This is a genomic window from Legionella anisa (genome assembly GCF_001467525.1).
Classification (GTDB): domain Bacteria; phylum Pseudomonadota; class Gammaproteobacteria; order Legionellales; family Legionellaceae; genus Legionella; species Legionella anisa.
In genome coordinates, this window is sequence record NZ_LNXS01000001.1 from 230,685 (window position 1) to 288,355 (window position 57,671).

The following is a 57,671-nucleotide window of genomic DNA, read 5'->3' on the forward strand; positions in this document are numbered from 1 at the left end:
CCATTAAAAGCATGACGATTGAGATAAATAAATAGTGCAGCCTTCAAGTGGCTATCTGTAGTTGAATTAAATTCTGTACGCAATGATAGGAAGGTTGATTTTTTATTAAATTCAGCAGTAAAAAATTGCTTACAAAAATGGATAAAATCATGCTTTTCAAACTTCAAATGTTCAAACAAGTTAATTAGATCAGCATTAATATCAGCGAGTATAAACTTGTTATAGTTCGTATTTAAAAAAACTGCTCCTGAACCTACAAACGGTTCAATCAAACGAGCCCCTTTAGGTAGGCTCGCACGAATTTTATTTATTATCTGGAACTTACCGCCGGCCCATTTTAAAAATGGTCTAATGCGGATTATTGATTCCTTTTCACTATTTTTTATCATTATTTATCCTTTTTATCTAATTTTAGTCTAGTTTAGAAAATTAGGACTCATTTATGCTCTATAATTAAACAGTGGCGCTCCGCCTTATGTTATTTCACTTTGAGAAAATTGCTATTGGAACAGGGCAATAAAGCTCAAAACCTAGGATTTACTAGGGAAGTAACTGAAGGAGTACTTGATGCTACATAGCAAAAAAACCGTTTTTGTAAGGCAACATTGGAGAAAGCTATACAGCGATCCCATTTATGTTCGGTCTTACTGGCGGTCACCTCCTAGTAGGTAAACTCTACTAAAGGCATTTGCGCCACCCATTTCGATTCGCTAAAAGTAAAATAATGAGGCAAAAAATCAAACAAATAAGTTTGTTTTTGCTTACAGACAAAAATGCAGTACCCCATAATTGCCCCTGAATATATAATACAAACTCAAATATTGAGTTTTATCATATATATATGAACTCAATTCTTCTGATTAATATTCAAAAGGTTCGCGGTTCGATTCCGCGCAGCGGCACCAGGTATACCAATGGTTATAGGTTGTTTTCAAAATCACCATCCGGATTATGGGACACATATGGGACAGTTGTAGATAACTATTTACCTTTAGTAACTAGCTTAATAGCTTTCCATTGTATTGCTTCATTTGTATTGAAAATAAATAGTTCTCTTTCTCTGCTTGGGTCATTTGTATACGATAATTGTTTTATTCTTTTTTCAAAATCTTTATCTAATTCTTTATAGTACCCAACATAAACCCTTTCAATCACAGATTCTTGAATGCTTTCAATGATGTGTTTGTCCGTTTCATCGTTTATTGAAAAGCCGATTAAAAATAGATCACCCTTTAAAGTAGATAAAGCATTTAGACAACATCGAAGGTATGAGTGTCTATAAATTTTTTTAGCCTTATCTTTATAATTACCCTCTAAAACAATTAATGGTTGCTGGTCATCCTTCAACCATTTATCTATCTGTTCTAAAATGCGCCCGTCTTTGCTATCGTTATTAATCTTAATAAAATTTTCTATAGCATTAATAATGAATAAGCTTCCATGTAAGTAAAAAACATCTTGCGGACCCCTTGAAAGATTATTATTCCATTTTGGAAAATCATTGGTATTCATATCACGCGTAAATCCATCGTCATGTGGTAATGATGAAAAGTCAAAATCATGTAAATTGAACAGGTCTAAATGTTGATTAGTCCTATTCATAATTATCCAATACAGTAAAAGATCATAGTTTGTAGTAAATATTTTGTTAAAGTTTGATAATATTTTTAAACATGCTATGAAAGTACCAGGAGAAATGTCGCTTTGGAATTTGGGATGAACAGAGTTTATTGTATTGTAGAAAGCGGCAATTAGATTATCCTTATCCTTATTGAGAGTTCTGTTGAGTAATTCCGCTTTAGGATAATGTTTTATGGTTTCTATAGTTATATTTAAATGGTCCAACACTTTCTCAAAATCGCAGGTATTGATGTCATCAAATAGATTTTTGATGCTCTTACTTATGGATATCTCCCCTTCATCTGCTAACTTTTGTGCTTGTTTGTATAGATATTTATAATCAAAATTTTCACATAAACTAATACTGAAGCCATTACCCAACAATATGGATCTATTTTTGTTGGTTGAATTCTCTAATGCTTCTTCAAACGAAATTGGATTTAGTTTGGCCATCCTTTGCCCTCTATAAATAAGACCCGATGTGTTTAATTATAGTTCAAACGGGTATTTTTTGAGTCTGAGGCACTGAATTACCGAAGTGGTTATGTCCCTTGATTGTCCCAATATCCTTTGGGGGTTCTCTAAGATTATGTGTTTAAAACAGAAAAATAATATGAACACCTGATTTAGTATCAATGGCAGATATTTTCAGTGTGAGCATACGCTATGCTATGGTTGGTGTATCTAACGATCCATTTCTATTTCACTCCTTGTTTTTGTGGGCAGTGTTTTTTCAGGAGTGAAGGAGCCAGATTTTTCTAATGCTTGTTGACTTTTGTTGTAAGCTGCGACTAATTGATTTAAGTCTCTTTTATTGTCAATGGTTGCAGCATTGTCTCTAATGGAAATGATTTGGCTGCCGCTTAACTTCATGGACTTTATTTGTACAAAATCGGCAATTGTTTTTGGTAGTTCAATTGGCTTATCAACGATTGAGGAAATGGCTCCTATATCCTTTCTCATTAGTTGCTTTTGGATTTCTGCAATCCCTTTGCTTAAATGAATATCGTTCCAGTCTGTTTTTGCTTTTCCCTGCAACCCATCGGGAAATACTGCTCTGGCACTTAAGTTATCTTGTTTAAAGGCATTAATTGTTTTTTCGATGGCTTGTTGTGATTTAGCGAACTCTCCATCATTATCTCCTGCAATAACAACTTCTTTTGAATGGAATTTTTTGATGATTGGGCTTAAGTTCTTCATGTTTGAAACGCCAAAGGAGCATAAAACTGTGGCTTTGCTGTCCGCGAGAGCGATGGAAGCACCTGTTTCAAAACCTTCGGCGATATAAAGGCGGGATCCTTGCATTCCTTTTTGAATAACGCCACAACTGCCGTCTATGATTCCTTTGGATAGCTTTGGGTTGTCCATGAATTTATTTTTACTGGCTGTTTGCTTGTCCAGATAAATTCGTTGAACGCCTGTTAGTTCATTTTTTTCATTTCTTGCAGCAATGATTAATGCTGGGATTTTATTAACTTTATCTTCCAATAATCCTTGTTCATTGCAGTTTTTCCATTGAGATCCAGTGGGCCAGAAACGTATATCCATTTTATCAATGGATTCTATGCCCCGATGTTGTTTTAAATATTTTTCGGCCAATGTTCCCTTTGCAAGAATAGAACCATCCCAGATACTTTTTGCAGAAATTACTTTGTTCTTCTTTTCAAGGTCATTTAATTTTTGTAATTCATTTTTACTGGAAATGGGGGCTTTTATGAATATGGAAAGGTTTTCTAATTGATTTATGCCTACCATGGACGCAGCTTGAGAGAGTGCTTCTTTAAAGGACAGCTTATCTCTAGCAATAATCGCTTGAATCGGCGCGCCTCCTATTCCGTCACTGAAATCATGCCATAAGCCTTTGTCCTTGCCTTTCAAGCTTACAATTAAGCCACCAGAATAACGTAACTCTCTGGAGTTTTGTGTTTTTGGCTCACCCCAGATTGTTTTATAGGTAGTTTCTGGGTCGGCCATCAGAGCTTCATTAATAATTCTGGCATCCAAAAATTGTGCAGATTGTTGGATTTTTTGTAAGACCGGATTGGTTGATTGCAATGATTTTTGGGTGATCGTTTCTGGCTTAAAATCGTAGTTATTTTCTAATTCCTTATTAATTGTATTTACAGATGACACATTCAATGGATATTCTTGCAAAGCTAATTGATAACCGCTGCCCTTTTCAATTTGCTTCATATGACTGGAAAGAGATAACCAGTTCTTTTTCCAGGCTGATATTTCTTTTGCAGAATTAGAGTTTGTGACGCTAGGGAACTGCATTGATAGTGTGTGTACGACTTCATTTAGCTCCTTAATTTCACGCAATTTTATTTGGTGGTTGCTAGCCTGGGCTAACAGCTTTTCTTTGTTGCCTTTTTCATAGGATAAAATTGAATCAAGGTACTTTGAGCCTTTTAATTGATGAGCCAATGCATCACGTTTTGATGACTGACTGATTGCTGCTGATATCAGCTTGTTATTTTGTACATTGCCATCAGCTTTATTAAGGTGCGCCTGCTGCCAAAGCCTGTAAGTTTGCATACTGGCTTTTTTGTAAGTCAGGAAACATTGATAGTCTTTTTTCTCAGGTGAAGAAATATTAGATAATCGTTCCTTTCTGTCGGTAACTCGTAGATATTTACTAAGGGTTTTAGATTCAATATTTGCTTCTTTAATAAAGGGATAATGGCCAGTGATATCATTTTTAATCTCATTAATTACTGCAAGACGTGTTTTGAAATTAGACTTACTTGCCGTAAATTGCTTGATGTTTTCCCGATACTGCTGTTTTTCTGTTTGTACTGCTAACTTTGCCAAATCCAGCTTGAAATAAGAGGCTATTTCAGGCATGGCTTTGTTTTGCATCAATTCGTGAGCTAACTCATTGCGGCGGGTGAGTAACTCAATAGATTTTGGATTACTACTCTTCCCTTCACTGTTTCCCGCTTCTTTTAAACTTGCTGACCAATTTTCTCTAAGCTCAAGCTGTAATGCTTTATAGGCTTTGATGTTATCGAACGCCAATCTTCCCTCAGCACTTAATCCATTTCGAAACAATTTATCGCTATGCAAACGCGCATCTTTATGTATGGATTGCCATAATGATTCAGGCTTTTGATTCAATTCTTTTGCATGGGTTAAAACAAAAGAATGTGATAACTTGGATTCTCTTTTAATTTGGACTGCAAGCCTTTCTTTCTCTTCGCCTTGTGCGTTTAAATAAAGCGAAATATTGGTACGTATTAAGTCCCTTGTTGCCTGCTTGCCAAGTGATTCCAGGCGCATCTGTGCTTTTTTAAATTCCTTGCCATATTCATGCTGTGGCAATCCAATTCGGTTTAGTTCTCCGATGGAAAAATGCTGCAAATAAGGTTTATAACGCTCCAGATCCCTACTAATTACAAAAGCTACTGCATTGCGTTTAGCGGACTGTTGTTGCAGAGCTTGTTTATTCTGATTTGAAATTCCATTATCCAACGATTGGGCATTGATATGCTGACTTCGTTTAAGGATTTGTTGGTTTAAAAACACGTACTGCCTGACAGTAGAAAAATCCTGCCTTTCTGATTTGGGTAGTGAATGTAATAACTTCGAGGTTTGGAAACGCAGGGCTTCACGCCGATAGGTACTAACACCAAAACCCAAGCGTTCTTTGGCAAGGCGATACAATTTGGGATCATTCACAATGGCAAATGCTAATTTTGCCGCTTTTCGATCTTCCCCTTGTTGTTTGCATTGAACATAGGTTTCTACTGTCTGTTCCAAGCCCTTCCAGTCCTGTTCTTTCGATAATTTTTTTTCAATGGCATTTTGTAAGACTATGCTGTTTTTGTGCTCTTTAAAACGTGCTTCATGAGCTTTCAGAGTATCTGAATCAACCATATCCATTGAGGAGTACTTGTCACTGTTATTGGTGGTAATGGCTTTAACCAGATGATCTTTATCGTCCGTGACTACTATCATTTCCCAAATACCACGGGTTGTTTCCACGTAATAGTTTTGGATGGTTGATGCAAATCGGTTTTGGCTTTCAATAAGGCCAAGACCTCTTTTTTTATCTTTTCCCTGGGTAGCATAGGTCGTGAGTACATAGCCATGATCAAGATGTCGTAGTTCTTTTGCTCCGTGAGGTAAGTGTAGGGTTTGATTGTCTTCCGTTATGATTGTTATTCCCTCATTGTTGATTTGTCTGATGGTTGCCAATTCAGAGTTGCGAATACCATTGTGTTCAGAATTACGTTTCCATTGAATTTGATCACCGGCCATTAGACTCAATTGTTCTCGCCGATATACTTCAACAGGCCGTTCCAAATCTTTGTTTTCAGTTCTAAATTCAGGTAGTGAGGACAATTTAAATTTTATGGCTTGACCATTTTCATGCTTAAGAATCAGTGTATTATTATGCTTGTTTTTGTTAGTGACCTGCCCAACAGTTAAATAATCTCCTGCTTTGATGTTATACCGCTGAATAGTATGATTAAAACGAATGATATCGTTTTGACTATAATAAGCTGCATTTCTGAGCTTAATTCCAGTTAAATTGCGTTCTTTTAATATGGGTTGCAGATGCTCTTGTCCGGTTAGTGTCCCTTCTTGAATTAAAGCGTTTCGTAAAATCTGAGTTATATCCTGGCGATTTCTGTGCGTTGGGGCAAAGCATAGTGTGTTTTGGCGTTCTTCTGGTGTTAATGACAACCATTTACTTGAAATATAATCAACCCGTTTTAAATAAGTATCAAGCGTTTCCACATGAGTTAACTTATCAACGGCATCATAGATTTCACCTCTACCAGCATGAATTGCTGATTCCCTTAATTCTGAGTCTTTCTGGCGAAGATTATCCGTCATGGCAACGGTTTTAATCCCATAATCTTGAATGACAGAGAATAATTTCCCGCTGGATGGGGAAGGAAGCTGGGCTTTATCGCCAATGATCTTTAACTGGGTATTAAACTGTTCTGCCAGTTTGATGATTTTATGTCCTTGTGGATTAGATAACATAGAGGCTTCGTCCACCACAAATATGGTTTTACTTAAGTCCTGTTTCTGATTTTGCAATCTCCCTAACTCTCTTGCAAAGGTAGAAGCATTTAACCCTCCTTTATGGCGCAGTTCATTGGCGGCTGCCGAGCCTGCGGTAATACCACGAATTTCATAGCCCTGAAGAGATGCTAATTCACGAGTCAAACGTAGCATCGTGGTTTTACCAGTTCCTGCATACCCTTGAATGGCAATAAATCGGTCTGTTGAGGTTAGGAAGGTTGTCATAGCTTTTTTCTGTGAAGGGGATAAAGCAAATGCCATCTCCTGTTCTTTTGCTTTTATAAACTCACTGACTTTTTGTTTCGAACAAATAGCAGAAACAGCACCTTTACCATTTTCAATACGCTGGATGGCCTCGCTCTCAAGTGTTAGTTGCCAGGGCGTTGTCAATAAAGGCTTTTGTGTGAAGGGGTGTCTTGCCGTATACAGGTTTTGATTTGCAATGTTTTCATCAATGGCTTTATTAATTAAGGTTTCATCGATTATCTTATTGCTGGCGATTACATATTTTAGCGCTTCTTTTTTAAGTTCCCTTTCCTCAAACACCGCATGCTGTTGACTGATTGATTCAATGGCCACATACACAGACTCTCTGGCATGAGTCATTTCGATGTTATCCTTACCATAAAAGCGCTCAACAATGTTTTCCTTTAAAGTTTGAAAGAGATTTTTCTGAGGCTTATACGATGAAGCCACTAGTTGATGTGGATCAAAGCCCATTTCCTGGCATTCTTTGATGATGTCTTCTTTCCATTTCTCATAATCAATGATTTCTTTATCCAATTTTGTTTTTTGAGCCGCAATCGAGGATGCTTTAGCACCACTCCAGCCTTTTTCGTCAAGTAATGCTTCGATGGATTCCCTTCTTTTTGAAAAATGAGTTAATACCTGCTCAGGTGCACCCTGGATTTCCCACAAACCATCACCATCAGATGCCAGCTGATAGCCAAGTTCTTTGGTTAAATTCGCTAATTTGTTACGAAATTTAAGCCCGCCATAGATATGGTGCTTCATGATTTGTTCAACCACGCCTTTTTGACCATCCATGTCACTGGCAAGCGAGCGCCACTTCCCATCTGGGCAGTGGGTCATATTTTGAACTACAAGGTGCGTATGTGAATTAGGATCATTGGCACGAGAGCTTGGTTGACGAAATGCTGCAATGACTAAATTTCTGGTATCAATATATTCAATTTTGCCGTCAACAAGTTGCCTGGCTTGTGCAAACTCCTTTTCCATTTCTTCAACGAACCATTCTACGGCCTTATCAAACACCTCTCCAAGCCTTGGATCAGCACCACTTTCAAGTAAAATTGAAAAAGACTTTGGGGCAGTAAGGGTCATATCAAAACCGGGGCGATGATGAATACCATCCTTATCGATTCGACCGAGTTGAGTACCATCAGGTAATATGCCTTTCAGAAGGGCAATCATCTGTTCTTTTTCTACTGCTTGCCCGTGGATCCCAAGAATTTTCGCTCCATCTCCTAACCAACGAACACTTTTAGAATCGTTTTCATAATAATTGACGACATCTAGATAGTAGGCTGCGGCTCCATCGGCACTGTCTAATGGCTGAAGACTTAACATGCTTACCCCCCAATTTGTTCTTATAAAAACTCAACAAGCTCTTTTTCTTCCTCAAGCTTTTTTTCTCTTGCAATTGGTTTTGTGATATCTTTTTTTGTTGAAGTTGCAGCCTCTAAAGCATCATCATGGGATGCGGCAAGGATGGGATCGCTGTAGGTGTCCACCAATTGCTCTACTTTTTGACGAAGTGGATCAGGATCAATGTCTCGTGCAATAAATTCTTCATGAATGAGAGGATAATCAACGTAATTAAGCTTTATTTTTGCCGCAGGAAATTCCCCTTTGACGCGCAAATATCCTTGTAGATCATTGATTACCTGAATTTGGGTTGGTAAAACCAATTGTTTTTCTTTAGTTTGACGAGAAACTGAAATCCCATCACGCATGGTGTTTGCCCCATAACTGATGGACTCATTCACCTCTTCAATTTCGTATGTACCAATATTGCGGGAGGCGTGCTCCGCATCAGTATGTTCGGGTAAGCGTAGGAACAATCGAGTCGAACACAGATTTGAAAGGGACGCGGCACCATCGTTACCATAAATGGTACGCAACTGGGATGCACCGTGATGACCTAATAAGAAGCAACCACCAAATTTGCGACTTTCTGATTTAACTGCGGCTAAAAAAGGTAAGGCATGCAAGGTAGCCAGCTCATCCAAAATAAACCAAACACGGCGGTTATCATCAGGCGCTAAACTTAAGAGTTCTTTGGTAGCAGTATTAATCCAGGCCGAAATTAGTGGTCTGATGGTTGGGTGTTTGCGCCCATCAGAACTGACAAACAAACAGGAATTATTCTGCTCATTCAAAATCCAGTCGCGAATCGAAAAGATGTCCCCATCATCTTTCAAATACAGTAAGGATTTTAAATAAGTAGCCATTACGGTTTTCACATTTAAAGCAGTCTTTTGTACTTTATCGGATACCAGAGATTCTGATTCAGTATGACGCAGTAAATGATGAATTCGACCTAAGTCTGCTGTGAGCAAATATTGCAATAACATCAGATTGGAGCGTTTAGGATCATTTTTTAGCTCATTGGCAGTCGAGACGAAAATCATACGCGCGGCTTTAATCCAAAAGGGATCCATGGTGTTATTGATGGGCATCGGCATGATGGCCTCAGCAAGTGCTTCAAGATCTGCTTTGTCTTCGCATTCTGCCCAGACATTCCAGGAATGGCCTCTCGTATCTAAGGGATTTAAAATTACATCTTGATGTTCACGATAAAAACGGGATAAATAAGTTCCTCCTTTATCATAAATAATCGCGCGCTCACCCCTAGCTTGTATTGTCGTCAATAGATCACGAATAGCAACAGTTTTACCAGATCCGGTGGTTCCGACTATTTGTATATGCTGGGTTTCAGAACCAAAGGGCAGAGATACACCACCAATCCGATAAGGAGAAATCCTGCTTGTCTTTTTGATGCACTTTTGTAACGTGTTTTCATCAACTAACTCACTGCCGCGAATGATCTTAGCTTTACTTTGATTTTCCCCTCTTTTTTGCAACCACTTAACCATGACAATTAACATCATGACAGAGGCAAATAGTGCCTCTATCATGCTCTTAAGTAGAGCTTGTTTTAATTGATTAACAATGCCGATGACCATGGGAGCTTTTACAATTTGCGCTGAATACACTGGATAAGATTCACCCGTTGGCATGCGAACCACTTGCTTGGCTTTGCTCTGTATTAAAGTCATTGCCTGGGCTTTAACCCATTGCTGGCCAATATAACGTTGATACGCACTGGTATTAAAATAAAAAGCGATGACTGAGAAAATAAAAAAAACTATCAGCATAGCAAGGCTTACTTTCTTACCTACCTGTGTGAACATGCGGACATTGTGCAAAAAGATTTGACCGCCGCGAATAAATAATTTTGTAGGATTTACCGCCATCATTGACTCCGAATCGATATAAAAAAAGTGAAAATCAGGCTACAATGAATAAAAAGGAGAAAATCCAATGGAGAAGAACTATAAAGGGCAAGTGATGATAAGCTCACTTGATGAATTGTCCCCTGAACAAAGAAAAAAACTGCGTTTGGCATCAATGGGAATCGGTTCTCTTGTTCTTTTAATTGTGGTGTTACTATTTCTTTGTTTTGGTGATTTCCCAAGTAACAAAGACTCCTTATTTTTTTACTGCACCGATTGGCTCTTATTCCTTGTGTCACCTTTAGCGGCTTTTGGGCTTGGTGCCTCTTTTGGCTTTGATTTGATGCTCTCAGATCTAGGCTTTGCATTTTCTTTTGGATCCTACGGTGGTTCATCACTAAACCAGCCGTTTTCCTCACATGAGTCGCCCAATTACCATCGTTCAAACCACTACGGCTCTTCTGTGAGCATAAACCCAAGCTCAGGTCGGCCGATGTCAGGAAGCAGTGGTATGGATACCTCTGGAAACCCTTATGGAACCCGATCCTGGTAAGCATCATTTTACGTCCTTGTTTGCCTGGGCAACGATGACATCCTGCATGACTTGCGACCCGTCTTGCACTATGCCCTCAACATTCTTGGACATCTCTGACTTGGCGCGTGCAAAATCCTTATCAACTGCACTAACCGAATCTTTATTGACGCTTCCTGCATTGATGTTCTTTGCTCGGTCATTGAACGTATTGGTATAATCCCCAAGGGCATGATCAACCCCCGCACTACCTGCAATACGACTTTTAAATCCTTCATTTTTTTGGTGCACTTGACTTTCGTTAATAGGATGATTTTTTTGAAATTGGCTGATTGATTGCGCGGTTTTTTCACCAACAAATTGTCTTGCATAAGACTGAGCTAATTCAGGATCGTGACGAATTAGCCATTCTGCCTGTTGCAACCCAATAGTGCCCTGACTATTAGGTGCACGATGATGTGATAACCAATCAATAAATCCTGTTTGAGCATCAAGATTAATAGATGCTGTTTGTTCGCTGGAAGTAGTTGCTTGTCGGTGATAACTCTCTGATTCGGAAAAACTCGCCACAGCTTCATCTCGATACTGCATAGATTTATCAAAGCCTGCTGAAAAGTTATTAGCCAAGCGTCCACTAAAATCATCAGAAGTGCGGAAATGATCGTCCTTGGTGGCTTGTCTTGCCTCATTCACCACATCTGTAAAATGGTGTTCCTCACTAAAGCGCCGCGCTTCATTCATCAAGCGTGCGTCTTGATGGGATTCTGATTTGTCCCGTTCATGACGCACATTTCCCCCAATCTCAATATTACCCTTTGCCCCAGGTACTGCAGAACCGGTTCCAAAACCAAACGATCCTCCTAAATTAATACTGGCAGCACTTAAAACTTTAGTCGCGTCATCCCGAGAAATATTATGATCGTGAGCAAAGGTATCAATGAGATTGGATATTTTTGATGCCGCCGCATTAAAGCCTGCTGAAGTGGATATTTGGTGTCCCTGCCCACTTTGTTCCCCATGTGATTGCGTTTCACCAAGCTCTGCCAGGCTTCTGAGTGATGCCGCATAGTGCTCTGATGAAGCAATTGATTTATTGAACCCAGCACTTTTAGCACTGTCGGATAATTCAGAAAATGCAGATCGCGTGCTTTCTCCTAATTGAATATTAAGCGGGGTATGCGAGGTCGCAGTTGCCATCGTCAGTGTTTCACTGCCATCACGCGATATTCGCGCAATTGAACCACTATCAAGGCTTGTTTCAATACCACCCAATGATATTCTGGCGTTTTGATCGTTATGAAAAGAACTGCTATTAAACCCATTATGATTAGCAAAACTGGTATTTCCGTAGCTGTAATTTCCCATTTGTGCTTCTTCTGCCGCAGAGGAGGCGGCATTTTGAACAATACCTGTTGGTTGTTGCGTGAGTGATACAAAACTACCCACGTGTCGACTGATTAACATATAACTCAATGTGGTTGTCGCCAAGACTAAGTAGCCTCCCAAGGCAGCCATATTTTCATAGACTTGATTCATGCCTGTTTGGTAGGCCAAAGTAGTCGCCCCTGTTGACACAAAGGACAATGAAAACTGCGCCAAAATAGTCATGATGTAGTTAATAACAGTAAACATCGGTGCCCATAGGGCAAGCCAGACATACAGTGTTGCGTAAAATTGAAAAAAAGAAATGCCGGAGGGAAAGGGGAAAAAAAACAAGACAAAAATAAAACACCCTATAACAATGCAAAATAAAAGACTTTGCAACATGGGCAACCAATAGGCGGACATTAGTCCAATGTTGCTGAGTGCCGCGGGTATTTTATCCTGTGCTCGACTGGCTGAAAAACTGTCTATGGCCGCTTTTGAATTCACACGTGCGCCCATAGAAAACACGCCATCGCGAATGGCGTTGGCCATCATATTTTGCCGAATAAGTGCTGCGGCATCACCTGACATGGCGGTTAAATGATTATAAGCTTGAGGTAAGTATTTTTCGAAATTAGCTAGGGCATCTGAATGATTGCCAAAAGCAAAACCTGCATACTTAGATTTGGCATCTTCAATCACGCCACTCCAGGCACTGTCTAATAAACTAGCGGCTTCCATACACGATTTAAATGAACCATCGTAAATAAACCCACGAGCAACAGAGGCATTGGATTTAACCAATTCCCAAATATCTCTTGCTTGATTAATGTCTTTTAAGCCATATCGTCCATACATCACATCATAGAACACGCATTGCTGCATGAACTTTTGCATGTTTGCATTAAACAACGGATCGGTTATTTTTATATTACTTGCTGATAAAAAGAGCTTCGCACCCATGATCATGCCTGTTTGGCTGTAATCCATATCGTTAGGTGAATGAAAGAAGAATTCAAAAAGCCGGGTTATTTTATCACTTAGCTGACTGCTTAATCCTCCTACAACACCCAAAACTAAGGGCACGTTATCAACCGTTAAATCTGGTCGCAGAGGATCAGTTCTATCGTGGATTTGCAAATTGCAGGTAGGTGTTAGAATAAATGAAATAACAAAAGCATATTTTAAAATAAAGAAGAACATACTGCGCACATCACGTTTTACAATAAATTGGCCAACAGTCCAAACCCCACCAATAATCAGTGCTGTTCTAAAAATCCCAAGTATTCCATCATAGTGAAACATAGCTGCGGTGGCGTTATAAAACGCCTTAAGTAACTCACCACCGGTAATCGTATAAATTTGCATCGTAACAGCCATTTCACTCACCTCATTTGATTAGCCCAACTCAAAGACTGAGTGAGCTCTGATGAAAATTCGCCTACAAGCATTTGCTCGATGGTTTGAGTTTCTTGAATCATCTGCATCGCCATGCTCATTCGCTGATGCGCGCTACCTTCCATTTGAACCAAGTCGCGACGAGCCTGGGTGAGATCAGTTTGAAACTCTTTCATTATTGCTTCTGGATATTGCAGAGCTCCTGCTGCTTGTTTAACGAGTTGCAGGTTTTCATTCAAATATTGAAATAAAATATCGATGGCAATGGCTTCTGAGTAACGTGTAGTGTCAATCACTGCACTGTCCTTCATAAAGGCCATTTGAACGCTGACCATTTTCATCACCGGATATTGTGTGGACTCAATTAATCCTTTAGCGGCCTCACTTTGCTCCACATTGTCTTTAATCTTGCTTGCCATATCCAAAATCAGATCACGAACTTTTGATTCAAGACCATGACTGATATCAATGTTTTTACTGGTTAAGGTGGGTTGTAAGCATTTGACCTTTTCATCACATTGATAGATTTTTACCTCGCCACCGCGTAAAAGAGCGCTGATTAAATTGTTATTACTTACTAAGGAAGACAGGCGTTGGACATGCACCCCTTCTGCATCGCGAGTCAGAATTAAGGTGCCTGATAAGGTCATCATGAGTTGAGCTAATTCGATATCATCTGCAAATAAGCCGTTTTTCTTTAACGCATTCCACGCCACATTGGTATTATCAACTACCTGCTCATTGCTGCTGTTTTCATTAATCACTCTGTCGTAATCATAATTACTGGAGCCTTTACCACAGCCTTGTCGTGCCTCGGCCCAGTCTGAAAAGAGATTTTTGGATTGACCGATGGATTGGCAGGCATGTTGTTGTGCAATACGGGTGCGTGGGGCTAAACCCAGTACGGCACTTTCCGCGGTTGCGCACGAGCTGATATTGGTTTGGTTCACCCAGGTAGCCACGTTTTGTAATTTGGTTGCCACATTACCTAAAAGAGGAGTTGCTTGCTCTAGGGCCAATTGGAAGGCAAGACCTTGTGAGTTGTTCAATATATTCTTGGTAAAATCGACAAATTCTTTACCTTTGATGTGAGAAAACCCACCTAACGTGGCATCTATGCCGCCACAGCCTGCGGACACTTTAGGCCAGCTCAAACGCATGATTTGCAGATTACGTACGCTGCTTCTAGCGTATAAATTACCGCCAGTATAAAAACCAGCACGCTGCGCTTGGTAAGCATGCGGCTCTGTTACATTCGCGCCCATATTAAGAGCTTTAAAATAACCAGTTAAATCCTCACCTATTGATTTGCTGTACACTTGTCCGATGCCAAGTGCACCGATTAACCCACAAGACAGAAGAATTTTTTTCATAAAGGCACCTCTTTGTCATGTATCTGGCTAATTTTTAGTAACCGATTGGTTAGTTCGCCTTCATCAATAGTGCCTTCAGTAACAAGACTCGCCACTTGGCTCTTTGGGTTAATCAAAAAAAGAGAAGGATAAACACTGACTTGAAATACCTTCGTTTGTCCTTCATTCATCACCGCATCAGGAAAGGATGGTAAAAAGCCTCCATCAACAGAAATAGCAACTACGCTAAAGCCATAGTGTTGACTCAAGCGTTTGAGCGTGGGTGCAAAGCGTTGACAATGAGGACAACTCGAACTGAAAAAAAAGAAAAATCCTTGATGTTTGGCAAGGGCATGAAGCGGTGCATTATCAATATCGGCGTATAGGCTTGATGAAAATAACGTTCCTAATATTAGAAAAATAGCTAATTTATTGCGCATTGTAATCTCCCGATTGAAAAGCGTTGCTTGCCATTAAAATGTTTTCCTTCAATTCCGACTGGCTGACTAAGCCATAAGCAACTGGCATGGTTTTTTTAGATACTGGATTAAGAGCAAAAACCGCAGGAATGTGTTTAACACCCATCTGAGTTGCCTGACCGGAATCAACTCGTGAGTTAGGTAACATCGGGGAGATGCGATTGGTCATGGCAATTGGAATAACAGTCATGTGATAACTGTTCGCAAAATCACTCACTACTTGGGCCATGCGCTCGCTAAATGGTTCACCACCTTCATAGAAATACAACAAACCAGATGTTTGACTAATTTGAGTAATCGCCTTTTCCTTTTGCATGCTGTTTTGCTGGTTGTAGATATCACGTGCTGCACTACTGCTCGGATTAATAAGACTTTCATCCTGATCGGGGTTTATTAGCAGATCGAGCATCCATTTCTCAGAAAACAGATTAGCCTGTGCCACAATCAATCGTTGTAATCGTCTTGCACGAGCAATATTTTCAGGAGTTGGATTTAAAATAGCTTGTGCGCGAGCCTGTTGCACTCTATTACCAATCAATTTCCATGTTTTATCAGGATCGGCAGGTTTACTTACATGTGAAGGTGCCACTGACTCGGTTTGTGGTTTATTCTTGACTTCCTCTTTGGGATCCTTATGCCAATACCAACCTTCCTCATGCTCATTAAGATAAGGCTGCTCGGCGTACAAAAAAGGACTCACGCTAACCAACAAAACAAAAAACCATCTAGCCATTGATGTCTCCTTGATTGTAAAATTGATTAAGGCGCTGGCTTATTCCATTGGCAGTCTGTTGGTAATCCGGTTGTTTTTGTTTATTTTTTACCTCCTCATAAAATTCTGAAAAATCAATGGCTTCGAAGTGAATTAATTGCAATTGCTCAGGCGTAATACCCGAGCAATTTGAATATTTATTTTGGCCAAAACCAATATGTAACTGATCACGTCTTCCTTGTACTTGAACCATACGGGCTAATTTAGATTGGAAGACACAGTAAGTCTGGTGATGATCGACACAGACCGAGCCAATAGGGAGTTTTTTGCGTTTAAAACAATATTCACCCGTAGGTACTACCAGTTTGTTTTCTCGAGCTTTTCCCAGTTTTTTCTCAGCATCACTACACTGTGCCAGCTCAAGATCCAGACCCCACCCCTTATCACTGCAACAATTTTTAAAATGGAGCATTGTTGTTGAACATTCAAGCAATTGACCTTTGAAAATAAAATTGGCATTGCCATCAAAGTCTTTTGAGGCATCCGAGGCGGCGGATAAGGTGGACATTGCTTTTTTAAAATCGTCTTCATTGGCTGGGGTTAGTTCATGTTTCGCGCAATTACCATCCAAACAAAAAGCATCCTCGCCACACAACAGTTGGTTGTCAGTACATTGGTTTATCGGGCATTGATACGTTTGCTGATGGGTTGTGCAAAGTCCTGCTTCTTCTTTCACACAAGTTGAAGCAGTCTGCTCACATCCTTGATTAACTAGGTTATCGCACGTATTTTGCTCCTGACTACCACCACAGGTGTAGGATGCTCTCTCTTTCCAGCAAGGGCGGGTCAATGGAACATCGCCAATAATCCGTGTTTGATTGGGCTCAGTGCATGTTAGAGGCTCAGTAATATGACACAACCCCTCTTTTTCTTTGTTTTGCAAATGTTGGCATTGGTCGTCCCAATACTCTTTGCTTTCATAAATTTCTACCGTCATCGAAACGGAGTGAACATAGGGCACTGTGCAGCGACCGAATCGACAATTGCCAACAGACAATGATAGGGTGGGATTGGCGCATGTAGCTGTTTGCTCAACAACCACTAATTTCTTTTCATCAAGGAAACTGACCTTCACCATGGCGCAATTGGCAGGCAATAGAATCGCTGGTGCTGGTGCTAAATCCTTATAAATCGTATAGCAAGGAGTTTTGCCTTGTTGGCAGGTATCCGCTTGTGCCAGATTAACTGAGACTTTAAAAGGGGTATTCCTCATACCTCCTTTTCGCAGGTATAGACTGTAACTTTCTGTTTTGTAGGGGGAAACATCTAACCTTAAGTGTCTTGCACAATGCAATACACCTAATACCTTGCTAGACAGGCATGTTTTTTCCTGCCATGAGTAATGGCATTCTTTGGGTTTTAAAGAGCAGGTGGTTTTATCGGTATTTTGACCATGCATAATCGCATCTCCATTTTCCGCGATTTGATTTAACTTTTGCATTGATTCCGAGGCAGGATTTACTTGATACAAGGGGCGATGATTAAAACTTTCGCCTACTGCCTTTCCTGCATCATTCTGAGCCACGGCAGTTTGCGAATCGGCTTCAAGACCTGTGCTTGCCTGCGTGACGCCACTATAATAATGTTCTTGCGGCAGATTGGCTTGATAGCCAGGAAACTGGCTCAGATCCAGTGCTTTTAATAAATCAATGGATTGATTGGTATGGCTTGTTCCGGTCTGAACGCCTTCTTGATACGCCTGATTCAAATCAAGTGCAAAAACCTGTGAACAAAGGATTAAAAAAACTAAAACGAAGCCTTTCATTAGATTAATTCCCCTCTTAACCGAAGAATCATTTGATCCAACACGGGGTCTTCTGACTGCTCATCTCCCCTCATTTTTTCCAAAGCATAGTCCAGCGATACATCACCATAAAGACTGTCGTAACTCACCGGTTTGCAATCCATATTGGCAGGACAAGCAGGGGTGTCTTTCACATAAACCACTGCAGGAACCATAGCGATATCAAAGGTTTTAAAAAGAATAGGATCAAGCTGCATCCCAATTCCTGTTTTTTTACTGAGCGTTTGAATAGCCGTCATCGTTTCTTTAAACGAATTATGAATTAGTCCCCGAATCACAGGTGTTGCTCCACTTTTTTTACATTGTAAAAGCCAGGCTTTTAGACTTTTTTCTGGCATTGAAAACGATAAGAACACGAGTACCTGACTGACTTTTTTTAAGTGGGTTACAATGGGCTCCTGTGTTTTTATGACTTGATGCATCTCGCCGGTAAATTCTGCAATTTGACCCGATTTTTCTGAAGTCTCAAGAGACTTACTGATTTGCTTTATTTCATTTGTAAAAGCATTGGCGCGATTTTTTGTATTCGCCTCAATAGACGCAATATAGGCTTCATCTTCTGCAAGTGCAGGAAATGACAACAAAAATAATGCAACCAAGAAAGAAGTGTTCATTCGTATTGTTTTCATCACATCTCCTAATCGTTAAAAGGCGCAACAATTGCGTTTGCGCCAGATCAGATACCCAAAATCCTCGCCCTTAAACGGATATTCGTGCCCTGCCTCCCATAGGGTCGTAGCACGCCCAAGGGGATAACAGGCATTAGTAGTCGGTAAAGGATTGACCATTTGATAGCGGTAACGTGATTTGGGCAAAATAGGGGAATAATGAGTATGACAAATGGATTTTGCGCTGCTTGTCGAATCGTCAAGTCCTACTGTGTCTTCCAATAGTCCCTGGCGGTGCAGTTTAAAATTCATACGCTCAGACAGTAAGACTGATGCCTGAACCCCGCCAACATGTTCTTGCACATGCCCCGTTAAAGGGTACATGCTTCCCTGAGCTCCTGCGCACCAAAAGAGTTTGTCAATGGCACTGCCCAATAAAGCGGTACTTGAATCAGCAGCGCAAGCCGCTTGTGCGGGTAAACTACCAAACAATACCGCCTCAGGATTAATGACGAAACCCAGCTCATCGTCATTCCACATCACATCCAATTCACTCGGATAAGCAATGTCAAAGTCTCCTTTTTCAACACAAATCCCATCAGTTAACACATTCAACCAATACATCAATGGGAACTTGTACCAGTGCACGTGGTAAAATGATTGATTGGATAAATTACTATCTGTTTCCACCGCACCTTTGCGGTAATACTTGCCAAAATTTAAAGAAATTCCCCCTAAATTAACTAAGCAAAATGGGGTTCTGGTTACATCCACTAAGTTAACAGGCTCCCAATAACCCATTGTTAATCCCAATCTCGGTATAGGATTTCCTGGGCATTCACAAACAGGCAGTTTGGGATTTTTAGTGTCTGGCAAATGATTGGAGGAAACGAGATTAGCTTGCCCTAAACTGAACGGGAACAAACACGACCAACAGACATCAGTAATGGGATTTACAAAACGACCATGACAAGATCCTGCTTGGGTCAACCCAGAAGCTAAAAAAGCAATAAGAATAAAAAAGGCTTTCATACAGTCACCTCATTAATTTGCAACCGCTTCCCTGCTTGAAAAACCCGCGCCGGCAAATACTTTATTTGAAATTTGGCAACCAAAAATCCATTTAAATCAAAATAAATAGCTTGCTTTAATTGATTCGCAACTTCCTTTACAGAGCCTGAGGTGAGGATTAATTTTACTTTTTGGTGCTGCGTTAATTCCTGGGTAACCCATGCAACCTGTGCCTCATCATCCCCGTCAAAAAACAGGAGAGTGCTACTCAAGCCCACTCTATCCAGGGGGTTAATTACAGTGCCTTGTTTAACAATCACTTGGCCGTGACTGTCCTTCACATCGTAAGGCACAGCAAGTGATGGATTAAAAAACCACGTTCTATTGTCTTCTGCTCTCGGCAAACGAATAGGTGTTGGGCGTGCCACATGTTCTTTTACCCGTTTTTTAAACTCAGATTGTACGGTCTTCCATTCCCCATTAACCTGCATCCCCTTCATTTTTTGCTGGATGTACTCTAAAAAATCTATTTCAGCAATTTCAAAGGTTTTGCCAAAGACACCATAGTCTTTAGCCTCTGCAAAAGGGAGATAGAGCATGCAAATAATCAACAGAAGCTTTTTCACGATTTATGCTCCAATTTGATCATCGTCATGAGGGTGGCTGTATAATCAGTGCTGCCTTTAATGACCGCTTCTCTTGGTAATAACACCAACGATTTGGAATGGGACAAGTCTTGTAACGCTGATTCCAAACGATGCGAAAATGCTTTAATTTCTGCTTCTTTCTCAAGGTTGGAATGATTTTTTTGCGCTTCCTCTTTGATAAATTGGGAGGTGATTGACAAGATATCAATGGTTGCAATATCTGGCCGCCTCAAAGCACTAAAAAAAATCCCATTAACTAAGATACTGGTGATGAGTGCGGTCAAAAGAGATACTTGAGTTGTCTTAAACATAGCCATACACCTCCAGGGCAACTTTGGAAATGGCATCAGCCAATGGCAAACCTGTTGCCATTAATCGTTTCAAGGCCTCGACTTCAGGACCACGTGTAGTGTTTAAGACGCGTGAAAATGGATCGACAATCAAACGATGCACTGTTGAATTCTCTTCACACATCATTAAAAACTCAGAGTATTCATTAGTTATTTTAAGGCTTCGGATTAAACGCTCGCCATAAGCATCCAACTGATTACTCGTTTTTAAAGTGTCAATCGTACTTTTGGAGGCACCTAAAAAGATTTTATAATAGGCGTTGTCGTAACACATTTTGGCAGTTGGATTGTTTTCATAATCATCTAAGCCATGAGTCACTGTAATAAAATTACCACCGTATTTAGGCGCACGCCTATAGCCCTCGTTAACAAAGTTAGCACTGCCACCCGTACCATTGTCTGAAAGTAATTCGTAGGATTCATCAATCAAGCAGCTTTTGGGAATGTGCTTTGGCGTGTAATACATCGCATTGGTGATTTGATACATTAAGATTTTCAATACAATGCGCTGCAAATCCTTATTTCCATCAAGACCACCCAACTCTAAAATGACTAAATTTCTTTTAAAATCGAGCGAACAAGGCGGTTCAAAATAACTGCCATAACGACCGTTTTTAGTATAGCTATACAACAGGCGCCCAATATTTTGAGAAATAGGATCGTTACTACTTTCTAAGTGATGAGCAATAAGAGTAATAGTTGTAGCATTGTGATGTTGTCGCCACATCGCCTCAATGGCTTTCTCAATATGACTTCGTTCTTCATCACTGACGTTACCTGATGGTCTTGCCATCATACCTACAAGTTGTATTAGCTGATTGTGAACGTCTTTAAATGCAGTATCATTTTTGGCTTGTGCATCAATTGTAGAAAAGAGGTTTAGGCTAATTTCAGTGTCATGATTAAAATCAATAAGCTGTCCGTTCAACATCTCACAAGATTTAGCGTATGAACCGCCCACATCAATGATATAAACAAAGCCCCCCTGGGATAACAGACTTTGAATGTAGTCATTCATTAAAAAGGATTTTCCTTTTCCAGGAGGAGCTACAATAGCGACATTATAGTTTCTGACTACGTTGTCAAAAAAATAAATAGCGGTAAATTGCCCTCGTCTTTGTGGATAGACCTGAGCAAATCGTCCTGCCCCTTTCCATTCCCCCTGGATAGGTAATAAGTTAACCGTATTAAAACTGGTTAAAGGTCTTACCCGTCCAAATGATTTGTAATCATCAAACATACCTTCAGCAGGTGCAAAGGGCATGGAGGCTAGAAGTGTTTGTAACTGCAAACCTGTTGGCGTGCGTAAATCAAATTGGTTACCACGAAATACATCCTTGGCACGTCGTACATCGCGACGGACATTGGCAGGTGTTGTAAACAATAAAACGTTATAATAGGAATCAACCAAAGAATCATCGCCACTGAGCCGCTCTCTTAACTCCTCAATTTCTGCGTATTTTTTGTTAAAATTTTTGACCCATTTGGCAATAAAAGGTTGTTTGGCATTTTGCCCTTCATCAGCATACTTGGCATCTAATGCCGCCATCACCTTGTCTTTATCTTTAATTCGTATTGCAAAACTAAAAAGAAAGGGACAACTTATTTGCAAAGAGGTATTAAACATTTTTCCAAATAAATCACCCAGTTGCCATTGCACAGGGGATTTAGGATATTGCCTAACGGACAAGCATTTAATCACCCTCGTATCTTCTTCTCGCTCAATCTCTATTTGATTGGATTTAACCCGCATACTCGCTTCAATGTCAGTCAGTTGAAAACGAATTTCAGTATTGGTATCGTAATTGGTTTTTTCTTCATACAAGCTGTCGGTTGGAAAGAGCCACTCCCGCTTTAAGCTAATCACTTCTTCAATAGACAGTTCTTTACAAATAATATTGACTGACTTTAGATTGTTGCTGATGTCTTCGCGCAAACTACCAAGCAACAAGCGATCGTCTTCTATGGATTTGCGCGGAATTGAAATACATAAAAATAAACGAAAATCACGCAAGACAAAATTGCTTTCTTTAGTTAATGAGCTGTACACCCCTTTGCGGTAAAATTCAGCTCGTCGGTGTGCCAGGGCTTTTAAAACCTCACTGCCTTGATTGCGTTGATGTTCCATTTCATCAATCATGTGGCCAATTTTAGGCGATGCCCAAAACAAAGCATGAAAACAACTTTCCGGTGGCAAAATATCCGTTAATATACTGGTGAGAATAGTCACTGTTTCTTCACTGGCACCAATCAGTGTCGAGCATTCAAACATCATATGAGATGCCTGTTTGTAAGGATAAATATCAGCTTCTGAATCGTAAACCTCGTCAGGTAAATAAGGTGCTAAGCAATAAGTATCCAACAGCGCTTCGATTTGCTTTTTATGATGCGCATCAGTCATGCCAAGCTCTTCTCGCAATGTTTCCAATAGCGAGCCTGTTGCATGACTTAAAATAGTGCTTGTTTTTTTAACTGCAAGACGCGCTTTTTTTATAGTTGACAACATAATGGCTCCCCTTATTTTAAAGCCAATTGTGACTGCTGCATCCACTGTCCTTCCTTAACAACGCTGTACACTCGATTGGCTTGATGATAATTGCCATCAGTGTCTTCATAAGGTGCTATCCAAAGAGGCATCACCCCTTCTCCATAACGCACAGGCTGACCAGGTCGCCCATCCATCACCAAAGGATTTCGGCTGGGGGTTACAGCCAGGGATTTGCCCTTACCATTCACCATGTCATAAACCTGATCCATACGTTTGCACGTTCCTCCATTGGGAGCTGGGCAATCAAAGTCCTCATTCAATTTGGCGCAACCGGTCAAAACAACACAGGGCAACAGTAATAAAGTAGTTAAAATTTTCATGATCTATATATCCTTAGAAAGAGTGGTTTTTATAGAAAAATTGGTTGGCAGCTTTTTCTTCAGCAGTCTCAGACTCGGCAGGGGCTTCAAAAGCTACTTTGGAATTTTGGCTTTCTTCTGGTTGTTCAGGGGCATTAGTGTCCGTTCCCCCATCAAGCCAAAAACCCTTAAGAAAAGTTACATCTACTGTAACGATTGGAGGCAATTGAATAATCGGGTGGTACATTTCAGCACGCTTGATGTTGTATTGCGCATACATTTTTGCAGCGCCCGATCCGCCACTAGAAACAGCCGCGAGAGGAATTTTTCCTGCTTGAATGGTTGATACACTTCCTAGAGGCGAGGTGCTGTAATCAGTGGAATATTGCTGGCCAATATTGCCCATGCTTTCCCAGAAGTTCCCCCAAAAAGCTTTTTTCACCATCGGTTCATCACGCCATACCGCACGCCCACGAATTCCGTTTTTAGAATCTGAAATGATGCCTGTAACCTGGATGTCGATATTGGTGCCATTGGAATGAATGCAACTTAATCGTTCGGTACGAAACTTTCCTCGCTCACTGGAAATATCGCCAATTACAGAAGCACTTACCATACAGCCTTTAAGTGGTGCCCTGTATTTATTCGGCATCACTCCATCATCGACAATTTGAAATATCATAATGTCGGGATTTGCTTGGCTTAAAACTCCCGCAGATGCATCTGCACCTTGTAAAACAACTGCTTTAGCAAAGGTGTTGGAGAAGACATAATTATTGGGTGTTTTGATTCGTGGCTTGGATTTTTTATTTAACTTGGCTGTGTATTGAATAAATCCCGAATCCATCTCCATGGAGTTGCTCGCTGCCGCTTCATCTGCTCGGGGTAACAACCCATTTTGAGGCTCATTGTTTTTTAATGTCCCATCTATTGGGGTAGTACGCTCCATTTGTAGCTTAACTATTTGATGCTTTAATTCAGAAAGTGTGGATTTCATTTCAGATAGTTCATCTTTTTGCGAGGTAATGAGCTTGCTTTGCTTGTCTTTTTCATCACCTAATGCCTTGAGGTTTTTATCAAAGAGCTCTGATTTTGCAAGCTCAGCTCGCCAGGCATTTTGTGTTTTCTCAATCCAATGGGATTCATTAGTGGCAGTAGATATCGGGCTGGCTAAGCTGTGTTTTTTATAAGCGGGTTTATCAACCTCTCTGGATTTAACTGTCTTGTTTCCCAATAAGGCAAAGCACGCAATCACCAACACTATAACGCCGATAACAATCCCTAAAAAGATCTGTTGTTGTTTTTTAAGTTGAATAGACATGTTAGCTAATCCTGTACAATCGAGTAGTTTCAAACGGCGCTAAATGGGTTTTAGCAAGCGCCACCCCTTTGGTTCCAGGCCAATTAAACCAGGATTCCTTGGCATCAATAGGCTGGTTGGTTACGTTTTTTAACTCAAAAATTTCACCCCGCATACGATTGCCATTAACTGTCAATAAGCGTTTTAGTTGTGTTTTTTGTGCTTTATAGACTGAAGGATTTTTGGGTATTGTTTGGGTAAAACCTTCTGGCAAATACCCATTAACAAGCGCTCGTAAAAAACCAACCATCACCTTTTCATAACTTGATGTATGTGGAGCGCGGGCACGAATTACAGGATTTCTGTAGGATTTAAAAACGATTGTTTGTGACGCAATGGGCTTTGGTTCTACACGCACGTTGTAAAAAAGACCTTTTTCAGTCAGCAAATTGATAGTAAAAGCTCGTGTGTGGTATAGAGGCGATGGCAAAAAAGTAAGAATACCCGTCGTATCATCAATTAATTTGCAATTCGCCTTCCCATTGCATGCATCAACCAGGGTGTTGCCAGGTGCTTTTATTTGCTGAATGCGATCATCCTCTAACATAAGATTATTGGGTTCTTTAATTGAGGCATTAATGAAAATATCTTCATAATTTCTGACTGTTTTTATTTGAGCACCTTCTGCTGTTGCTATTAATAAGCCTAAGCTGAATATCATTGCCATTTGTTTCATGATTACACCTTCTCAAGATTCGTTAGTTTCAACAGGCCATACTCATAGGAATACCTAATCAAAAAAGTCTCCCGTACATCAGACATCAAATCCGCGCCAACAAAACGCTTCATCTGTCCCATTACTTTTACGCTCAAGTGTTTGATATCAATTTCAAAGGTCGATGGATAAAACACGCTGGATAAATGTTCGTGATTAATTTGTTCGACTTCCTTAACCAATTGCGCCCTGATGTCCCCATACAGTGAGGGAGCTACATAGCCTAAGAGCGCATTAAATTGGTAAGTGGCTGAACTTGAAGTGATATTAAAACGAAGTTGCGTTAAGAAATTGGTCATGTCTCTTAAATAACCTTCCGAAACACCTGTTCCAGAAAGTGTAAATTCTTGAGATATTTTAGGTGGGATGAAATGGGTTTCATGTTTGCTATGAGCATAATGCAATAAGACCACAATGGTAATTGATTGCATGAATGTCATAGCTAGCAGCACACTACTAATACCTATGAATAAAACCCTAATCTTTTTTTCCTTCATTAATTCTGATTTTTTTTGTTCTATTTTCATCTGTTACCCCAAAAACGCTCTAATCCATGACGGTGGTGTTGCCCGTAACTTAGGTGATAGAGAAAAGAACCAATAAAAAAGGTGGATATAAAAATAGGGACCTTCATTACCCTTCATGCGTTTCATAAGAAATAGAAACGCACAGGTTAGAATCAATGAGGTAACAAAAAAACCACAAACAGCCCCAAATACGTAGAGAGTTAGTGCTCCTACCATGACCTCATCGAGTGTAAAAATAATCAATCGATAAGGCTCATTAAGATATTGGGGTGTTTTGTATTTTCTCGGATCTTCCATCTTAAACCCCTGCTAGCATTGCAACGACATTTAGAAAAATAGCCATCGCCCCAACGCCGCCAAGCGTTTTAATATTTCGAGTAAACATCAAGGTAACAACAGCCGCTACAGCTTCTCCGACATAAAGATAGGTTTTTATCGAACCATTGTAGGTATCCTTAACTACTTCTTCTGCAGCGGATAAAGCATCCGCTGCAAAGGTTCCTTGAGCCATTATTAGCAAGCAAATAAGTATGAAAATCTTTCCAATGTGAGCATTAATACTGCTTAACACGTTACTTCTGAACTGATTTAATAAAGACATGTTATCCCTCCTTTTTAATGGTGATTGAGGATTGATTGCTGCATTGATGGGCAAAATTTCTTTGTTGGATCAGCCAAACCATCGTGCTTTTCAGATTGAATTTTTTGATAAATTTCATAACGGTGGATGGCTACTGAATTGGGTGCATTAAACCCAATGCGTACCTGATTCCCTTTACAACATAGAACTGTGATAAATATATCTTCTCCAATAACAATGCTTTCACCGACTCTTCTAGTTAAACTCAACATCTTCTTCTCCTTTTTAGTTAACTTTCATATTTAAAATGTGTTTCATTTTCAGTAATTGGGTTTTAGCCACTTCAGGGTTATTGTTTTTGGGAGCTGCATCAGGTACAAAAAATGAACTTCTCTTGGAACAATTTTTACAAAAATCAATAAATTGGGGTAAGGTTGGCGGTAGTTCCTTATTTTTTCGACATAAATCAATTGCCATATCAAGAATGTTATCCGCATAGGTAAATAGTCCTTGTTGCCATTCACCTTTAACAAAAACTAAAAACTCATCGCTTTTAAATTGACTACGCCAAACCTGTCCGTACATAGCTGCAAACCTCAAAAATAATCGATCAATGCGCTTGCGACCTTCCTCGGTAGGCGCTAAGGTCGATGATGTTGTCATCGGTTTCTTCTTCAATGCCTGATTTACATGACTCCCAGAAGCTGTCTCTAATGGGTTGTTTCTTATAATTTGTTTCATGGACTGCATTATTTGTCTCCTGACACGTATCACTTTGAATTTCATCTTCCCAACAATGTTGTGCTAACCAATTGGCAGGATATTTCCAAGCAGCAACCCATTGGCCTTGGCTATGCTGTTGTTGATAAAACTGGATTTGTTGTTGTAAAGCCGAATAAATTTGTATTGGCAACTCAGGTGTGAGATTAAGCGCTTGAAATGCTTCCCATGCTTTTTGCTTTGATTTTTTTAGCGGGTACAAATCCCAAAATTTTTCGAATTGTGATAATAAAAAAATATAATAATTATCTTCTTTTAGAGGTGTGTCGGCTTTTGGAGATTTATCTATGCCGGCTTTTAGTGGGTCTGTCTTTGATAAGCCAGTATTTATAAGGCGTTGCTGATTTTTAGCTGGGTCTAGTTGCTGTGTCTGGTTTAGGTCTAGTTTATTTTGGACGGAATAACCCATTGTAGCTAATTCGCATCTTAAAATTAATTTTAAACCTTCGGATTGTGGTGTAATAAGCCCTGCTCGCCCCAAAGCAGATAAGGCACGGCGTATTTGCATGCGTGAATAGCTCCCGCTTTTAATGCCTTGATGCGGCTCAATATAAAGTTGCTCTGCTATCGATTGATAGCTGATTCCGCGCTTTATGCCGACTAATCCTGTTTTGACATCCATATATGGCCTTATCCCTCTTAGGTAAGCCAGTTGCTGAAGGTGTGGCATCCCACATAAAGCAGCAAGTTCTTTGTCATTAATTAAAAAATCCACTATTCACTCTCAATCCGTGTACAAATTCGTTATTATTTTTTTTATATGGTATATTTACTATTAACTACTACTTGAGTCGTACGATTCGTGTAAATAATTATTTTAATTTACCACTATTTGGTGCATTGTCAATATATATTTTCACAATATGGGATTAATTGGGTTGGTTAATATGAATATAAAAGAAAAAATTGGTCAAAGAATTCAAGAAGAACGGATAGCAAAAGGATTAACTAGAAAGGCCCTTGAGGAGTTAACTGATGATCTTAAACAATCAAGAATTAGCAATTGGGAGCGAGGTGATAGAACTCCAGGGCCTGAAGAAATAAAACAACTTGCTAGAGCACTAGATATTTCACCTGCTTATTTGATGTGCCTAACCGATGAGAAACGTCCAAAAAAAATTCCAGGATTAGGGTCATTGGTTCCACTGCTCGATCATCAACAAGCCTGCGATCCTAAAGGATTCATTCAAAGGGTTAGGAACGAACATAATTCAGATGAAATAAGCTTTATACCGATTTCTTCTGAGCTTAGTACTCGTCTTGGAGAAAATGCATTTGCTCTAAAAATGAAAGATGAGAGTATGCACCCTGAATTAAGAGTTAATGATATTTTGATTATTGATCCCAATTCTGAACTGCATCCAGGAAGTTTAGTTGCAGCACAGCTTAACGAAGAAAATGAGGTTATCGTGCGTAGATATAAACAACTAACCTTATCAAAAGAATTTAATCCATTTGAATTGCGGGCCGAAAATGATAATTGGGGGAATATAAAAATTGATAAAGTAACTGACGCTATAATTATCGGCGTTATTGTGTGTGTTGTGAGGTATACAGGGAGATACTAATACATTTAACCTAATTAATTCGATTTACCAGTGAAATGTTAACGGATAGTTCTGAGATTTTTTATAAACCACTCATGTTACGCACGTGAACTTGCAGTTTGAATAAAAAGCATTAGAATTTTGCCCTTAATTTTAGGGAGTGAATTCAATGGATATGCTTGATCTTTATTGTGATTATTTAATTTTCCAAAACAAATATGCGACTGCTACCGGGTTATCTGATTTGGTTGATGGAGCATTTGCTCATAACAAAGTAACACGATTTCTTCGTTTTGAACATTTTGGTTCAAAATCACTTTGGCACTATGTCAAAAAGCCAGTTAGGTCACAAGAAACAGTAGGAGGAGTATTGATACTTGATGATTCCATCGAAGAGAAGCCCTACTCTGATGAGAATGAAGTGAATTGCTGGTATTACTCTCATGCTAAAGGGGCTGTACTCAAAGGGATAAACATCTTGTATTGCATGGTTCGTTACGCTGACTTCAGTGTATCCATAGGATATAAGGTGATTAAAAAAGATATCGCTTATTGTGATATTAAAACCAGACAAACCAGAAGAAAATCATCAGTGAACAAGAATCAATTATTTCAAAGCTTGATTGCACAGGCTATTACCAATAAGGTGATGTTTGATTATGTGCTAGCTGACAACTGGTTTGGCTCGAAGGCCAATATGGTTCACATCCATAAAGACCTTCAAAAGTCGTTTATCATTGGAATCAAGTCTAACCTAACATTAGCCTTATCTGAAAACGATGCCAAAAACGGGCGGTACCAACAAGTAAGAGCATTAGAACTTGAAGAGGATATACTGGCTTAAAGGCCTAGACCTCCCCGTGAGGCTCCTGAAAAAGGTTTTCAAAAACGAAAATGGCTCAACAGGAATTCTCTATCTTGTTTCAAATGACATGCAAAGTAGTGCCGAACGTCTTTATGAAGTGTACCCTGGCGGATTGAAGAGTATCACAAGTCAATTAAGCAAAATGCAAGCTTAACCAAGTCCCCAGCTCGAATCGTCATAACACAGTGCAATCATATTTATGCGTCTATTATTGCTTACTGCAAGCTCGAAATGCTGAAGATAAAAACCCAATTAAATCACTTTGCCATTAAGTACAAACTAATTGTTAGAGCGAACCAAATTGCCTGGCAGGGGCTTAAAAATATGGCTGCTTAAAATTGATCGTGGGTAACATGAGTATTTGAGCTAAAACCTTAAAGTAATTTTCTGCTACACTTAAAATACAAACTGTCTTCCAAGGTTAGGTATGCGCTACCTCTTTATTTTGATAGCTCTTCTATCCCAACCACTTTTTGCTAAACCATCCGAAGCCATCTTTGCTGGTGGTTGTTTTTGGTGTGTTGAAGCCGATTTTGATAAAGTTCCTGGGGTTTTAGAGACTATTTCAGGCTATGATGGTGGTACTGAGCCTAGGCCTGGTTATGCATTGGTCTCATCGGGTAAAACTGCTTATGTAGAGGTTGTGCGTGTTGTCTTTGATAGCGATAAAGTGACCTATCAAGAATTACTAGATTTTTATTGGCGTCATATCGACCCAACAGTACAAAACCAGCAATTTTGCGATGTTGGTAAGCAATATCGCAGCGTCATTTTCTATTTAAATGACGATCAAAAAAAGGCAGCTTTAGCTAGTATTGATGAAATAAAAAAACGATTTCCTAAGGTATATACAGAGGTAATTCCCTCTACAACGTTTTATCCTGCAGAAGAATATCATCAAGATTATTATCAAAAAAATCCAATTCGTTACAAATATTACCGTTACAATTGTGGTCGTGATGCTCGTATCAAGGAGTTATGGGATGAAAAGTCTAGTTAGTTTTATTGTAAGCGTATTTATGCTAAATACTGCCCTGGCTTACACGCCTGAATTTAACAAATCCGAAAAACTAAAACAGCTTACGCCTCTACAATACCAAGTGACTCAAAAGGCTGCTACAGAAAAACCTTTTGATAATCCCTATTGGAATAATGAACAAGCCGGAATTTATGTGGACATAGTTTCAGGAGAGCCTCTGTTTAGTTCTCTGGATAAATACGACTCAGGAACCGGTTGGCCTAGTTTTACAAAACCCATAAATACCGCAAATGTTATTTTAAAACCCGCGAGACACTATTTGTTTTTTGTGCAAACTGAAGTGCTTTCTAAAAATGCGCAATCTCATTTAGGGCATGTATTTAATGACGGCCCAAAACCCACCGGTGAACGATATTGCATGAATTCGGCGGCATTGCGATTTATCCCAAAAGATCAAATGAGCAAAGAAGGCTATGAAGAGTATTTAACTCTTTTTAAATAGATTGCTTATGAAATTCATAAAGCCTGTGCATCGCTGTCCCTATCACTAACAAAGAAAAGATCATTGCTAAACTTAGGAAGTGGTTTGGCCAAAGCATCATGGCTATAAAAAAAACAAAGGCTTCAGCTCTTTCTATTAATCCTGGGCTGTAATGAAAACTTTTTTCTGAATCATTAGTCTTAAAAATACCCACAACAAGAAAACTCGTGATACAAAGTAGTATACTCGCCATCATTAACAAAGACCCAAGACCCCGCTCATTTGGATTAATAGCCCATAAGGCAAACACAACACCCACCTCAACCACGCGATCAGTCATAATATCCAATACACTACCCCAGTCAGAGCTATGGTTAGTTAGACGAGCAATAGTACCATCGAGGGTATCACAATATCCAGACAGTAATAGTAAACTAATGGCCAGATAGGGTAGATTTAGCCACAGTGCGGGTATCACTAAAAGACCCAATACGCCAGAAAAGAAGGTGACTTGATTTGGGGTCACTCGCTCTATCAACACAGGAGTAATTGGATTGACACAAAGGCGTTGATACAGTGGCCTAAGGTGTTGTTCTATCATAGATTTATCCTAATTTATTTAGCCAACGAACGAAAGTTCGAATTTTAGAAGAAAATATAAACGGCTTATAATACTCTCCCGCAACTCGCTTACTAATTTCACTAAAAGTGGGGTACGCTGCAATCGCATCGGTAAAAGTTCGCAAACTTTTCCGTTCTTTAACGGCTATAACCCAAGGTAAAATTAATTCACCCGCATGAGCGCCCACTATGCTCACACCCAAAATTTTAGCTTTTTTACCGGTTATGATTTTTATTTTGCCATTTACCTTATTTTCCGCTTGGGCTCTGTCCACCTCGGCGAAGGCAAATTCTGTGATTTTTAATGTAGGATCTTTTAAGGCCTCACTCGCCAATAGGCCCACGTGGGCTAATTCGGGCTCAGTATAAGTCACCCAAGGCACCGCTTTGTAATCTACTTTTGCAGGCCATTTAAAAGCAATATTTCTCAATGCAATACCCGCTTGATAACTAGCCATGTGCGTAAATTGATAAGGCCCTGTCACATCGCCTATGGCATAGATTTTTTTATTAGTGGTTTGAAGTCTGGCATTCGTGTTTATCCCTCTGGTGGTGTATTGAACGCCTGCTTTTTCCAAACCGAGCCCGTCCACATTAGCCACACGACCTGTTGATACCAACAAATGCGAGCCTGTGATAGTAATTGGGTTGTCCTGGTTTTCCAAATGAACACTAATGGTCTTATCAGCACTCTCTTCTATTTTGTTAATTTTAATTTGCTCATAAAGTGCTATCTGCATCGACTCAAGTTGACTTCGAATAATAGCCACGCAATCGGCATCATCCTTAGGAAGAATAGTAAAGGCTTCTAAAATAGTGACTTTAGACCCAAGCATTGCGAAAGCCTGAGCTAATTCACAGCCTATAGGACCTCCGCCGATAACAATCAAATGCTCAGGTTGTACTTTTAGGTTAAAGATGGTTTCATTAGTTAAATAAGAGACCTTGTTTAAGTTCTGGATAGGAGGGATGGCTGGAGATGAGCCTGTAGCAATCACAAAATGTTTGGCCCGAATAATTTTCCTTTTTAATTTAAACTGTTTTGGCCCTATAAAATGCCCTGCTTCTTGAATAACCTGAACACCTAGAGAGGTAAAACGTTCCACCGAATCATTTTTTGCAATACACGCTATCACATTATGCACCTGCTGCATCACTTGCAAAAAATCAATTTTCACCGATTTTGCCTGAATACCTAAAACAGTCGAATGTTTGGTTTGATAAAAGATTTTGGCAGTGTTCAATAGCGTTTTAGAAGGGATACAACCGTAATTTAAACAATCACCTCCCATTTTGTTTGGTTCAACCAATACCACTTGTAATCCCAATTGAGAGCAACCTGCAGCGATACTTAAGCCTGCAGAACCCCCGCCAATAATGGCCAAATCACAAAATAAATCTTTATCTTTCATTTTTTCAGTACCCTGTTTACCCTTTTTTTTGTAAAAAACAGGAATCAAAGAAAGAGCGGCTAATCCTAATAAAGGTAGAATAAATTTGGGTTCAAAAATAATCCCCAGATTAGGCTGAAGGCTTGCTGCAAATAGTTCGCCCAATCCATTACCAACAGACACATAGACAATAGAGCCAGGAATAATTCCTATAAAAGTGGCTATGATAAAAGTAGAAGCGCTCACACCCAATACGGCAGAAACGATATTAATCACCCAGAAAGGAAATAATGGGATAAGTCGCAAGGTGAGCAAATAAGAAAATGCATTGTCTTTAAACCCAGAACGCATCCGCTTAACCCAACCTGAAGCACGCTTGGAAAACACTTCGCCTAAGGACGATTGGACTGCAAAAAAAAGAATCGTTGCACCTAAAGTGGCACTTAGAACCACCAAAAAAGTTCCCCAAAGTATTCCAAATAAGAAGCCGCCTATTAAAGTCAAAAAGATAGCACCTGGGATAGAGAGTGCTACAGCCACTGTATAAATTATTATAAAAACGAAAGAGACCAGATAAAAATGTGATTTTGTTATGGCTATAAGCCATTCATGATTGTCTCGTAAACTGGCAAAACTTACGTATTTATTTAAGCCTAAACCCAAAAAAAGACCTAATAAAACTATTATAATTAATAAGGGCAGCCAAGTTTTTATTGCACTAATTTTCATAAGATGATGCCCTTTTCATTATTCACATAACGTTCTTACTTTCTTATCAGAAGTTTTTGACTTTCGACTAAAATGAAAATCCTTTTTTATTTGCCAATAGTGGCGTTGAGCTTTAATTGGCATCAAAAGTAACCGTATAAGACTATTATCTGATGGCTTGGAATACCCAGGTACACCAATTATTATAGCTTGTTGGGGAATATCTAATTTGATTGTTTGATGCAACCTATCCCAAAATGAAAATACAACCCCATAATTACTATTGGTTTCATTGAGATAATTGGAATGATGAATGCCATGCATTCTTGGAGTAACGATAATTTTATTAATTAGCCGTTCAAAGCGAAAAGGCAATTTGATATTGCTGTGTTGAAAAAAAGTATGTGCTTGAAAAAAAAATTCATAGCAAAAAAAGAGTAAGGGACTCACTCCAATCAACCCTAATTGCACCAACCTAAAGAGACTCGAATACATAATTTCCACACAATGAAAACGCATGGCGGTTGAAACATCTAAGTCAGGATCAGCGTGATGCACGACATGGAATCGCCACAACAACGGAAGTTTATGATTTAGAGCATGCCAGTAGTAAAAGCTTAAATCCATTAACAAAAACCCAAGTATAAACACTACCCATTGATTAAAGGGAAGCATAGATAGAAGGCCGAAATCATGGCTAAAGGTGAAAAGGACGGTGGCTTTTGCTAAGGGGCTAATAAACAGACTTGCGATGACATAAACCAAGAGGGTAAAGGTGAAATTAATTGCTAATCGCGGCAATAATGGGCGAGTTGCTTTTCTTAAAGGCCACTTTTTCTCTAAAACAAACAATGACAAATAAATAAAAATAAGAATGAGTACTAAGTAATATTGTACTGTACTGTAATTGATCTCAGACATTAGTTTAAAAGGCTCGTGAATTGTTTCTATAAACTTGCCTATAAAAATGGCTCAAGTCAATCCAATTATAATTATCTTTATTCATAGTAATCATTTTTCTCTTAAATTAGTGGTAGTTGTTGGACTGAAAATATTTTTCTATTTTCAATGTGTCTCTGTAAGAGTAAATGGTGTTCTTGCTTACATTTTTTTGTTTGGGTAAATAAACAGTAAGAAATTCAGTAAAATATTCTGCAAAATCAGTTGGTTTCATCGTTATCGCCTTGCAAATCAGGGATTATTCCTGGGTACCTAGTCTCCATTTTCAACTTTATATCGGGAAACACATCGATCGTCATACGAAGGTAATAGGCCCTTTCGTGAAAAGAGTCGTGTCCCATATAAGTTTTAAATACAGGCAGATATACGTAAGCGTTCGCCTAAATACGGGTTGCATTGATATTGATGCTTTGCACTGAAGCAAATCAAGCCCATTGGGTAATTCTATTCATCTTGGCCTTATATTTTATTCTGGGAAGAATTCTTCATGCTTATGCTTTTATTTATAATAAAAAGCATTTCAAATTTCGTGTGCGGGGAATGGTTCTGACGTTTTCTGCACTTTTTTCCTTGCGGTGTTGAACATTAGTTTAATACTTTTTAAACTCGGGTGATAAAACAATTATTTTTTTACCCTGCATAAATCTGTTCAAAGTATTTACTTTTTCTGAGCGGGCAATCTATTAGAAAAAGAATTATTGAGATCGCTGGACTTATTATACTCAGAAGCATTATGCACACCAAATTTGATTTAGGCAACATCGCCACGCGAAGATGCCAATAATCCAAATTTCTTAGAAATTAAGTGGTCAAGAGATAGTGAACCCGGGCCATAAAATAAAATCAAAGCAAGCAGCATAGCCCAGTAACGATGGTCTATTAAATCGAGATAGGTAAACTGAATGACAGCGGTCATAGCCAGTAAAGGCAATGTTGCAAGTCTTGTTGCAAACCCAAAGATAAGAAGTACAGGGCAAGCGAGCTCAAAAGAGGTTGCAAGACAAGCAGTAATTTCTGGAGGCACAAAAGGAACTTTATATTCTTCCCTAAACAAGAAGACGGTCGACTGCCAGTTTGATATTTTAGTCATGCCAGAATACCAGAAGATTTTAGCCATCCATAAGCGCATGAATAAAACAAGCACAGGAAGGGCAATTTTCTCCAAAACCTTTGTAACTGATAGATAAATTTGAATAATTTTAGAAATGAACGGCTTATTTATAGAAGTTTCTACCGAATTATTGAGCATTATTGCCTCCGGTTTTAATGATATTGTCGACCAGCTGCTCCTGTAACACAAAAGCAACTGCTGAAGTTAAGTCAAAATTTTGATTGATTGTTTGTGCATACTGGACGCTCTCTAAAAGCTTTGCACCTTCAAATAATTTCTTTATGAAATGCCACTGATCTTCGGCAATCCAATAGGTATGTATTTCGTTTTCCTTACAGCCAATAACACCATAAGCTGCTTCTGTCTTAAGGGTAATTGCTTTTGAACTACAATTCTCAATGGTATCATGAATATCAAACAACGGGTATTTGGACTGAAAAATACAAACTGAAGGACAAAAATTCAGTTTGATATGATCTATTTCCTCTTCGGGGATGGTCATTAAATCTTGAGGGGAAATGGACTTAGAGTCTACAGCCCCATACGCCAAATGTTTGAGCCATTCATAGTGGGCATAATCACTTAAATAGGGCAACTCAGACAGTTGCTGTAATGTGGAAAGAAAGTCAGGGAAATCTCCACCAAAATCATCAAGCCAGCCTGTCTTTGGTAAGTACTTATCCTTTTTGCAATAAGTATAGGCAACACTATTGGCACACTCATTGCCGATTAATTTCCAAACGCCTGGATAAGTAATCCTCAAAGCATTGATCATATTTTCAAAAATAGTCTGACGATAAACATCTAGCCGTTCTTGGGAGAAATCCGAGCTTATAAAACTTAAATCAACGTCTTTTTTAAAGATATTTCGATAAAAGGACTCTTGTAATTTAAGTAATTCATGCATTTGCTACCCCCCTATTGACTTTGTAAGACGAGAGGTATGACTCGCATTTTGAAGCTTCCTCAATTAAAACATTGAGAGAAGGGATGTCTGCATCCCATTCAAGTAAAGTTGGTATAGGGCCAAATCTTTGAACAGTATAATCGTATAGAGCCCACACCTCATCACACACATAATTATTGTGAGTATCTATACGCAGAGTACTATCGTTTGACAATTCTTTTATGGAATGACCAGCAATATGAATTTCTTTTACTAAATTAAATGGAATAGAATCAATGTACTCTTTGGTATTCCATCCGTGATTCCAGGATGAGATGAATAGGTTATTCACATCGAGCAGAATCTTGGCACCTGTTTGATTGCAAAGCTCCACCAAAAAATAGGATTCATGGAGCCTGGATGACTTATATTCTATATAGGAAGATGGGTTCTCAATAAGAATTTCTCGTTTTAAAAAATCCTGTGCTATCGATATACTGCGCTTAAAGGTGTTAAAACTTTCTTCTGTATAAGGCACTGGAAGTAAATCAGGCATGTGTATGCCACCAACATGTCCCCATGAAAGATGCTCAGAAACAAATTTAGGCTGCACCTGATGAACAAGATTCGATAGGCGATCCAAATGGACTTTGGAGATACCATCGGATGAACCCAAAGATAGCCCAACACCATGAAGGCTTATCGGATAATATTCGGAAATATTTAAAAGAGCTTTTATCTCATTTCCGCCGTTGGAGAAGAAATTTTCGCTATGAACTTCAAACCAGCCAATCGAAGGTCGCTCCTCTAGAACTTGTGTGTAATGAGGGTACCGAAGTCCAATACCTATTAGCGGGTTCAAAGTCATAATATACGAATCGATTAATTTGAAACTTCGATTTTATCTTTAATGTCTTGCCCAACAGCGCTAAAATCACCCGCATTTATTTTATCACATTGACCTTTTGGTACTAAGATCCACGATTCAGAATCACCTGCTTTATTTTGTCCAGCACAGGAGTGGGAAGAACCTTTGCAATCTGCTTTGTTTTCCTTAATTAATCCCTTGCCATCTTTAACAACGCTACATTTCTCCATTTCACCTTCAGCAAATGCAACACTAGTTGTTAAAGTTATCGCTGCTGCAACTGCTGTAAAAATTCCGTTTTTTATCATTTTAATGCCCCTTGATTAATATAACAGTTACATAACATGGTATTGGAAAATAATCATATTATTTCAGGACTATCCGATATGTTATCTTTTAAATATAGCACCGATCAATTCGCTGTCAAGGTTAAACAAGTTTATAAACTTTCGTGTTAAGGAGTAACTTGGGATTAAGATCCATCGTTGAGACTATTATTATTCTGTAAAATCCTTCCTTAAAATAATCAATACAACGCTAAATATTTGTAGAAAAAACGCTATTTCAGAATACAATTTATTACTACCTTCGATTGCAGTTGCTTTATTTTGAATAGTCACTTGATCAAGATATAAATTATCAATATATTCACCATAACGCTCAATTTCCTTTTTAACCTCTTTGACAATATCCGCTGTACTTGATGTTCCTGTTAACTCAGAAAAGTCTCTCAAATAGTCTTTTTTAATGGCCTGAACTTCGACCTCATCTTTTACAGGTAAAACAGACAGAAGTATCGCGATATCAGCTCTGGTTTCTTTTTTTACTATATTGTTCCATACATCTTTAATGAGAATTTGTTTGTTCTGCGCTTGCATTTTCAAAGAAGATATAAGCAGCTCATTTTGTCTGATAAAGAAATATGAAATCACAGCTGAGCTAACCATCATGGAGAGAGCAAGAATTAAAACTAAATTACTTAGGTATTTACTTGTTTTACTCCTTTTTTTTTCTTTCATATTCCTTCTTCAGCTAATGAACATGATATTATCGATATATTAAGCTCAACGTTTTAATGAAAAGTTTAGGTGAATATTAAAAGATGTCAAGGCTTTCCCAGCCACGATTACTGGCTTACCGCTGACGGTAGTCTGTTTAAAGGCTATAGAGTCTGTATTAATCACCACAATTTCCCGAATCTTTACTTAATGAATACATACTCATTACATCATTTCCCCTTCCAAACTTCTTAATTCGAACCGCAAAACAAATCCGGATGCAAACTAAGTGGGAAGGAGAATTATATTAAAACAGTGCAACTTATTATAAGTCTTTAGGGTCGATGCCTTTAATTTTTGGCCAATTAATATTTGCCTTCTTTATGTTGCCAGGTATATTTTTTGCCCAAACATCTTGTGTTTTGCTGTTTAAATTTAGATAGAGTGTTCCATCCACAATTCTCCAAGCTAAAGGATCACTCACTATTTTGCTCCCAACGGATACGCCATACGCGCAATATCCTCCATAAGCGGGAAGATATTTTTCAGGATTTGCAAGAAATGTTTTTTTGTTCTCTTGATTAGAAAAAATATAACTCACACCTTCATAATATCCCGTGTAGTTTCCGCTACCACGTACAGGCCCACCTTGTTGAAAATAAGACACAGGATCATACCCCTGAATACCCACCAAACTGTAGGAAATATCTGAAGCCCAGGCAAGAACTGGCATCATAAAAATAAATATTAATTGCGGTATATACAATGATTTAATTTTTTTCATCGCTGCTATCCTTATAAAATTGTTAACCATATTTAAATCTTTTTACATTGAAGTGGTACGGAAAATCTTTCCCTGGACTTGCACCTGCCGCATAACAAAGCGGCGCTTTTGTTGCCAAAAAAATTGCGGCTCTTGTTTATAATAAACCATCCAATGCTACTTTTAATTACACACATTTAGGCAGCCTGGCGACCATTATTAGAAAAGCATCAATAGTTGAATTAAATCATTTCAGCTTTTATGGAGCGCTTGCCTGGTGGTTTTGAGGAGTTGTCCATGTATCCTTCCTTGTAGGAGCACGAAATAAATTCTCTGTGCTGTCCGATTGAGTATGGTCCTTTTTTACTTTTAGAGCAAATAATTTACTTATTACCTCCATTAAGAAAAAGAAATACAGATAGAAAAAACCAATGATTTTAATGAATGACTAGAAACGAGGCATAATAGTGTTTTAGACAAAAGGATTCAATTGATGGACAAACAATTGTTCCTCAAGCCAAACATACAATTTTTTTACCAAATAGCTTGCCGCTTTCTCATCCTTCATTTCATAGCTTAATTGTTCACAAATTTCTATGAAAGAAGCCTTGTTTTGGATTGGCTTAACATATTTTGCTCTAACTTATCCATTAGATAATATCTTATTTGAAGTTGGCGGCGCCAAATGACTAAAGATTGTGAATGAGCCATTTTTTTAGGACGAGGAGGATGCTTGTAACCATCTCTTGATGCTTTAATGAGGTCAAAACTGTTCCAATGCATTGATAATAAATGACAAGATGGATGAAGATAAAACTTCATGTCAGGTTTAAGCTCCCTGTTGATAATATTATCCAGCTTAAAGGTAGCTGATTAATTGATAAATTGCAAAAACCAGGCAAAACCACTCAACTGCCTAAGCTCTGTTTATCAAAGGCAAATCTTGTTGTGAGCCATAAACATGGCATATTACTTCACGTTATTTTCCTGCATTTTTGAATAGTGGCAAATACTTACCATAACCTCTTTTCTGCAGATCCTTGACTGGAATAAATTCCAGCGCCGCAGAATTCATGCAAAAACGTTTATTGGTGGGCGGAGGGCCGTCACCAAAAACATGCCCCAAATGTGATTTTCCATGTTTGGAAATCACTTCAGTCCGACTAGTAAACATGCTGCTATCATCTTTATATATTATGTTTCCAGGTTCTAGCGGTTTGGTAAAACTCGGCCAGCCAGTCTTAGAGTCATATTTATCGAGCGAAATAAATAATGGTTCACCGGTAACAACATCAACATAAATACCTTGCTCTTCATTATTCCAATAAGCATTATTAAACGGGGATTCTGTACCCTGTTGTTGAGTAACATTATATTGAATTGTTGATAATTTTTGTTTGATGACAGCATCTGAAGGTCGTTTATAGGCTTGTTCTGCATAGGCTGTCAAAGAGGCAACACTCATGAAAAAAAATAACAAACCTTTGATAATACTCTTCATGGTGGTTTCTCACTGATTAATGCTCTATTCTTAAGTATAGTCAGAATTCCGAACAACAGAATTCCGAACAACTGTCAATTTCCTTGACGTAAGTTATATGGTCTGCTACAAATATAAAGGGCAAGAGGATACTGTCGTATTCCAATCTATCCAAAAATAAGGAGAGGTATCATGCAACGTATTAAAAAAATCTCTATCGCTAACGCACAAGGCAAAGCTAAAGAGCTACTCGAAGGCACAAAAAAAGCTATGGGCACTGAATTAAATCTATTCAGCACATTTGCCAACTCACCAGCGGCACTGGAAGCCTACATTGGGATTATGACCTCTCTTAGCAAAGGTGCTCTTAACCCTAAACTACGCGAACAAATCGCATTGGTCTCAGCAGGTTATAATGGCTGTAACTACTGCGCATCCGCTCATACCTATCTTGGAGAAAAAGCAGGGATTAATAAAGATGAACTTAAAGAAAACCTCTCAGGAAAATCGTCTGATAAGAAAACACAAGTGGCTCTCAATTTTGCTACTCAACTGATTGAACGTCGTGGTGGGGTGAGTGAGTTCGACATCAAGACTGTCCGTGAAGCTGGATTTAGTGATGAAGAAATGGTTGAAATTTTAGCGCATGTAGCGATGAACACTTTCACTAACTACTTCAACGAAGCATTCAAGACGGACATCGACTTCCCTGTCGTTGATACCCATAAAGGACGTACTGCAGCATAAATTATTCTAAGGGGTGGCTTAAAAACCACCTCCTTAATAGAAAATCCAAATTATATTTTGCCCCAAATACAAACCACCCTAAGATTCAATCCTCAAGTTTTTATTCTTGACTTTATAGAACGTCGATTTACAGCGGTTGAACTGGAAGATCCAGAGATCTCGAAATACCAATTGACTCAATGGACAAGCTTTTTGGTATCTACGTTTTTATTTTAGAACAAAAAACATCAGAGAAAAAGTTGCCATTCTTATTAGCGATCAATTGCCCCACACATTTTTCCCGAAATAGATACTATTCTATGGCGGGATATTTATCTTTTAATTGTTCGTGTCTTTCCAAGCTAGACTAGACATCATTATTATAAAAAAATCAGGACCAGAAGAAGGAGTATATATTCGTGCTGGAACCACAAATAGAAAAGCTGACACAGAAATGATTAAAGAGTTAAATCGCATAGTCAGCAATCAAACTTTTGATGAGCAACCCTTAACTGCATTGAACTCCGAAGCGATAGACTTCAGAGCTGCTTTAGAGCAATTCGAAAAAATTAGGAAGATCGATAAGAAAGATCTAGAAACGGTCGTTATCTTAATGGATTATCAAGGCAAAAAAGTACCTACAGTTCAGGGTTAATATTATTTGGTAAGGACAGAGCCAAAATATTTCCAGATGCATGGATTCAAGCGGGTCGATTTCAAGGAACAGACGAGAGCTTTATTGTAGATAATGCTGAATTTCATAATTCTCCTGGAAAAGCAATTAAAGAAGCAAGCTTTGCTTTTAATAAGCTTTGCTTTTAATAAGGCTATACTGACGAAACAGCCTGATGCAAAGATCGTCATTCCTCCTCCATCAGTTGCAGTGATTAGCTGGAAAGCGAACACTCAGCGCGACGATCATATTCGCCTTTTGCAGGACGAGGGGGATATGGTATGGCAAAAGAAAAACAATTATGGTTTGCGCAGCCATATAGAGTTAGCTATTTTGCGTTACAAAAAAGTCATGGGGACAGCCATGAAAGCAAGGGAATTACCTCAGCAAAAAACAGAATGTGGGATTGCTACGCGTGCTTTAAACGAATCACTTCACTGGGTATGCCAGTCTCTGTGAAAGTGAAGTAAAACCAATTCGGTTAGGTGAAATGTTGCCTAATTTTGATTTATTCAACAATGCCATATTGGATCATCCCGCCAATTATTTATAAATCCCATTTCAATTCCTGAAAACTGCTCATTTCTTTCAAATAGCTCAAAGAGCTTTATTTTCCAATTAGATTCAGGTGCAATTGTTTCTAATAATTGATCTATGATAAAAGCGATTAATTGAAAACGATAGTTACCATCAATATGGGTTTTAATAGGCGCATTCTTAGGTATTAGCGGAGGAATAACAAGCCATCTATTCCATAATCTTGAATGATGAGCACAGAGGTTCCTTGTATAGGTTAAACTTTTTATCCAAGATTCAATTACAGTTGTATGCTGACCTAAAAAAGAAGCAATCTCATTACGCACATCTTTCGACTGGATATTATTAAACATCTTAGAACAGACACCAAAGGAGAGTGCCTCAACCATCATCCAAATTGGTGGAAAATATGGTTTATCATAATTCTTATGATAATGTTGAATAAATAGTTCCTGCTTATTGGTACTAATCGTTTTAATTGTTTTTAGATAATCATCAAAAAAATCTCTTTCTCTATTTGCACCAGCTTTAGCCTTAAAATAATTTCGTTCTACATACCAAAAAGGATTAAATCGGATACTTGTCACATTGGTTAATGCCGCTCGAAATGCCACCTCTATTTTTTCAATTGCATCAGCAACAAGTAACCTTAGCTCTCTGTCAAATTGATAAAGCTGCCAAACTTGTTCAAATGTAGCGTTTTCTTTAAACTGGCGAGGGTTCTTTGCATTGTGGGATTGCTTAAAAGGCAAAAGATAGGATGATAAGCGATAATAACTTACTGTTTCCAATGCACGAATAGCTAGTTTTTGATCCTCAATCTGCAAACCCTGAGAAAATAAAAACTCCAGCTGTTGACTAACAGTAAGTGCAGGTTTCGTATAACTCTTTTCAGCCATAAAAAAATAACCCGTCGTGGTGCGCATCATTGAGAGGCGTGACGGGCATGGTTAATTATATTATAGCGCAACCACTCTCAAATTCAAATACGCGTTTTGTATTTTTATTAACTCAGGTAATAAGAGATTATACCATTCAGAGTCAGTCTAATCAAAATACTAATAATCAACAATAGGACTCTAATGTGGCTGTATGTCGCACAGGGAAATATTGATTGGGACTGCCTAGCGCTGCCTGACACAACAGTGACGAAATCGTGCCGTAACAGTGACCGTTTGTAGTGTATTTGTGGCAGTTCTAGGCAGTAATTCGATGATTTGATGCATCGTAAGTTGTTGATTTATAATGTTTTCTATTATTGAGTATCAGGCTTCGAACCAAGGTGTCGGGGGTTCGAGTCCCTCCGAGCGCGCCATCATTATTCTCAATTTATAGTTCTATTTCTTTAAAGTGTTAACACTACTTAATATCTATTGATATTCATAGCTAGTTTATTAGCTAATTAGATGTTACAATTTTTAATTGGTGTATTTTGTAATTATACCCCTCTTTTATCTTCTTATTGCCTATCTTGGAAATTCATTTTTATCCTGTAATTTCTTTATCTTGTCTCATAGTCATTAGGAGCAATTAGCTATTTTATATAGGGTTTTCTATGAGCTACCAAACGTGCCATTATTGTTTAGGAATTACAAATGATTTTTCATTAAGAGGTAAATCTCGAGCTAAAAATGGAAAATTCCTTTGCTATCAACTCTGTCCATCATGCACTCAAAAATTAATTAGCATTAATAGTTTCTCTGACAGAGAAAGTCGTCAGTTTTTTTTAAAAGCAGTAAAAGAAAACGCTCAAAAATTTCCCATATATGTTGATGAATAGTGTCCTTAAGATTAAGGTAATTTAAGAGCACCTAGGAACTGGTTCGCAATTCTTTTTCAATCAGATGCGTTTTGTTATTAGTAATTTGACCATTGTAATTACCAAACTCCCCTCTTGCTAGGTTAGCATCCAAATAAAAAGAGAATCTAAATTATTTCCAGAGGATTGTTTAATTTCAATGTCATCAAATATATTTTTGCGGTATAAGTAAACATTTTTTTTCGATATGAAAGTGATAGACAAATAAGATTGACTTATAACCTTAAAAGGTAGTATCCTAATCTCAGCTAGAAAATGTCTATTTTATACTCTCCAAATCGTCGTTTTATTCATTTAATCCCTCGTTCGGTAGTTTTTAACTCTTGACCGGTTTCCGGCTAAATTCGCCTATACAGGCATTTATAATAAACACTTAAGGATACTTATGTCTAAAACAGTAAATGGAGTCGTTAAATGGTTTAACGAATCCAAAGGATTTGGTTTTATTGAACAAGAAACGGGGCCGGATGTATTTGCTCACTTTAAAGAAATTATAAGTTCTGGCTTCAAAACCCTCACAGAAGGTCAACGAGTACAATTTATTGTGACGCAAGGAGCAAAAGGCCTTCAAGCACAAAATATAATAGCTATTTAATTTAAGTAGTTAATATTATTTAACCACTATATCTCTTTGTAGTTGTAGTGGTTACTTGGAGAAAACGACAGTGAAGCAAAATAAAATTTATGTAGGTAACTTACCCTTTGGAATCACTGAAGAATCATTACAAGGGGAATTTTCAAAATATGGTAAGGTAGAGGAACTTCTTTTAATCAAAGATCGCTTTACTGGTCATATCAAAGGTTTTGGCTTTATAACCTTTAGCTCCCAACAAGAAGCTCAATCCTCTTTAGATATGAATGGGAAAATGCTGGAAGGACGTCTATTAAAAGTAACTATGGCCCAAGAGAAATACACCTCACGCGGACGTCATCGATAATTTATACTAATTTTTAATATACTAAAGCTTTACTTAGCAGACAGATTATCATACGCATTTCTACCTATATATCAAACCATTTTATCCATAAAGGAATTATTGGAAAAAATTACTGTGGCAAAAACGTGACGTCCGGCAGACCACACCTAATACGTATCAATGGCAATTAATTACCAAGAGGGTAAACTTCATGATTCAATCAGAACACACCGTTCAACACCTATCATTCGCCCAACTCCCCCTTCGTCAAGAGTTATTAAAGAGCATTGCTTCTTCAAATTATGAAAATATGACCTCAATTCAAATGGAAAGTCTGCCCATAATTCTTAGAAATGAAGATATTATTGCTCAAGCAAAAACAGGGAGTGGAAAGACCGCTGCTTTTGCTTTGTCTTTATTAAATAATTTAAAAACTTCTTTTTTTGCAGTACAAGCCTTAGTTCTTTGCCCTACCCGTGAACTGGCAGAACAAGTAAGCCAAGCTATCCGTCGATTAGCCTGTTTGATGCCTAATGTCAAAATTATTAATTTATCTGGTGGTATACCAATGAAGCCTCAGCTTGATTCTTTACGGCATGGATCTCATATCATTGTAGGAACACCGGGGAGAGTTCTTAAGCATTTAAAAAACGCCTCTTTAGACTTATCTCATGTAAAAACTTTAGTTTTAGATGAAGCAGACAGAATGCTGGATATGGGTTTTTTTGATGACATTAAAAACATTATTTCGGTTTGTCCCAAACAACGACAAACTCTACTTTTTTCTGCAACCTACCCTGAAGAAATTAAACAGCTTGCAAAACAATTTATGAAGGATCCGAAAGAAGTTTATGTGGAAGCTCTTCCTGACGAAATTGATATTGAACAACATTTTTATGAAGTCTCGAAACAAACTCAGAAATTTCCCATATTAAAATCATTACTGTTGCACTATCGACCCGTTTCAGTGTTAATCTTCTGTAATACGAAACAACAAACAGCGGAAGTCACAGACCAGCTCATCTACGAAGGCTTCAGTGCCATCGCTTTAAATGGAGATATGGAGCAAGCCGATCGTGATCTTGCTGTCTTGCGTTTTGCTAACCACAGTTGTTCTATTCTTGTCGCCACTGATGTTGCCGCACGCGGGCTTGATATAAAGGAGCTTTCTGCAGTGATCAATTTTGATCTCGCTTTTGATCTTGACGTCCATATTCATCGTATTGGTCGAACTGGACGAGCTGGGAGTAAAGGAATCGCCTTAAGTATTATAACGCCTGCAGATGCACAACGGGTTTGCTCCATTGAAGATAACCACCCGCACCCCATTCATTGGGGAAACATAAATGAATTAGAAAATCACCACACAACTCACTGGGTGCCAGAAATGGTTACACTCTGCCTTGCCTCCGGGAAAAAAGATAAAATTCGCCCCGGTGACATCCTTGGTGCATTAACCAAAGATGCAGGATTAGAAGGCAACACAATTGGCAAAATTAACATCACCGCCATGTACTCCTATGTTGCAATCCACCACAGCCAAGCAGATAAAGCATATCAATATTTACAAAGTGGGAAATTAAAAGGACGCAAAGTTAATGTGCGTAAAATAAATTGATTATTCAAAACCCTGCGAAAAACTTACCGCAATAATTAGAATAAAGAGGCAGTTATTACGTAAAAGACCTAATAATACAAGCCTATGGATTTATTAGTAGCTGTTGAAGCAATAATATACAGTAGATAAATCATTATTAATATCAGGATATTACTCAAATGAAAATACAAGAGGAACCTCATGAACAAGGAGCCCTTAAAATATCAATAGCTGCTACCCTTCTCTTGGCCGTAGTAGGTATTTTATTTGGGCTATTGTCGGGTTCATTAGCTATCATCTTTGACGGTATGTTTAATATGGTGGATACCGTTATATCAATCCTCGCCTTTTTTGTTGCCCGTCTTTTAACAAGCAAGGGAAATCGGAGATTTCAATATGGTTACTGGCATATCGAACCTATGGTTCTTGTTTTGAATGGTAGTATCCTAATACTTCTTTGTACTTATGCGATGATAAATGCAATTGGTAGTTTAATGTCTGGTGGGCATGAACTTAATTTTGATTGGGCATTTGTGTTTGCTCTTTTAGTATTTTTTTTATCAACCGGCATGTATTTTTATTTGACTAAAAAAAACCGCAAAATTAAGTCTGAATTCTTGCGATTAGACATTCAAAGTTGGTTAATGTCTGCTTTGATTTCCTTCTCTCTCCTATTGGCATTTGGCATCGCCGCTTTGTTGCAGGGTGGAACCTACGGATATTTTACCCCCTACATTGATCCCCTTATTTTAGCGATTCTTACTGCTTGTTTGATTTTTGTACCTATGGCCGCAGTCCGTGATGCCACACGAGACATATTTCGCATGGCCCCCGTAGATCTTGATGAAAAAATAAGAGAATTTTTAGATGAGCTTACCAAACAACGTGATTTCAAAACCTATACAAGCTACGTTGCAAAAATAGGACGAGCACAATTTATTGAAATACATATAGTAGTACCTATGGATTACCCAATTTCGAGCATTGAAACCTTGGATGAAATTCGTAATGAAATCGCGTTAGCCATTGGAGAAGACACGCCTCAACGTTGGCTAACCATCGCCTTTACAGCAAATGAAAACTTGATTTAGCTACAGCCAAATGAGTTCATGATTTTAGTAAATGAATCTGGAGATACAGACTATTCAACTCGGTTACATCAACTAAAAATATAGAGAGTAAATAGCTAGTTTGCTCTGAAATTCTTTAATAAGAAGTTATATCGGTAAAGATATTCTCAAAATATCAAACGATTTCAACATCTTCTGCCTGAGGCCCTTTTTGTCCTTTTACTGCCTTAAACAAAACATTGGTTCCTTCGGAAAGAGTTTTAAAACCAGTCGATTGAATTGCACTAAAGTGCACAAAATAATCTTTTCCATTACTTTCAATAAAGCCAAAACCTTTGCTCTCATTAAACCATTTTACTTTTCCACTTAATTTATCTGACATTTAAAATTTCTCATTTATTTTAAGGTATTGAATTATAACAAATTGAACTGGATGGTGCGAACTAAAAAAATAGTATGTGCATAACCCTTTGAACCAAGGTGTCTGGGGTTCCTCCGAACACGCCATTTTAATCGTTATTAATCAATAATTTATACCAATAAAATGATAAGCAGAGGACTTGATTGCAGTATTCGTTTTGCATACTCACAAAAAGCAAGTCAGCAAGCAATGATTATAAAGATTTTTTCCTTAAAAAATTGTTCAAGGATTCTTCGGCTTCTTCGTATGTTTTTGACCAGTTATCTACCACATGATTAATTTGGTCCTGCTCTTCTTTTAAACCTTGATCAAATTTTTTCATTTCCCTTTCTATATCCCCTTCCGGATCAGAGCTTTTTAGGGAAGCCCTTTTGACTAATTTCAATTTATCTTCTCTCTGAAAAGGATGATAAAAACCTAAATTACCATATCTGAATTCTTTAGCTAATCCATGGTTTAATTCATCATACTCTTTTAACATTTCTTCCTGATTTTTCATTAGGTATTCAAATCGAAAAATTCCTTTTTTAATTTCTTTTATTCTTTGTTGCTCGCTATAAAGGTCAATTCGATTTGGATTATATAAAATGGTCCATTTTATACCGTTAGATATTAATAATAAGTTAGTCAATAAATAATTCGTTCGAAGATTTACATCATAATATAAATGTAGAATTTCTAATTCATGGGTTAGTTTATCAATTGCTTTTATTTTATCCTGAACGGTAATTGCATGTTTGATTTCCTCATTATAAGTTTTAACCGCATTTAATGCATATTCGTAAGCTAACTTAGGCTCTGGAGTGAGTATATAAACGGGTTCCCCATTTTTAATTTTTTGATAAATTTTTTGAGCGAGTTCTACTATTTGTTCATCACTAAAGTTTTTAATGTTCACACTTGTCTCTGAAGAAGTCTCACCAGCACATGCAAGTGCGTTGTTCCTTGCATCTTCAATTACAGCGATAAACTCTTCTCTATTTGAAAACTCTGTTTTTGAGGGGCTGCCCAGCATGAATCCCTTTGCATTGTTATCTTTTCTAATTCGAAATAGTAATTCTGTAATTCCTTCTACTGTTGATGTATCTTTGAAAATTGGAAATCCGTTGTAAATGGTACGATATTCTTTAAGAGCATTGCCTTCAACTTCCATTTGAACTAATCCTTTACTGAGCTGAAGATGCAAGCTGTCGATTATTTCAAGTGTTAGACTTGTTCTAATTTTTGGATCGGAATATAACTCTAGAATTGTAGTAGTAGTATCAAACAAATTCTTAACACATCTCCGTTCTCTAAACTCATAATCAATCCAATTTTCCTTGCAGTGGTGAAATAATTCGAAGTCAACAAATAATAAATATCTTAATTTAGGAGGAATCCCTGAAATATCTTTTAAAATAGACTGAGTTATAAATCGCTCTTCTTCAACATCGCTCTCATACGCTATTTGCTCTTCTTCTTGTTGTTCATGTGTTAAAGCATCTAATTCGGCACGGGTTATGATTATTCCATTCGTGTGAGTTATCGATTCCAATCCATCAATAAATTCTTCTTGAGTTAGTTCTTTTCCCATACTTCGTTCATCTATTTTAATTTTAGCAATACCAGTATGGTAGTATTTATGATGCTGGCCATGTCGCTGCAAATCCATTCCTGTTTTTTTATATAATCTCCTGGATGCATCCGCAGCACTTTTAAAATCTTGATAAACCATAACTGGAATTCCTGAAATTGCTTGGTTCTCTGAAAAAGTTATGATGGCTATTCTTTCTAATGACTCTCCTGCTCTTAACAACTTAGGAAAGTCATTTACAAGGACGTAAACATACTTGTCATTTCGAGCGCCTTTCTCTTCCATATGTTTTCCTAATATTTTGAAAAAAAAGTAACTCTAATATCTATAATGATAGACAATTTTTATTGCACAATGAATTAAAATTGATCATTTACAGGTGACAGGATTCTAGCAAAGTGATTAACGCACCTTTGAGCAATAGGTTCTTGATTGGCTTCTAAATAGAAATAAGGGGCTGAAATTGCAAGAAATGCTAAAATTAAATCATTTTTTATATTCTAAGGAATGAACATGGATTTTGAGCATCGTGTAAAATCGATTCATTTCAACTCAATGCAGCCAAATCATGTCAAAAAATCTTCTAATTGGAACCATTCTCGAGCACCTATAAATCCCTCAAAAATAAACTTAATTTCTAATGATTGGATGTTGGTTCAACTTATAACAATCAAAATATATTGTTTTTTGTACATAAACTTGTTATAATGTACAAGTTTTAAACAAATTGGAGTCTAATTATGTCTAGGGCCAAACATGATAATTCAGAAACTTTGCCTCAACCTAACTACAAAGAAAGACCCTCAGTACCCGATCCAACTAATCCAGGATACGTAATGCTCCGCTCCCATGCTATGAATGGAGGAGGCAGAACACCTACCTTTTTTGGGTCATCAACACCAAACCCCGATGCAGGGATAACACGTATCAGCCGAAGTATCTATGATCCTGCGAGTCAACAAGAACTCTCAGAAAAGCTAGATACTATTGCACGAAATCAGCAAATAAAAGAGGCACTCAATGAGATAGTTCCCGAGATGCCAGACGGTGTTATTCATATAATAGGCTCAAAAATATAATTTAATCTCCCAATGAAAGTAGGTGAAGCTTAGCTTCACCTACTTGCTATCAGAACTTACGCAATATAGTCAATCTCTGCATTAAAAATGAAGTTCAAATCGGTCATTTAGTTTATATAAACTCCCCAACCTCAGCTCTTCGAAAATTCGTCAGAGTCCGATTTGCTTGGGAGCTCTAAACCATTTTCTGCAAGCAATGTTTTAAATTCAGTAACACTCTCAGGTGTGCTCCAAAAATGAATTGGGTTTCTTTTTCGTTCACAAATTTTTAAAGTATTAAGGAGGAACTCACTTTCTTTTTCATCCCATTGTTCTGCAGTCGTTTCAGAAATACTTTGTTTAAGTTCTTTTAAATCATTTACTTTTTGGGAGTCCTTTCCAGAAGTCCAACGTGTTCCTTGTTTTGTTTCAATATTGTTGATTAACGTTGCCACAACAGAAACTAATTTTTGTTGGTTCGTTACGTCTTCCTTTTCTTTTTTCTCTTGTTCTTTTATCTCTTTTTTAACTTCTTGGGCTTTCTTTTGTTGAGGCTGAGGCTCACTGTTCTTAGCAGGCTTTGTTTCGGATGTTTGTACTGGATGCCGCTGGTGTTTTGCTAATTCTTCAATTAAAGCTTTTTCAAATAATTTATCTTTAGAGGTAGGTGACGTTGCAAAAATTGGTATCGTGATGTTTAACTTGTCGTCTGGATCGTTTTCTACAATCATTTTAGCGAACAACTCTGCAGCTTCTTCTGGTGGCCAGCCATAGACACCTATTCCCAATGGCTGAATGTATAATGGTCGGTTTAGCTCCAAAGCATCTTTAATCGATTGGCCCACTGCTTGTTTATATTGCTCTTTAAATGCTTTATCTCGCTCATTATTGTCTAAGTACTTTTTAAATGATAATCCCTTTGAGTTTTTGACAGGAACGGTAGCTACACCTCCAATATAACCATCTTGTTGTGCCATGCGAATATAAGGAGGCATGGGCTCCTTTTTTGAATGGTAGTCCTTTAAATGTTTGTTTAATACTGTCTGCCAATTTTCATTAGAATTAAAGTGCACATTCTTATTGAATATTTTTTTAAAGACTAAGAAACCCGAGCCCATATCTTTCACCTTATCACACGTGATCGTGCCAGCACAGACTATTAGAGAATTGTTCTCAGGCAAGACATCATTAGGGTTAATTGTACTAAAAGGCATAAGTAACTCGGTAACTAGTTATTTTAATATTATAACAAATACTAAGATTGAAATATAGTTAACCACAATGACCCATATAATTACAATTCCTTGGGTGATTATGAGTAAAATTGGGGTGACTAAGCTGGAATTGATAAATAGAGTCCCTCATCTATGCTCTATTTGACGTGGCAAACCTGGTTGCCAGCAAACAAGGTTTGCTTATTTTTATCTTTGGAACAAAACCCCTCTCATTTCCACGGTAATTTCTTTGGTTTTAGCATTCTCTGAGAAATTGTTAATCACCTCTTGCACATCATTATCAATATATTTAGAGCGGCTGCTGTCAATGATTACCATAGATTTAGGAGGAATTTTTCGAAATTGATGGATAATGCTGCCTTTATTTAAAAAAGATACCTCCTCCGCCAATTCCACGTGAAAAACCATACCTTTTTCCATAACAATACTGGTGTCATGGGCGTTTAAATAGTGATGGCGTAAAATTATGAAAATAGCTACAGCAAAGCCAACACCGATACCAAAAAGCAAGTCATTCACGATAATCCCAATCACAGTAACGATAAATGGTAGAAATTGTTCCCATCCCATTTGATACATTTGTTTAAATACAGATGGACTGGCCAATTTATAGCCAATCATAACTAAAATTGCTGCTAATGATGCTAATGGAATTTGATTCAATACCATGGGGATAGTAAGTACGCAAACCAAAAGCAATACTCCGTGTAAAATAGTGGATAATTTAGTTTTAGCGCCAAAGGTAATATTAGTCGAGCTTCGTATGATTACCTGCGTAATGGGCAATCCACCAATTAAGCTAGAAAGCATATTACCTAATCCTTGAGCTTTTAATTCTCGGTCTGTGGGTGTCACTCTTTTATAAGGGTCCAGCTTATCAGTGGCTTCAACACATAATAAAGTTTCTAAGCTTGAGACCAAAGCAATAATAGCTGCTACTTGGTATACCTCCATGTTAGTCAGTTGATTGAAATTAGGTAAGGTTATTGCTTGAGTCAAATCAGCAATACTTTTAAACTCAGGAACTTGTACGAGTTGCGAAGGCTCTAAATGAAAAGAGAGCCATCCGCTTTTATAAAGGAAAGACAGAACAAGTCCACACAACACGACCACTAAAGGAGCTTGTAACATCTCAAATAATTTGTATCCCCTATTAATTAAGTATTGCCATGATACCATGATTAAAAGTGAAATCATGCTAATGATGACCACACCAAAGTTAATGTTCTCAACCGCTTTCTTAATATAAAAAAATTCGAGCCGGCCATCAGTTAAATCGGTTAAAATAGGAGAAACATCATATCCAATTAAATGAGGGACTTGCTTTAAAATAATGATAATCCCAATACCGCTTAACATACCTTTGATTACCGAGGATGGAAAATAATAAGCAATAATCCCACCACGCAGAAAACCGGCTACAATTTGAAAGATTCCGGCGATAAACCCGGCCAATAAAAATGTTTTCCAAGAGCCTAGGGTTTGTTGAGCAGAAAGAACTATCGCTACCAAGCCCGCAGCAGGGCCACTAACACCTAGAGCTGAACCGCTAAGAAATCCAACAACAGCACCACCTATTATTCCAGCAATAATTCCAGAAAATAAAGGTGCTTCTGATGCCAAAGCAATACCAAGACACAAAGGCAGAGCGACTAAAAACACCACTATCGAAGCTTGAAAATCATATTTTAAATTAGAAAAAATTCCTTTAATCATATTTTCATCCCTTAAACTCTTAAATGAATAAAATAAAGCGATTCTATGTTGCGATTGAAATTAGCTTAAATTACCTAGATTGAGCTTCCATCCAAAAAATAACTATTTGAAAAATTATAGTACATCAAAGTAGCTATTTTTAATTTTAGGTTTCGTTGACTTCTTCTATCTCATCATATTTTATGAGTGAATTAAAAAAATTTTATTTACTAACATGAATCAATAAGGCCAGATTCTGACCTCATTGATCCAGTATCACTCCATGGGCACTATTTTAAAACCTGTATCATAAAAAGTGCTAGACTTTTCAGCCCAGCTTAACTTTTACATCAATAGACTGCTCTCCTCATTATCATCAAGATTTCTTTCTTCATCTCTTAAATCATTTAAGTCCGCTTTCATTTTTCTCAAATTTTCTATGCCACTAACTTCTTCCATTGCTGTTGCTATTCTGCGATCCTTTGTAACAGCATTATGTGCAAACATAGCCGCTTTACTTGCAATACCGATACCAGCAATTCCGGTAGCGGCTAAACTAGCAGCGGCTCCTGCTGTAAATGCTGTTGCGCTTAATGTAACACCCGCAACAGTAACTGCACCACCCGCAGCTAAGGCTGGGATAGTGAGCGGTGAGGCTACACCAAATGTAAGAACAGTGACCGTAATAGCGGCAGCTGCTAATAGAATTCCCGCAATACAAAGCATCGATCCACCTATTATTGGCCCCCAAGATCGGTGAAATGCGTCGTTTATATTCTCATTATGTTTGTTATAGGCATCCACGCTAGTAGGATCTTTGATTAAAGCAGTAGTGTCTGTTAAGTATTGAGTTATTCTTGGCAAATCACTCATGCTTAGAGTACCATCATCTTTGAGCTTTTTAACAGTACTTAAAAGTTTACCTACAACTGGATTAGACTGCCCCGCATGTTCCAACTCACTGCACGCTTTAGAAAAAGACGCTTCTTTAATTATTTCATCCACCATAACATTGGTTGATGATTGAGAAGCAAATCGTCTTGCAAAAAAGCCTTGATCTCTTAACCGACTTATTATTTGAGTATTTTCGTTTCTCCATTGATGAATTGCATTAAGCGCTTCCTCTATATTATCACTTGCAATATTTGCTTGTTGGCAATAGAGTTTTTTTAACGCGTCGAATTTTTGAATTGTAATGTCAGAGTAAGGATCTTTTTTGAGCAAGTCTTCCATTCGTTGGAATATCTTGGTTAAAACAACCATTTTATTTTTATTACCCTCATCCTCATTTTTGTACGCGCTCGGTGGAAGCGGAAGAACATAAAAATGACGGTCTGGTTTTCCATAAGAAAAGTTAGCCGCTAAGGGTAAATTATGAAAGAAGGTTCGCGAAACATTATCTGTTAAATGAGGAATTCCCTGCGTATATTCAATTAAATCAATTGCAGTATGCCGACACGTGTTGCCTACGGACATAACTTTAGAACGCTCAACAATTAAACGTTCCTGTTCGCTTACAACCTGTGTAGGTAACGTTTTTTTTGTCATTATAACTGTATCATTATGCTCTCTATCTGGCAGGTAACAATGAAGTTCACTATCTCTCTGAGCCTTGCTTAGAAGTTCTGTAAACTGCAAATATTGATTATAATTAATCGCGTAAGCAGAGTAACCTATGTTACCACCAACACGAAGTGATTCATCTCTTAATTCGGTATCTACATGGTCAAAAACATTTCTTAGATAAAATTCCGCTGCAGAAATATCTTCAATATTTTGCTTACCGACTCTGCCTAGTATGATTGGCTCCCCATTTTGTATCACTCCAACCATAATGAATGAATGAGCCTCAGTTTTTCCCAAAGAAATGAAAAACTCGTCATTTTTATCGACAATAATCTCTTTCTGCTCAGGGATATGATCTCCATTTGATGTTATCAAAGTGTCAACTTGAGCTTCGCTAAGATGCAATGTGGTAGCATCCTCTTGATTAATGTTATTGAGTTCTTGCTCAAATTGAGTAAAATCAATACTTACCTCTTCAGACCTCCCACCTGATTTAATATGATACAGTTTTTTAGTGTTTCTCTCGTTGTCATTGCAATAGATATAACTATATTCATAACTTGTAAGATCCTCAGGTAATTGAGTCAGCAAATGGAGGTCACACCCTTTAGCAGCATGTTTAAATCTTTCAACAAGTTGTGTTTCTAATTGATCAAGGGTTGGTCTTTGAGCTGGAGTTTCAGCTCTACAAGAATCAATTATCGCAGTCAATTCTGGTGATGAATTTTTGCAGACTCTCTTCATCATCGTTCCGAGAGCGTATATATCCATGCTTGTGGCTGCTCGGGCACTTGCTCCTTTAGAAATACACTCGGGTGCATAATGAGGGCATTTTTTCCTCATAAATTGTACTGTTGCATCTTGGGTTACCTGAAACTGGGGATGGATCTCCTCTCCTTTTCTTGCTGACATACCCCCATCAATCAAGAAGCTTTTATTTTGTTTCTTATCAAAAAAAATATTATCTTCCTTTAAGTCTATGACAACAAACCCTTTATCATGGCAATCTTTTAATGCTGCAATTGCAGAAAGAAAGAGCTCTATTTGTTCTGTTTCATTAGTAACGTTTAATTTATGATATGGTTTTCCAGGAATCACAGGTAACGCAAGCCTGTAAGTATTTCCATTTTCAATTAACTCGACTTCTCCAGGATATAAGGCATTAAAAAATTCGAATTTTGTATTAATTTCGTTCGCATCAAAATCCTCCTTTACAGGATCTAAAATGGCTTTTGCTTTTTTACCATCTTTTGACTTAAACTGCCTTGCTCTAGAATAAGCTCCTGGTTTACCAAGTTTATCCCCTTGATCACCATATACTGTTCCCAATTCACTTTGATACTCAGATGCAAAACTTGAAGTAGAGAGAGTACGATTTTTTCTAAATTTGTACTTTGGAGCAGTTTTTTCTAATTCTTCTTTTTTCAAATCTGATTCGTAATCTACATCAGACCTCGAGCTTGGGTACTTCTTTTTTGATTTTTTTTCTTTTAATTTTTGTTGCTCTATAAGAGGTGCTATATCATCTTTAAAGATGGAGGAAGAAGATGCTTCATCCAGATCTTTTTGCTCCGACTTCGTTACTTCATCTTTGTATTGCATAACTCACCACCTCATAACATTATGTAAAAATATTGGTCATATTGTAATTTTATGAGCTTTCAGTTAACAAAATATTATATTTAGAAGAAAGTTAGTTTGGACTGCAATTCCACTAATTACTTGCCAAAAAAGGAAAAACACACGAAGAATTGAGGATAGGAATCAATGGAGTCAGACTCGATTGATTTTTTGAGTTTGATGCTTATAGTAACATATTTGACATAACCTACTTCTATCTTATCTTTCGTCTTATGATGA

General features: G+C 38.0%; 52 protein-coding genes and 1 pseudogene (1 of these 53 only partly in view). 13 read left to right on the forward strand and 40 right to left on the reverse strand.

What is annotated here, in order from left to right; genetic code table 11:
- From Lani_RS01055 to traD, 4 genes are all read right to left on the reverse strand, one after another.
- On the reverse strand, positions 1–389 hold the 5' portion of the coding sequence (locus Lani_RS01055; RefSeq protein WP_010947788.1) for a Dam family site-specific DNA-(adenine-N6)-methyltransferase. 448 nt of this gene lie to the left of the window's left edge; 389 of the gene's 837 nt are visible here — the first part of the coding sequence; it begins with the start codon at positions 387–389; its stop codon lies off the left edge, out of view.
- 592 nt (positions 390–981) lie between these two features.
- Positions 982–2,073 carry a DUF4917 family protein gene (locus tag Lani_RS01060; RefSeq protein ID WP_010947789.1) on the reverse strand — a complete coding sequence of 364 codons (1,092 nt, stop codon included), beginning with the start codon at positions 2,071–2,073 and terminating at the stop codon, positions 982–984.
- 231 nt (positions 2,074–2,304) lie between these two features.
- Positions 2,305–8,250 (reverse strand): conjugative transfer relaxase/helicase TraI, encoded by a 5,946-nt coding sequence (traI, locus tag Lani_RS01065; protein WP_010947790.1) that lies wholly within the window; start codon positions 8,248–8,250, stop codon positions 2,305–2,307.
- 20 nt (positions 8,251–8,270) lie between these two features.
- Positions 8,271–10,163, reverse strand: a complete 1,893-nt coding sequence (gene traD / locus Lani_RS01070) for a type IV conjugative transfer system coupling protein TraD (RefSeq protein WP_010947791.1) — start codon at positions 10,161–10,163, stop codon at positions 8,271–8,273.
- 64 nt (positions 10,164–10,227) lie between these two features.
- Between traD and Lani_RS20075 the strand changes: the two genes are divergently transcribed.
- Positions 10,228–10,692 (forward strand): hypothetical protein, encoded by a 465-nt coding sequence (locus Lani_RS20075; protein ID WP_021437030.1) that lies wholly within the window; start codon positions 10,228–10,230, stop codon positions 10,690–10,692.
- 3 nt (positions 10,693–10,695) lie between these two features.
- Here Lani_RS20075 and Lani_RS01080 read toward each other — a convergent pair whose 3' ends face one another.
- From Lani_RS01080 to Lani_RS01170, 19 genes are read right to left on the reverse strand one after another with little or no spacing between them, the layout of a single operon-like run.
- Positions 10,696–13,416 (reverse strand): conjugal transfer protein TraG N-terminal domain-containing protein, encoded by a 2,721-nt coding sequence (locus tag Lani_RS01080; protein ID WP_015444244.1) that lies wholly within the window; start codon positions 13,414–13,416, stop codon positions 10,696–10,698.
- A 5-nt stretch (positions 13,417–13,421) separates the two neighbouring features.
- On the reverse strand, positions 13,422–14,807 hold the full coding sequence (locus Lani_RS01085) for a conjugal transfer protein TraH (RefSeq protein WP_010947793.1): 1,386 nt from the start codon (positions 14,805–14,807) through the stop codon (positions 13,422–13,424).
- Positions 14,804–15,226, reverse strand: a complete 423-nt coding sequence (gene trbB / locus Lani_RS01090) for a type-F conjugative transfer system pilin assembly thiol-disulfide isomerase TrbB (protein ID WP_010947794.1) — start codon at positions 15,224–15,226, stop codon at positions 14,804–14,806. The genes Lani_RS01085 and trbB overlap by 4 nt, the downstream gene beginning before the upstream one ends.
- A complete protein-coding gene (gene traF, locus Lani_RS01095) occupies positions 15,216–15,998 on the reverse strand; it encodes a type-F conjugative transfer system pilin assembly protein TraF (protein ID WP_010947795.1) in 783 nt (260 codons plus the stop codon). Before traF ends, trbB begins: the two co-directional genes overlap by 11 nt.
- Positions 15,991–17,802, reverse strand: coding sequence for a type-F conjugative transfer system mating-pair stabilization protein TraN (traN, locus tag Lani_RS01100; RefSeq protein WP_010947796.1), 1,812 nt, complete (start codon positions 17,800–17,802; stop codon positions 15,991–15,993). Before traN ends, traF begins: the two co-directional genes overlap by 8 nt.
- Positions 17,802–18,470, reverse strand: a complete 669-nt coding sequence (gene trbC / locus Lani_RS01105; RefSeq protein WP_015444243.1) for a type-F conjugative transfer system pilin assembly protein TrbC — start codon at positions 18,468–18,470, stop codon at positions 17,802–17,804. Before trbC ends, traN begins: the two co-directional genes overlap by 1 nt.
- A 15-nt stretch (positions 18,471–18,485) precedes the next feature.
- The gene (traU, locus tag Lani_RS01110; protein ID WP_010947798.1) at positions 18,486–19,481 is read right to left on the reverse strand and encodes a conjugal transfer pilus assembly protein TraU; all 996 of its coding nucleotides are present in this window, start codon (positions 19,479–19,481) and stop codon (positions 18,486–18,488) included.
- A complete protein-coding gene (gene traW, locus Lani_RS01115; protein WP_010947799.1) occupies positions 19,478–20,086 on the reverse strand; it encodes a type-F conjugative transfer system protein TraW in 609 nt (202 codons plus the stop codon). The genes traU and traW overlap by 4 nt, the downstream gene beginning before the upstream one ends.
- Positions 20,083–20,418, reverse strand: coding sequence for a TrbI F-type domain-containing protein (locus Lani_RS01120; protein WP_015444242.1), 336 nt, complete (start codon positions 20,416–20,418; stop codon positions 20,083–20,085). The genes traW and Lani_RS01120 overlap by 4 nt, the downstream gene beginning before the upstream one ends.
- Positions 20,411–22,963, reverse strand: coding sequence for a type IV secretion system protein TraC (gene traC / locus Lani_RS01125; protein ID WP_015444241.1), 2,553 nt, complete (start codon positions 22,961–22,963; stop codon positions 20,411–20,413). The genes Lani_RS01120 and traC overlap by 8 nt, the downstream gene beginning before the upstream one ends.
- A gap of 11 nt (positions 22,964–22,974) precedes the next feature.
- Positions 22,975–23,325 carry a type IV conjugative transfer system lipoprotein TraV gene (gene traV / locus Lani_RS01130; RefSeq protein ID WP_010947801.1) on the reverse strand — a complete coding sequence of 117 codons (351 nt, stop codon included), beginning with the start codon at positions 23,323–23,325 and terminating at the stop codon, positions 22,975–22,977.
- 13 nt (positions 23,326–23,338) lie between these two features.
- Positions 23,339–24,625: a TraB/VirB10 family protein gene (locus tag Lani_RS01135; RefSeq protein ID WP_015444240.1), complete on the reverse strand. Its 1,287-nt coding sequence runs from the start codon at positions 24,623–24,625 to the stop codon at positions 23,339–23,341.
- Between the two features lies 1 nt (position 24,626).
- The gene (gene traK, locus Lani_RS01140) at positions 24,627–25,340 is read right to left on the reverse strand and encodes a type-F conjugative transfer system secretin TraK (protein WP_010947803.1); all 714 of its coding nucleotides are present in this window, start codon (positions 25,338–25,340) and stop codon (positions 24,627–24,629) included.
- A 2-nt stretch (positions 25,341–25,342) separates the two neighbouring features.
- Positions 25,343–25,906, reverse strand: a complete 564-nt coding sequence (traE, locus tag Lani_RS01145) for a type IV conjugative transfer system protein TraE (protein ID WP_010947804.1) — start codon at positions 25,904–25,906, stop codon at positions 25,343–25,345.
- A gap of 3 nt (positions 25,907–25,909) precedes the next feature.
- Positions 25,910–26,203, reverse strand: a complete 294-nt coding sequence (traL, locus tag Lani_RS01150; protein WP_010947805.1) for a type IV conjugative transfer system protein TraL — start codon at positions 26,201–26,203, stop codon at positions 25,910–25,912.
- A gap of 1 nt (position 26,204) precedes the next feature.
- Positions 26,205–26,507 carry a fimbrial protein gene (locus Lani_RS01155; protein ID WP_010947806.1) on the reverse strand — a complete coding sequence of 101 codons (303 nt, stop codon included), beginning with the start codon at positions 26,505–26,507 and terminating at the stop codon, positions 26,205–26,207.
- A gap of 14 nt (positions 26,508–26,521) precedes the next feature.
- Complete coding sequence (csrA, locus tag Lani_RS01160) at positions 26,522–26,758, reverse strand: carbon storage regulator CsrA (protein ID WP_010947807.1); 237 nt, start codon at positions 26,756–26,758, stop codon at positions 26,522–26,524.
- 13 nt (positions 26,759–26,771) lie between these two features.
- Positions 26,772–27,149: a hypothetical protein gene (locus Lani_RS01165; protein WP_025520140.1), complete on the reverse strand. Its 378-nt coding sequence runs from the start codon at positions 27,147–27,149 to the stop codon at positions 26,772–26,774.
- A complete protein-coding gene (locus tag Lani_RS01170) occupies positions 27,097–27,981 on the reverse strand; it encodes a hypothetical protein (RefSeq protein ID WP_010947808.1) in 885 nt (294 codons plus the stop codon). The genes Lani_RS01165 and Lani_RS01170 overlap by 53 nt, the downstream gene beginning before the upstream one ends.
- A gap of 172 nt (positions 27,982–28,153) precedes the next feature.
- Here Lani_RS01170 and Lani_RS01175 point away from each other — a divergent pair, with 172 nt between their 5' ends.
- The 4 genes and pseudogenes from Lani_RS01175 (at position 28,154) to msrB (Lani_RS01190) (ending at position 31,159) form a co-directional block, all read left to right on the forward strand.
- On the forward strand, positions 28,154–28,834 hold the full coding sequence (locus Lani_RS01175) for a helix-turn-helix domain-containing protein (protein WP_015444237.1): 681 nt from the start codon (positions 28,154–28,156) through the stop codon (positions 28,832–28,834).
- 148 nt (positions 28,835–28,982) lie between these two features.
- Positions 28,983–30,014 (forward strand): annotated as a pseudogene (locus tag Lani_RS01180) (IS701 family transposase).
- Between the two features lie 91 nt (positions 30,015–30,105).
- Complete coding sequence (gene msrA / locus Lani_RS01185; RefSeq protein ID WP_010947811.1) at positions 30,106–30,678, forward strand: peptide-methionine (S)-S-oxide reductase MsrA; 573 nt, start codon at positions 30,106–30,108, stop codon at positions 30,676–30,678.
- Positions 30,662–31,159, forward strand: coding sequence for a peptide-methionine (R)-S-oxide reductase MsrB (gene msrB / locus Lani_RS01190; RefSeq protein ID WP_015444236.1), 498 nt, complete (start codon positions 30,662–30,664; stop codon positions 31,157–31,159). The genes msrA and msrB (Lani_RS01190) overlap by 17 nt, the downstream gene beginning before the upstream one ends.
- Here the strand turns inward: msrB (Lani_RS01190) and Lani_RS01195 are convergent.
- The 11 genes from Lani_RS01195 to msrB (Lani_RS01245) all read right to left on the reverse strand — a co-directional run bounded on the left by Lani_RS01195 (position 31,152) and on the right by msrB (Lani_RS01245) (position 40,945).
- A complete protein-coding gene (locus Lani_RS01195; RefSeq protein WP_010947813.1) occupies positions 31,152–31,739 on the reverse strand; it encodes a CDP-alcohol phosphatidyltransferase family protein in 588 nt (195 codons plus the stop codon). The two genes, msrB (Lani_RS01190) and Lani_RS01195, sit on opposite strands and share 8 nt — an antisense overlap.
- Positions 31,740–31,743: 4 nt before the next feature.
- Positions 31,744–33,879 (reverse strand): FAD-dependent oxidoreductase, encoded by a 2,136-nt coding sequence (locus Lani_RS01200; protein ID WP_010947814.1) that lies wholly within the window; start codon positions 33,877–33,879, stop codon positions 31,744–31,746.
- A gap of 18 nt (positions 33,880–33,897) precedes the next feature.
- On the reverse strand, positions 33,898–34,779 hold the full coding sequence (locus tag Lani_RS01205; protein WP_010947815.1) for a sterol desaturase family protein: 882 nt from the start codon (positions 34,777–34,779) through the stop codon (positions 33,898–33,900).
- Positions 34,780–35,569: 790 nt separating this feature from the next.
- The gene (locus tag Lani_RS01210) at positions 35,570–36,067 is read right to left on the reverse strand and encodes a DoxX family protein (protein WP_010947818.1); all 498 of its coding nucleotides are present in this window, start codon (positions 36,065–36,067) and stop codon (positions 35,570–35,572) included.
- Entirely contained in the window at positions 36,057–36,836 is a 780-nt protein-coding gene (locus Lani_RS01215) for an HvfC/BufC N-terminal domain-containing protein (RefSeq protein WP_010947819.1), read from the reverse strand. The genes Lani_RS01210 and Lani_RS01215 overlap by 11 nt, the downstream gene beginning before the upstream one ends.
- Positions 36,829–37,683, reverse strand: a complete 855-nt coding sequence (gene bufB, locus Lani_RS01220) for an MNIO family bufferin maturase (protein WP_010947820.1) — start codon at positions 37,681–37,683, stop codon at positions 36,829–36,831. The genes Lani_RS01215 and bufB overlap by 8 nt, the downstream gene beginning before the upstream one ends.
- A 14-nt stretch (positions 37,684–37,697) precedes the next feature.
- Positions 37,698–37,991, reverse strand: a complete 294-nt coding sequence (locus Lani_RS01225) for a BufA1 family periplasmic bufferin-type metallophore (protein ID WP_010947821.1) — start codon at positions 37,989–37,991, stop codon at positions 37,698–37,700.
- Positions 37,992–38,180: 189 nt separating this feature from the next.
- Positions 38,181–38,702: a hypothetical protein gene (locus tag Lani_RS01230; protein ID WP_010947822.1), complete on the reverse strand. Its 522-nt coding sequence runs from the start codon at positions 38,700–38,702 to the stop codon at positions 38,181–38,183.
- A 304-nt stretch (positions 38,703–39,006) separates the two neighbouring features.
- Entirely contained in the window at positions 39,007–39,465 is a 459-nt protein-coding gene (locus Lani_RS01235) for a YHS domain-containing (seleno)protein (RefSeq protein ID WP_015444234.1), read from the reverse strand.
- Between the two features lie 573 nt (positions 39,466–40,038).
- Entirely contained in the window at positions 40,039–40,266 is a 228-nt protein-coding gene (locus tag Lani_RS01240) for a hypothetical protein (RefSeq protein WP_015444232.1), read from the reverse strand.
- 157 nt (positions 40,267–40,423) lie between these two features.
- Positions 40,424–40,945: a peptide-methionine (R)-S-oxide reductase MsrB gene (gene msrB / locus Lani_RS01245; protein WP_010947824.1), complete on the reverse strand. Its 522-nt coding sequence runs from the start codon at positions 40,943–40,945 to the stop codon at positions 40,424–40,426.
- Between the two features lie 171 nt (positions 40,946–41,116).
- Here msrB (Lani_RS01245) and Lani_RS01250 point away from each other — a divergent pair, with 171 nt between their 5' ends.
- From Lani_RS01250 to Lani_RS01260, 3 genes are all read left to right on the forward strand, one after another.
- Positions 41,117–41,671 (forward strand): carboxymuconolactone decarboxylase family protein, encoded by a 555-nt coding sequence (locus Lani_RS01250; protein WP_029345413.1) that lies wholly within the window; start codon positions 41,117–41,119, stop codon positions 41,669–41,671.
- A 328-nt stretch (positions 41,672–41,999) separates the two neighbouring features.
- Positions 42,000–42,305: a hypothetical protein gene (locus Lani_RS01255; RefSeq protein ID WP_016356980.1), complete on the forward strand. Its 306-nt coding sequence runs from the start codon at positions 42,000–42,002 to the stop codon at positions 42,303–42,305.
- Between the two features lie 93 nt (positions 42,306–42,398).
- Entirely contained in the window at positions 42,399–42,782 is a 384-nt protein-coding gene (locus Lani_RS01260; protein ID WP_010947827.1) for a transposase, read from the forward strand.
- A 53-nt stretch (positions 42,783–42,835) separates the two neighbouring features.
- Here Lani_RS01260 and Lani_RS01265 read toward each other — a convergent pair whose 3' ends face one another.
- Positions 42,836–43,759, reverse strand: a complete 924-nt coding sequence (locus Lani_RS01265; RefSeq protein ID WP_015444231.1) for an Abi family protein — start codon at positions 43,757–43,759, stop codon at positions 42,836–42,838.
- A gap of 1,305 nt (positions 43,760–45,064) precedes the next feature.
- Here Lani_RS01265 and Lani_RS01275 point away from each other — a divergent pair.
- The 4 genes from Lani_RS01275 (at position 45,065) to Lani_RS01290 (ending at position 48,284) form a co-directional block, all read left to right on the forward strand.
- Positions 45,065–45,274, forward strand: coding sequence for a cold-shock protein (locus tag Lani_RS01275; RefSeq protein ID WP_019235013.1), 210 nt, complete (start codon positions 45,065–45,067; stop codon positions 45,272–45,274).
- Between the two features lie 70 nt (positions 45,275–45,344).
- Positions 45,345–45,617: an RNA recognition motif domain-containing protein gene (locus tag Lani_RS01280; RefSeq protein WP_019235012.1), complete on the forward strand. Its 273-nt coding sequence runs from the start codon at positions 45,345–45,347 to the stop codon at positions 45,615–45,617.
- Positions 45,618–45,807: 190 nt separating this feature from the next.
- A complete protein-coding gene (gene dbpA / locus Lani_RS01285) occupies positions 45,808–47,214 on the forward strand; it encodes an ATP-dependent RNA helicase DbpA (protein ID WP_019235011.1) in 1,407 nt (468 codons plus the stop codon).
- A 158-nt stretch (positions 47,215–47,372) separates the two neighbouring features.
- The gene (locus Lani_RS01290) at positions 47,373–48,284 is read left to right on the forward strand and encodes a cation diffusion facilitator family transporter (RefSeq protein WP_019235010.1); all 912 of its coding nucleotides are present in this window, start codon (positions 47,373–47,375) and stop codon (positions 48,282–48,284) included.
- A gap of 154 nt (positions 48,285–48,438) precedes the next feature.
- Here Lani_RS01290 and Lani_RS01295 read toward each other — a convergent pair whose 3' ends face one another.
- Both Lani_RS01295 and Lani_RS01300 read right to left on the reverse strand, forming a co-directional pair.
- Positions 48,439–48,645 (reverse strand): cold-shock protein, encoded by a 207-nt coding sequence (locus Lani_RS01295; RefSeq protein WP_019235009.1) that lies wholly within the window; start codon positions 48,643–48,645, stop codon positions 48,439–48,441.
- 232 nt (positions 48,646–48,877) lie between these two features.
- Positions 48,878–50,542: a hypothetical protein gene (locus Lani_RS01300; protein WP_019235008.1), complete on the reverse strand. Its 1,665-nt coding sequence runs from the start codon at positions 50,540–50,542 to the stop codon at positions 48,878–48,880.
- A 455-nt stretch (positions 50,543–50,997) separates the two neighbouring features.
- Here Lani_RS01300 and Lani_RS01310 point away from each other — a divergent pair, with 455 nt between their 5' ends.
- On the forward strand, positions 50,998–51,336 hold the full coding sequence (locus Lani_RS01310; protein WP_019235006.1) for a hypothetical protein: 339 nt from the start codon (positions 50,998–51,000) through the stop codon (positions 51,334–51,336).
- A 131-nt stretch (positions 51,337–51,467) separates the two neighbouring features.
- Here the strand turns inward: Lani_RS01310 and Lani_RS01315 are convergent, their stop codons facing one another.
- The 3 genes from Lani_RS01315 to Lani_RS01325 all read right to left on the reverse strand — a co-directional run bounded on the left by Lani_RS01315 (position 51,468) and on the right by Lani_RS01325 (position 57,413).
- Positions 51,468–52,529, reverse strand: coding sequence for a hypothetical protein (locus tag Lani_RS01315; RefSeq protein WP_127908229.1), 1,062 nt, complete (start codon positions 52,527–52,529; stop codon positions 51,468–51,470).
- Positions 52,530–52,736: 207 nt separating this feature from the next.
- Complete coding sequence (locus Lani_RS01320) at positions 52,737–54,266, reverse strand: SulP family inorganic anion transporter (protein ID WP_019235004.1); 1,530 nt, start codon at positions 54,264–54,266, stop codon at positions 52,737–52,739.
- Between the two features lie 324 nt (positions 54,267–54,590).
- Entirely contained in the window at positions 54,591–57,413 is a 2,823-nt protein-coding gene (locus tag Lani_RS01325; RefSeq protein ID WP_019235003.1) for a protein kinase domain-containing protein, read from the reverse strand.
- Positions 57,414–57,671: the final 258 nt, after the last annotated feature.

Bases quoted from the DNA above. Each gene is read 5' to 3' on its own strand.
- Lani_RS01205 (WP_010947815.1), bottom strand. From the start codon at position 34,779: ATGTCTGAGATCAATTACAGTACAGTACAATATTACTTAGTACTCATT.
- msrB (WP_010947824.1), bottom strand. From the start codon at position 40,945: ATGAAGAGTATTATCAAAGGTTTGTTATTTTTTTTCATGAGTGTTGCC.
- traV (WP_010947801.1), bottom strand. From the start codon at position 23,325: ATGAAAATTTTAACTACTTTATTACTGTTGCCCTGTGTTGTTTTGACC.
- traC (WP_015444241.1), bottom strand. From the start codon at position 22,963: ATGTTGTCAACTATAAAAAAAGCGCGTCTTGCAGTTAAAAAAACAAGC.
- Lani_RS01325 (WP_019235003.1), bottom strand. From the start codon at position 57,413: ATGCAATACAAAGATGAAGTAACGAAGTCGGAGCAAAAAGATCTGGAT.
- Lani_RS01315 (WP_127908229.1), bottom strand. From the start codon at position 52,529: ATGCCTTTTAGTACAATTAACCCTAATGATGTCTTGCCTGAGAACAAT.
- Lani_RS01175 (WP_015444237.1), top strand. From the start codon at position 28,154: ATGAATATAAAAGAAAAAATTGGTCAAAGAATTCAAGAAGAACGGATA.
- traF (WP_010947795.1), bottom strand. From the start codon at position 15,998: ATGGCTAGATGGTTTTTTGTTTTGTTGGTTAGCGTGAGTCCTTTTTTG.
- csrA (WP_010947807.1), bottom strand. From the start codon at position 26,758: ATGTTGAGTTTAACTAGAAGAGTCGGTGAAAGCATTGTTATTGGAGAA.
- Lani_RS01135 (WP_015444240.1), bottom strand. From the start codon at position 24,625: ATGTCTATTCAACTTAAAAAACAACAACAGATCTTTTTAGGGATTGTT.
- Lani_RS01085 (WP_010947793.1), bottom strand. From the start codon at position 14,807: ATGAAAAAAATTCTTCTGTCTTGTGGGTTAATCGGTGCACTTGGCATC.
- Lani_RS01210 (WP_010947818.1), bottom strand. From the start codon at position 36,067: ATGCTCAATAATTCGGTAGAAACTTCTATAAATAAGCCGTTCATTTCT.
- Lani_RS01155 (WP_010947806.1), bottom strand. From the start codon at position 26,507: ATGTCTTTATTAAATCAGTTCAGAAGTAACGTGTTAAGCAGTATTAAT.
- msrA (WP_010947811.1), top strand. From the start codon at position 30,106: ATGCGCTACCTCTTTATTTTGATAGCTCTTCTATCCCAACCACTTTTT.
- Lani_RS01080 (WP_015444244.1), bottom strand. From the start codon at position 13,416: ATGGCTGTTACGATGCAAATTTATACGATTACCGGTGGTGAGTTACTT.
- Lani_RS01310 (WP_019235006.1), top strand. From the start codon at position 50,998: ATGTCTAGGGCCAAACATGATAATTCAGAAACTTTGCCTCAACCTAAC.
- Lani_RS20075 (WP_021437030.1), top strand. From the start codon at position 10,228: ATGGAGAAGAACTATAAAGGGCAAGTGATGATAAGCTCACTTGATGAA.
- traD (WP_010947791.1), bottom strand. From the start codon at position 10,163: ATGATGGCGGTAAATCCTACAAAATTATTTATTCGCGGCGGTCAAATC.
- Lani_RS01060 (WP_010947789.1), bottom strand. From the start codon at position 2,073: ATGGCCAAACTAAATCCAATTTCGTTTGAAGAAGCATTAGAGAATTCA.
- Lani_RS01260 (WP_010947827.1), top strand. From the start codon at position 42,399: ATGCTGAATTTCATAATTCTCCTGGAAAAGCAATTAAAGAAGCAAGCT.
- traE (WP_010947804.1), bottom strand. From the start codon at position 25,906: ATGAAAATAGAACAAAAAAAATCAGAATTAATGAAGGAAAAAAAGATT.
- Lani_RS01195 (WP_010947813.1), bottom strand. From the start codon at position 31,739: ATGATAGAACAACACCTTAGGCCACTGTATCAACGCCTTTGTGTCAAT.
- bufB (WP_010947820.1), bottom strand. From the start codon at position 37,683: ATGACTTTGAACCCGCTAATAGGTATTGGACTTCGGTACCCTCATTAC.
- traK (WP_010947803.1), bottom strand. From the start codon at position 25,340: ATGAAACAAATGGCAATGATATTCAGCTTAGGCTTATTAATAGCAACA.
- traN (WP_010947796.1), bottom strand. From the start codon at position 17,802: ATGAAAGGCTTCGTTTTAGTTTTTTTAATCCTTTGTTCACAGGTTTTT.
- trbB (WP_010947794.1), bottom strand. From the start codon at position 15,226: ATGCGCAATAAATTAGCTATTTTTCTAATATTAGGAACGTTATTTTCA.
- traU (WP_010947798.1), bottom strand. From the start codon at position 19,481: ATGAAAGCCTTTTTTATTCTTATTGCTTTTTTAGCTTCTGGGTTGACC.
- Lani_RS01295 (WP_019235009.1), bottom strand. From the start codon at position 48,645: ATGTCAGATAAATTAAGTGGAAAAGTAAAATGGTTTAATGAGAGCAAA.
- Lani_RS01265 (WP_015444231.1), bottom strand. From the start codon at position 43,759: ATGGCTGAAAAGAGTTATACGAAACCTGCACTTACTGTTAGTCAACAG.
- Lani_RS01230 (WP_010947822.1), bottom strand. From the start codon at position 38,702: ATGAAAGAAAAAAAAAGGAGTAAAACAAGTAAATACCTAAGTAATTTA.
- Lani_RS01275 (WP_019235013.1), top strand. From the start codon at position 45,065: ATGTCTAAAACAGTAAATGGAGTCGTTAAATGGTTTAACGAATCCAAA.
- Lani_RS01290 (WP_019235010.1), top strand. From the start codon at position 47,373: ATGAAAATACAAGAGGAACCTCATGAACAAGGAGCCCTTAAAATATCA.
- Lani_RS01165 (WP_025520140.1), bottom strand. From the start codon at position 27,149: ATGACAACATCATCGACCTTAGCGCCTACCGAGGAAGGTCGCAAGCGC.
- Lani_RS01215 (WP_010947819.1), bottom strand. From the start codon at position 36,836: ATGCATGAATTACTTAAATTACAAGAGTCCTTTTATCGAAATATCTTT.
- Lani_RS01200 (WP_010947814.1), bottom strand. From the start codon at position 33,879: ATGAAAATTAGTGCAATAAAAACTTGGCTGCCCTTATTAATTATAATA.
- Lani_RS01300 (WP_019235008.1), bottom strand. From the start codon at position 50,542: ATGGAAGAGAAAGGCGCTCGAAATGACAAGTATGTTTACGTCCTTGTA.
- traL (WP_010947805.1), bottom strand. From the start codon at position 26,203: ATGGAAGATCCGAGAAAATACAAAACACCCCAATATCTTAATGAGCCT.
- msrB (WP_015444236.1), top strand. From the start codon at position 30,662: ATGAAAAGTCTAGTTAGTTTTATTGTAAGCGTATTTATGCTAAATACT.
- trbC (WP_015444243.1), bottom strand. From the start codon at position 18,470: ATGAAAACAATACGAATGAACACTTCTTTCTTGGTTGCATTATTTTTG.
- Lani_RS01240 (WP_015444232.1), bottom strand. From the start codon at position 40,266: ATGAAGTTTTATCTTCATCCATCTTGTCATTTATTATCAATGCATTGG.
- Lani_RS01250 (WP_029345413.1), top strand. From the start codon at position 41,117: ATGCAACGTATTAAAAAAATCTCTATCGCTAACGCACAAGGCAAAGCT.
- Lani_RS01120 (WP_015444242.1), bottom strand. From the start codon at position 20,418: ATGTTTAAGACAACTCAAGTATCTCTTTTGACCGCACTCATCACCAGT.
- Lani_RS01320 (WP_019235004.1), bottom strand. From the start codon at position 54,266: ATGATTAAAGGAATTTTTTCTAATTTAAAATATGATTTTCAAGCTTCG.
- Lani_RS01235 (WP_015444234.1), bottom strand. From the start codon at position 39,465: ATGAAAAAAATTAAATCATTGTATATACCGCAATTAATATTTATTTTT.
- Lani_RS01225 (WP_010947821.1), bottom strand. From the start codon at position 37,991: ATGATAAAAAACGGAATTTTTACAGCAGTTGCAGCAGCGATAACTTTA.
- traI (WP_010947790.1), bottom strand. From the start codon at position 8,250: ATGTTAAGTCTTCAGCCATTAGACAGTGCCGATGGAGCCGCAGCCTAC.
- dbpA (WP_019235011.1), top strand. From the start codon at position 45,808: ATGATTCAATCAGAACACACCGTTCAACACCTATCATTCGCCCAACTC.